Source organism: Brumimicrobium glaciale, assembly GCF_004152935.1.
GTDB lineage: Bacteria > Bacteroidota > Bacteroidia > Flavobacteriales_D > Crocinitomicaceae > Brumimicrobium > Brumimicrobium glaciale.
Genome location: NZ_SETE01000001.1, coordinates 1 through 57,671 on the forward strand (window position 1 = coordinate 1; position 57,671 = coordinate 57,671).

Here is a 57,671-nt window from a genome sequence, read left to right on the forward strand (position 1 = left end):
TGGAATGTTGGAACTTCATTTGTCGTTTAATCCACCAAGATACGAACCGCCGTATACGAGACCCGTACGTACGGTGGTGTGAGAGGCGCACTCCGTCAGTTTATCTGGCGGAGCCGTCTACTCGATTGTAAAACGTTTTTTTAATTCCATTCTATTTTCAGCTTCTCCAATTCCGCATTTAATTCAGCGAGTGAATTCGGTTCAATTATTTGCGTATTTATTGTCAGTTCCTCTTTGTCCGTTTTTAAGATATAATCTCCCGCAAATTTTTTAATCCGCTTTATTTCAGTGAGATTTAGTTTTTTTCCGAATGGTCCATTCACGGTTAAAATTCCGTTTTCAATAGTAACATATTTATATTTTTTCTGATAGAAGTAGGTTAATAAATACGCCAATGAAATTAAAATCCAACCATAATCAATCCAATCAAGTTTATCGTCAAAAAATAGTTTGACAAAGAAATATGAGAGCCAAATTATTCCGAAAATCAGATTAAAGTTTAGTTGTCGTTTTTTATATTGGATTCTCATTTTTCAAATGTTTTACAACGTTTAGTATAAGAAACGTAGGGCAGATGATAAGCACTACCGTTTCGGTTTATTACTTAGCTAAATATAAATATTTTGCTTTTATCTTTTCTTCTATAAACGCTAAATTTTATATTTGGCGGACTTTGTAAATAAACACAAGACTTCGGAGTTAACACAAATGCCCTATGTTTTTTATACAGTGTTATCTACTTTTTTATTCCCTTTTCAAGTATAAGTATTCAGAAGTTTTGAAAGTTATATAATAAATTCCTAGCAATAATTTCCATCCAGATAAATTAGACCCTAATTCTAGTTTTATAGTTCCATTTTCTTCGCTTTCGATTTTAAGAGGCTTAGTTTTACACCAATCTATTTTGGTAGATATGTCATTTTCCCCAGCATCAAGTTCAAAGGATTTAGTTTCTCCATCTTTAATAGTATCCACTTTTTCGTTATTAATGTAAATTCCAATTGCTCTTGCTTTATTAGCGTATTGTTTTACTCGTTTAATTTCAACTATTCTTTTTGTCATTTTATTCGTTCGTTTTTTATTGTAGATAACGTTAATGATAAAATGAGCCTAAGCGTAGGTTTTGTTAGATAGCCTCACTTTACCTTAACTCAAAGTGATGATAAATATACTAAAATTCATTTTATCATATGTTATGTGTTGTTTGCTTTCATCATCCTACTTTAAATCCTGATCGTCTGCTCTAAGAAAGCAAGTAAATCTTTTTAATTTTTCTATTAAAGATTTAAAACAACTTGTCGTTAGTGGTATTTACCACTCATCCATTTTTCAAACAGAACTTTATGGCATTTATGCTCCGGATAGATGCGCTTTAGCCTTGCGTTAAGTTGCTTTGATATGATTGCAATAGACTGGTTTTCTATCCTTTAAATCAAATTAAAATACAAAACTTATTGCTTAAACCTTGACTTTGTCATTTTTAACCTCTAATTTTATCAAGTCTTATTTGACGATTCTACTCGTCCTAAAGTAAACTTTAACGGTATCACCGCATAAGACTTAACCAATTTGATCCATTGGTTTGCATTTTAATTATCTTACTCAGAAAACCATCCGATTTATAAAAACAATCATTGAAAAATGGGTGAGTGATAAAGTCAAATACTACTGAATGACATATAACTTATTATATATTCAATTAATCCGTACAATACCCTCTAAATCTAGAGATATTGTACAGTTTTACTGAATAATATATTGTAAAGCTAATGAAATATTTCTATTTTACAAATCGTCAAATGGGCTTTTGATTCGTTGTATATCCCTGTTGCTGACATGTGTATAAATCTCTGTTGTTTTTGAACTGCTGTGTCCCAATAATTCTTGAATATAGCGCAAATCCGTTCCACTTTCCAATAAATGGGTAGCATAGCTATGTCGCAACCAATGCAATGTAACTGGTTTCTTTATTCCCGCCTTTTTTACAGCTTTTTTTAATACTTCTTGAATGCTGGTTGGACTATATTGTTTTCCCGCTTTTTGCCCTTCAAACAGCCATGTCTTTGGTTTGTAAGCTTTATAGTAGGTGCGTAAAATTTCAATTATACCATCACTAATAGAAACAACTCTGTCTTTTTTTCCTTTAGATTGATTTATACGAAGTAAATATCGGTCAGAATGTATATCGGTGGGCTTTAAATTTAAAACTTCACTTCTTCTCAACCCACATGCATAAGTCAAGCTTAACATGGTTCGATGTTTTAAATTAAGGGGTGCTTCAAGTATTGCTTTCACTTCCTGTTTGCTCAAAACATTAGGGAGTAAACTTTCTTTTCTTGGCCGTTGTACCAAATCTATATCTATTTCTCTTTTCTCTATTGTTTTAAAAAATTTCTTTAAAGCATTAATGAATTGATTTTGATATGAATTAGATAATTTTTTCTGAACTATATACTCAATGTTAAAACGTATGATGTCTTCGTTATTAATTTCATTAATGGATTTTTCATTATAGAATATAAAGAAAACTCGCATTGTATTTCCATAGGTGTTTATAGTACTTTCTGCATATTCATGCGCTGTGAGCCAATCCTTAAATTTTTCAAGTTGCATAACTTTTTCCTCCGAAAGAAAGTCTTGATCATAAATTGGAATACCAAATTGTTTTCGATAGACTTTGTTATCAGGCAAATGCCAAACTTTAAGGGAAGGACTCCATTTTGCTCCGCGAAGTTTCTTAAAACGTTGACGTAACTCTAGTTTGTTTTCAAATTCAACAGCAATTCTACGCTGGTCTTTATGGTTGATTAACCATGCTTTAAAATTTTTCATAAATGATGATTTAGGTGTTTTGTATTTTACAATCTTAAATTAAGATAGTGAAATATAGTCAATCAACAACTTTCGTTAAGGTCTAATCTTCGCATTAGGTATTACTTGGGCCTTTCAATAAATGGAACTCGTGGATCTTTTGCATTAGGGGTAGCAGCGGCATCCTCTGACGTTTTGGTCAGAGATACAGCGGAAAACCCGACCCAGACATTTTTAAAAGCGAAGCGGAGAAAAATCGTCTGGGGAATGCCCAAAAACTCATCATTAAAAATGAAAGGAAAATTAGTTTCAGTTTACGGCCTTTAATATTTAGTGTCTGGTCGGAAACACAACAAAATTAATCCCGAAAGCTTTCGGGATAATTCTTCTGAGTTTATTTCACTTTTCTTCTTGTCGGCTGATGCTGAGGTATCTCCTAAAGAAAGAAAAGGAAAATAATTCTCAAAATTTATATAATTTATAAAAATCGTCTGTTTCCGACCAGCCACTATTTATCGTTCACTCACTTTATTCCACCCCAAATTTTATTTATCAAGAACTATAACATAAATTTCTTTTATCTTCGTTCTCTATTTCTAAAGCAAGTCAAGTAGTTTCACGTTATGATAAAATATTTTCTTCTCATTATTCTTTTGTTTTATTCGCTATTCACTATAGCCCAAGAGGAATATAATAATTGTGCTGATGCTTTCGAGTTGTGTCCTAATACTACTTTTTCATTAAATAATATTGGTGCAAATGCAACAGTATGTGCTAATTGTGAAGACGATTTCAACTTTTGTTTTAGTGGACAAAACACCATTTGGATGTCTTTTACTACCAATGATTTAGGAGGAGATGTGAGTGTGAATCTCAATAATATAGTTTTTGAAACGAATCCAGGACAAGGAAATGGATTGCAAGCGGCTATTATTGAAGCAACATTACCTTGTATTTCTTCTTCTTATTCTTTGATTTCAAACTGTGAAGCAAATGCAACAACTGCATTTGCATTGAATGCTATTGCTTTGCCACCAAACACAACTTATTATGTGATTGTAAATGGAACAATGGGAACTTCTCTTCGCGCTGAAGCAACTTTTAATGTGATTTTAACAGGAGCAGGAATTGCAAGAAATCCTCAACTTTCCTTATCTACAAATAAAACAACGGTCTGTAAAGATGAAAATGTGGTTTTTCAAGCCACTGCAATTGATTGTGATGATCAACTACAATTTAACTGGTATGCCAATGGAGTTTTAATTGGTGTAACAATAGATTCAACTTTCGAATACAAAGCTTTGAACGACAATGATGTGATTACTGCTGAAATGGTTTGCTTTACACAGTGTAAAGATTCGATAGTTAGTAATTCCATTACATTTACGGTGCTTGACTTTTTTGTTGATGCTGGTCCTGATATTTATATTCTACAAGGAGAAAACATTAAACTTCAAGGGCAAACCAGTGGGTCGAATATAACATGGAGTCCTCCTTATAATATTAATAGCACATCATTAATTGAACCAATTGTCTATCCAAATGAAACTACTACCTACTATTTATCTGTTAGTAATGGAATTTGTTCAATTGTTGATGAGGTAACCGTATTTGTAGAAAATCTATTGAAAGTTCCCAACACTTTTTCGCCAAACGGAGATGGAATAAATGATGAATGGGAGATTTTAGGAATTGATAATTTTCCAGATTGTGGAATTCAAGTTTACAATAGGTGGGGACAATTGGTTTTTCAAACGACAGGTTATCCTTCTGATAAAAGATGGAATGGAACTGCGGAAGGAGGAAAGAAATTGGCGCCTGGAAGCTATTATTATGTTATTAATTTGCGCGATGCTCAATTTGAAGAGCCGTTAAAAGGAACAGTTACAATTATTGAATGAGAAAAATTATCACATTTCTAATTTTATCAATCTCCTTTTCTTCTTGGAGTCAACAAATTGCGCAATATTCACAGTGGTCATTCAACCAATTTGCGATAAATCCTGCATTGGCTGGCGTAAAACGTTGTTTGGATGTGAGAACTGCGGTGCGTTTGCAGTGGGCAGGCTTTGAAGGTGCTCCAGAAAGTGGATTGTTTACGATTAACGCTCCATTAAAAAAGCTCAAGAAACGACACAATGCTTCTTTTCATGGATTGGGTGGGAAAATTGAACGTGATGTTTACGGACCTTTCAATAATATTGCAATAACGATGGCTTATGCAATGCATTTTCCATTTGAGAAAGGCAGGCGATTGAGTTTTGGAGTTGCAGCTGGAGTTCAACAATTTTCGTTTGATCATACCCAAGCAATTACTATTGATCCAGATCCAGCAGTGGCACAATCCGTAAATCAAATGCTTTATCCATTACTCGGACTTGGCGTTTGGTACAATTCTGATAAATTTTATGTAGGTGCAGCAATTGATCAAATTGGAAAAAATAAATGGGAAGATGTTGGTTTTTCTTCCCGATTTAGATTGCACACAAAAGTACAAATGGGAACAAAGTTTTCTTTGGATAATGACAATTCACTTCTACCAGGAATTTTATTTCGAATTCCGCCAGCTGGTCCAATGAGTTTTGATATTAATCTGATGATAGATTTCAAAAATAGAATGATGCTTGGCGTCGGATATCGAAACACAGATGCATTTATCGCTTTCTTAAAAGTGAACATTAAAAAGTTTACCATCGGCTATAGTTTCGATTATATCACCTCTGCCATTCGCGGTGGAAATTTCCATACACATGAATTATCACTTCAGTTTAGTGGATGTAGAAAGGGGCCTCGGTCAATGAATGCTTGTCCTTTGTTTGAATAGCTATTTTAATGTTTAATTATTAAGGATTAATGTTTAACGGATTTGCGCTGGGCGTCGATTTCAATGGAGTTGAAATTCAATGCTGTACGCGTTAACCATTAATAATTTACCATTAAACATTAAGAAAACCTTATCTAAATCAATTCTAAATAACTAAAAAATGAGCTAGAAGTCAAACTAACCTTTATTTTTGCTTGTTACATTAGAAATATATAAATAATTATGAGCAAATCGGGTTTATTTAAATCATCAATAGGAAGGAAATTAGCAATGGCTTTATCGGCTTTGTTCCTTATGATTTTCCTTTTACAACACCTTGTCATTAACATAACGGCAATAATTAGTCCTGACACTTTTAATGAGTTGTCGCACTTTATGGGAACTAATCCTCTGGTGCAATTTGTTGCGCAGCCTATCCTTATTTTTGCAGTGGTTTTCCACTTCATTATGGGATTTGTTCTTGAAATTAAAAACAGAGCTGCAAGACCAATTTCTTACAACAAGTTTAATGGTGCTGCCAACTCAACTTGGATGTCAAGAAACATGATCATTTCAGGATTAGTGATTTTAGCGTTTTTAGCACTTCACTTTGTTGATTTTTGGTTTCCAGAGATCAATACGAAATACATTGTTGGTGATATGTCAGGAATGCACGATGGTGGATTCAGATATTACGAAGAGTTATTGCACAAATTTGCTAATCCAGTAAGAGTAGGCGTATATGTACTTGCTTTCATTCTTTTGGCTTTGCACTTAATGCATGGTTTTGGTTCTGCATTCCAATCAATGGGTCAGAACAACAAGTACATCGATGGATTAAAAAAATTCGGAGTTATTTATTCAGTGGCAGTTCCTTTAGGATTTATTCTAATTGCAATTTCACTTTATGTAACGACATTAAACTAGTAGGTTATGACAAGTATAGATGCGAAAATACCAAGTGGAGCGTTAAAAGATAAATGGACTAGCCACAAGAACAATATTAATTTAGTTAATCCAGCAAACAAGCGTTTAATAGACGTGATTGTTGTAGGAACTGGACTCGCAGGAGGATCAGCAGCTGCAACTTTGGCTGAGTTAGGATATAACGTTAAAGCATTTGCTTTTCAAGATTCGCCAAGACGTGCGCACTCGATTGCGGCACAAGGAGGAATTAACGCAGCAAAAAATTATCAAGGAGATGGAGATTCAATCTATCGCTTGTTTTATGATACAGTAAAAGGTGGTGATTACCGTTCAAGAGAAGCAAACGTTTATCGTTTGGCTGAAGTTTCGGCAAACATCATTGACCAATGTGTGGCGCAAGGAGTTCCTTTTGCACGTGACTATGGTGGGTTGTTAGATAACCGTTCTTTTGGAGGGGTTTTGGTTTCACGTACTTTTTATGCGAAAGGCCAAACAGGACAACAATTATTGTTAGGAGCTTATTCTGCAATGAATCGTCAGATTGGTCGTGGTAAGATTAAAATGTACAACCGCCACGAAATGTTGGATGTTGTCGTTATTGATGGAAAAGCGAGAGGAATTATTGCCCGCGATTTAGTTACTGGAAAAGTTGAACGTCACAGCGCTCATGCTGTAGTTGTTGGTTCTGGAGGATACGGAAACGTTTTCTTCTTGTCAACAAACGCAATGGGAAGTAACGTTTCTGCAGCTTGGAAAGTACACAAGAAAGGAGCTTATTTTGCTAACCCATGTTTCACTCAAATTCACCCAACATGTATTCCTGTTGCTGGAGAATTGCAAGCGAAATTAACGTTGATGTCGGAATCTTTAAGAAACGACGGTCGTATTTGGGTGCCTAAAAACATGGAAGATGTTAAGGCAATCAGAGCGGGTCAATTAAAACCAACTCAACTTACAGAAGACAAAAGAGATTATTATTTAGAGCGTCGTTACCCTGCATTTGGTAACTTAGTTCCTCGTGACGTTGCGTCTCGTGCAGCTAAGGAACGTTGTGATGCTGGTTATGGTGTAAATCAAACTGGACAAGCTGTATATTTAGATTTCGCATCTGCAATTGCACGTTACGGAAAAGAAACAGCACACGTTCAAGGATTAGACGAAAACGACCAAGCACTTGTTACAAAATTAGGGAAAGCAGTTATTGCCAATAAATACGGTAACCTTTTCCAAATGTATGAGAAAATCGTTGATGAGAATCCTTATGAATCTCCAATGATGATTTTCCCAGCTGTTCACTATACAATGGGTGGAATTTGGGTAGATTATAACTTAATGACAACAATTCCTGGATTATATGCGATTGGAGAAGCTAACTTCTCAGATCACGGAGCTAACCGTTTAGGAGCTTCAGCATTGATGCAAGGATTAGCAGATGGATATTTCGTATTGCCATACACAATTGGTGATTATTTATCTCATGACATTCGTACAGGACCAATTCCAACAGATCATCAAGCATTTGCAGACGCAGAGAAAGATGTTGTGGAACGTTTAGACCATTTAATCAATAATAAAGGAACTAAATCAGTGGATAATTTCCACAGAAGATTAGGTCACATTATGTGGGAGAAATGTGGAATGGCACGTAATAGAGAAGGTTTAGTTTCAGCAATTTCTGAAATTCAAGCTTTGCGTGATGAATTCTGGAAAGATGTAAAAGTTCCTGGTGGAAGAAATGAATTCAACGAGGAATTAGCGAAAGCTGGACGTGTAGCAGATTACTTAGAATTAGGTGAATTGTTCGCTAAAGATGCTTTGTTAAGAGAAGAGTCTTGTGGAGGTCACTTCCGTGAAGAATCTCAATCTGATGATGGAGAAGCAAAACGTGATGATGAAAACTTCAAATACGTTGCTATGTGGGAATACACTGGAAATCCTGCAGATGCTATCCTTCACAAAGAAGATTTAGTTTATGAGAACATCGAACTTAAAACGAGAAGCTACAAATAAATGTAAATTGAAAGTGTGTGATGAACGCCTTTCAAAATCATAAAAAATTAGAGATATGAATTTGACATTAAAAATATGGAGACAGCAAAACTCCAACGATAAGGGGAAAATGGTTGATTACCAAATCAGCGATGTCTCTGGTGATATGTCTTTCCTTGAAATGCTTGACGTTTTAAATGAAGACTTAATCACGAAAGATGACACACCTGTATCTTTTGATCATGATTGTCGTGAAGGTATTTGTGGAATGTGTTCCTTGCAGATCAATGGAGAACCACACGGGCCAGATAAAGGAGTAACAACTTGTCAATTGCACATGCGTAGCTTCAAGGATGGTGACACAATTTATATTGAGCCATTTAGAGCAAAAGCATTTCCAATCATTAAAGATTTAGTTGTTGATAGAAGTGCATTTGACCGTATTCAGCAGTCAGGTGCGTATGTTTCTGTGAACACTTCAGGAAACACGCAAGATGCAAACAATATTCCTGTTCCTAAAGAAGATGCTGATATGGCATTTGACGCAGCAACATGTATTGGTTGTGGAGCATGTGTAGCAGCGTGTAAAAACAGTTCAGCTATGTTATTCGTTTCAGCTAAAGTTTCACAATTTGCTTTGTTACCACAAGGTAAAGTGGAAGGAAAGAAACGTGTTCAAGATATGGTTGCACAAATGGATGCTGAAGGATTCGGAAACTGTTCAAACACCGGAGCGTGTGAAGCAGAATGTCCAAAAGGAATTTCTTTAGAAAACATCGCAAGAATGAACCGTGAGTTGATTTCAGCTAAATTAGCTGTGAAACATTAAGGGTTTTTGTTGCAGTAGGGGCGATTTGCAGTAAGGGCGATTTGCAAATCGCCCCTACTGCAATACACGATATAATTATATTTGAAAAGTGGAAGTCGTGAGGCTTCCACTTTTTTTTGACTTTTAACTCTTTTTCTCAACTGTTACCGCGAGATTTTATCTGGTGGTAACAGTTGTATTTTTTGATTTGATTTCAATCTTTATTTTAAGTTCAATCAATGATTTGAATATATGGTCTAGTATAATTTATTATTTCAAAAAAAACGTATACCTTAGTAGAAGCTATAACATAGAAATTACTTAAAATATTATCATGGCACAATTCCTTTTAAATATATCTGACAAAAGTAAAGCGGAAAAGCTTTTTGAATTTTTAAGTACGCTTAATTATTTAAGTATTGAAGCACTTTCAGAGGAAGAGATTAATATTTCTGAAGATGAGAAAGGACTTATGATTAGTCGTTTTGATAATGCAAAGGAGAAAGATTTTACTGATTTGGATGACATTATGAAGAAATATAATATTAAATAATGAAAGTGTTTAATGTTAAAGTTTTAGATGAGGCAAGTATTGATCTTGATGAAGGCTTTGAATATTATTCAGATATAAATCCTGAACTGGGAGAGCGGTTTATCAACCTAGTATATTCAGCCCTTAAAGACCTTGAAAAAAATCCTTTCTATCAAATTCGTTATCATAATTTTAGAATGAAGGTCGTTAGGAAATTTCCGTATGTCATTCATTATATACTTGACGAAAAAAGACAAATAGTTTTCGTTTATGGTATACGTAATTCTTTTCAAGATCCTGATAAATATCCGAAAGAATAGTTTTATATATTGAAGAGCGGAGGTCGTGAGGCTTCCACTTTTTTTTGCAGGTTTGTGGCGTTATGTAATTGTATAACACCACAAACCTTAATCATTAACCTTCGGCAACCGTATATAAAAAGTCGTCCCACTTCCTTTTTCCGATTCAAACCAAATTTCACCATTGTGGTTATTAATAATTTGTTTTACCATGGCCAGGCCTAATCCTGATCCAGTTGTTTTGGTTGTGAAATTCGGAGAGAACATCTTCTTTTGAATATCTTCTGGAATTCCAAGGCCTTCATCATGCACTGAGATAAGGAAATGTTCTTCCTCAGCAACACATGAAATGGTGATGTTGGTGAGACTTTTTTCAGGCGTGGCTTGAATGGCATTTTTCACCAGATTATTGAACACACGAATGATGAGGTTTTTATCTGCGAAAATTGTCCAGTCTTTATCTTTGTCAACTACTAAATCAATCAAAACTTTATTCGAAGAATACAAATCTACAATGTTATAAAGTATAGGGATTAAGTTCAAACTTTCTTCATTGGCTTTTGGCATTTTAGCGAAGTTTGAGAATTCGTTTGCAATCTTCGTTAATGCGTCAATCTGCTCAATAAGTGAATTAGCTATACGCTGCATCTTTTCTTTCGCATTCGGGTCGTTAACGTCAAAGGAGCGCTGGAAATGCTGAACACTTAGCTTCATTGGTGTCAAAGGATTCTTTATTTCATGTGCCACTTGTTTGGCCATTTCTCTCCATGCAGTTTCTCTCTCACTTTTGGCGAGTTGCATGGCTTTTAATTCCAACTCAATCAACTTGTTGTTGTAGTCTTTTACCAATGCTCCAATTTCATCATCTCCTTTATAGTCAATAGGCTTGTTTTCTTTTCCAAGCTCCATTTTTCTAAAACTTTGTTGGATCAATCTTAGAGGAGCAGTTATCCATCCTGAAACAAAAATGGCTACAACAACAGTAATTACGAGCAACAAAACAGCAATGTTAATCACCGCAACAATGAAATCATTCATTTGATTCTCAAAAGCGTTTTGCTTCGAGAAGTGTTGTAAATTGATATAGCCCAAGAGCTTTCCTTCGTGATTTGTGTAAGGCAAATATGCAGATAGGAATGAAAGTTCACCAATTTCTTCAAGGTGAATAAACTCACTTCTTTGATTGAAATTCATCGCATAAAAAGCACGGTTATTCATCTGCATTGTACTCACACCTTTGTCATAAAGCTTAGGTTGTGAAGTAGCGAATAATTCTCCGTCCAATGCATAAAAATTGATATCTGTAACAAATACATTGGCAAATTTCTTTAAAATATAATTGAGATAATCGCCATGAATTGAAGGAACAAGTTTTTCTTTATCTCCAATTTTCTGATCAATTTCAATCTCCACAGAATATATTTTCTCCTTTAAATTATCATTGGTGTACACACCATATTGACGTGTCACATTTTGGATTGCAACATAAGCAAAGATGATGAACGAACCGACGACCATTCCTATTAAAACAACTTGTACTTTGAGAGAAAGTTGCAATGTTTTTAGAGGAAATATTGTTTTCCAATTGAAAATAAGCAGGGTGATCAAAGCAAAAATTCCAAAGAAAAGCACCAAGTAAGAGAAAGTACTTAATTGTTCAATAAAGCGTTTTTCAGGCTTTGAAATTACGACCGCTTGTCCGTCATCTTGCTGGTAAATCAAGTGACTCATTCCTTCGATTGTAATAAAACCTGCTTTTTTACTGAATTGCTTTTGGAAATAGGTCATGCTGGTAGGGAAATTATAGCTTCCAAAACGCATCACTAATTTATCATTGGAATAGCGTGCAATAGAATAGTCCTCTAAGTCTTGTAAAGCATAAGATTTTTCATTCATTAATAAACGCGGAAAACCGATTTGCTCTGGAATTTTCTTTGATTTAAATAAGATATAGAAATCGAGTTTAGAAGAATCTGAACGGATAATTTCTCGTCTACCGATGTAGCTCAACTGATCATAATAATCTTTCACAAAGTAGAGTTCTTCTGCAATGGAAGAAGCAGCGGAATGAATGTCAATCAAATGATCAATCTCCTCTTTCGTTTTCGATTGATTTGAAATATAATCCATCAAGGGAGTTCCATCTTGCTGAAAGAAGAAAAAACTTAGTTCATACCTTTCCCAAAACTCACCAAAGCAACAATTTTCAATTTGATTAGAAAGATTTGGGGCAGTAAATAAGTCCTTTTCATCCACTAAATGGTAGAAATTAGGATCTTGAATCAATTTATCAACAGTAGTGGCATATTCAAGTTCCATGTTCGGATCTTGATCAGTAATTAGCTGATTGGCAAATAATTCTCGTTTTTGATGTTCATTCGATTCATTATTCTCAAAAAGAATAACAGCACCATAAAAACCAATCACGATAACTATAGCTATATGGTATTTTAGCGCATTTATTCGGGTGTTTTTTGTAGCCAAATAGAAGAACAAAGCATTCAATAAAACAGGCCACAAAGCATTGAAAATATTCTTTTGAATATAAATAATTTCAATAAAAACGAAAACTACACCACTAATAAACCAAAGTATGGCTAGCCTATTTAAGGGAATACTTGAGCGAACCAATTTTATACTAATTTGACGAACCAATAAATAATAGGCTAAGAATAAAGCAGAAATAACAATTAGAGCAATCACAGAATATAGGTTCAACGAGAACACCTCATCGATTTTCATAGAGATAGAACTGTTGATAATCAGCGATTCGAAAATATAGCTGATAAAAGCTGAAAAGACGAGTAAGGAGAGATAAGAAAAAGCCAAAACGAAAGCTCCTTTTCTAGTGTTTTCTCTAAGCACATGAAGGAAATATAAAACCCACCAAACTAAAATTGAGATAATGATTAAAGTTAAAACAAGACTACCTAAGTTGGGGATTAAACTGTTGTTTGCATAAAGAATGGGATCGTAAAGTTCAAACTCACTAAACAATTTTATCCATCCAAAATGAATAGACAAATAGCGCAGAAAAATTAAAAATACTGGATAAGCTAAGATTAGCCATTTGTGGCGATGCGCATAACCAATAATGATTTTGGTGAGTGCAATGAATAAACTTAAGAATCCGAAAGCGTACAAACAAAAAATCAGCAATTGTTTAGTGGTTCCAATAGATTTTTCTTGATGCACTGTGAAATAGAACAAGGTCTTTCCATTGTCAGATATAACCGGATTATTGTTGCCATTTTTCTCCCATTGAATACTGACTTCATTTGTTGTACTAAATGCTGAGGATAAATTATTCTTTAAGGCATTATTTTCATAGAAGAATTCATTTTTGATTTTACTAGTAATGAAAACTTGAAGATCATGAACTTGAAATTGATCCACTAAATAATATCCATTTGAGAATTTTCCTACAAAGTGATTACTGACTTTAGAAAAATCGCTGTCAATATTAATTTCGTTTGAATTCCAATAAACTAAAGAGTCATTGCGTAAAATATGAATCGAAAAATCACTTTTTTGAAGGTCTTGAAGAGTCCATAAATGAGCTATGGTATTGCTTTTTACAACTTTTCGAATTGATTTTTTGAATTGGTTTTGACGTTTCTCAAGCTGCGAAAAATCATTTTGAAAACGTTCTTGCTCACTTTCAATATCCGTATTGTAAAATATGGAATAAGCAGCCCACGATAAGAGGATACTTATGAGTGCCAGTACTAGCCATTTAGTTTTGTTTGAAATAGATATCATTACAAACAAATCTAACTATTTTCAAGGAATATAGATTGTTGGTCGATGAAATAGTGAAAACTATGCTCCTATAAACCATCCGTCTTAGTAAATCTTTATATCAAATTGTAGATACTAGACAGAAGACACTATACAGAAGATACTAGATGTTAGATAAAAAGACAGAATGCACTAGATGTTAGGCAAATAGACAAAGGGCATAAAAGTCTAACGTCTAAAGTCTTCCGGTCTAAAATCTAAATAAATCACTTGTCTTTTGGAAGAATACTTTCTAAAACACCAGTTAAGCGAGAAAAGTCAGTTTCCGAACGGCTATCATTGTGATAAATAAAGTCTGCTTTGGTTTCGTGTGGAGCTAAAAACGAATCATAACATGGCGTTACGTGGTTTTCCCATTGATATAAAATCTCAGCACGTGTATAACCTCTTGATTCTTGATCACGGTAAATTCTTCTGTCCAACTGGATAGCTGGGTCAACATCTACAAAAATACTGAAATCTAAAAGTTTGTGCACTTCTTCATATTCGAAAACAAAAAGTCCTTCTACAATCAATAACGGAGAAGGTTCCAATGTAATTAATACATTTCTGTTGCTACCGGCATTAAACTGATACTCGAAAACCTCTATGCTTTTTCCTCCTACTAATCTTGTAAGATCTTTAACCAATCGATCCTGATCCAAAGCAGTTGGTAAATCGAAATTTACTTTTCCGTTAACATCTAAAGATTGTTCTTCAATAGGTTTGTAGTAGTTGTCCATAGAAAAAACAGAAGGACTGTATTCACTATAAGTTTCTGCCAAACGATTCAACAAAGTTGTTTTTCCTGAACCACTTCCTCCACATATTCCTATAACCTTCATTCCTTATTTCTTAAATGTGATTTTTTCTAGTTTCTCTAATTCTTTTGTATCTGTAGAATATGGAATACCATTAATTACGTGCACAAAATTAGTAGTTTTATCTTTTGTTTTGAAAGAACTCGAATTTAATTGAACATTTTCTATGTCTTTTTTATTTATAGCTAATGTTTCAATTCCATTTTTATCAATCTTATACGATGTAAAAACATCACCCATTTCACTCGTTACTATTAAATCACCATCTAATTCGAAATAAGAAATTGATGATTTAGGGTTGCGTGAGTTCGCTTGGTTTTTATTGCATTTATTAAGTTGCTCAACTTTTCTATCCTCGTTTAAACCATAAATAATTAAGCAATTTGTTGAAATATCATTCGTTAGGAAATAATAATTGTTATTCAAATAAACTCCTTTTCCCCTGGATTGAAATAAGGATTTGTCATCGATATATTCACTACCATCTAAATTTAAAGATCGGATATTAGAAACAATCGGATTCAATGAAGGGATTTTCAAATACTGATCTACCACTGGTTCACCTTTTGGACTAAAACCAATAAAATTGACATTATTTTTATCATTTTCTGTTGAAAAATAAGAGAAATTGATTGTTGATTCATCTGCACCAGCAAAAAGTATTGGATCTATTGTTCCTTTTTTCTGAAGTTTCATGTCCGTTGCTGGCCCTTTATAATGATAAAGTCTATTGTTATGGTGCGTAATAGAAATAAAGATATTTTCTATAATTCCTTCACTTTTAACAGGAAGTTGGAAATAGAACACCAAAGATTTTGGAGTATTGATAATTTCCATTAATTCTAAATCATTCGGTGTGGTGTACCCGTAGCTTCTGATGACTTGCAAGACATCAAATTTTGTTGAAACAACTCCACCACTTTGATTCAATTGATTGTACTCAATGAAGTTTTTCACAGGCTTATAATTGTCTACGAAATAGATATAATTGGAGTTGTTAGAAATAATCAACTTTGGATCTTCCACTTTTGGATAAATGGTTTTTCCCCAAGGAACCTCGCCTTCAGTATCGAGTAAGTTGATATAAATATCATTTGTTGATCCAGATGGGTCTTTCGCCAGTAAAATACTTCCTTGATTTGGCCATTCTACAATTTTATAAAATGGATACTTTCCTTTTGGAACTTCTACCTGAGAAAACAAGGATGTTGTTGAAATAAGAATTATCAATAAAAGAAATGAAATGTTTTTCATGAGGAAAAGGATTTTATATTGACTCCTAAAAGTACTGAAATAATAGTATTCATTTAAACCTTTTGATTGCAAATGAAAATATACTCATTATTTAAAGTGATGCTTTAAGCTATTCAAAAAACTTATTTTCCGTAGATTTGTTGTTAAATTGGCAACAATAATTATTAATTATAAGTTTAAATTCAAATAATGAAAAATATTTTACTTTCCGCAATTATGCTTTTTGCATTTATTTCACTTGGTCAACAAGGAGATGGAGGAGAGCCAAATGGCTACAATTACTTTTTAAAGACAGGCGAAAACATTCCTACTTATAGTTTTGATCAACCAAATATTTCCGCTTTAAGAGCAGAAGACAGGTTGAATGATTCTTTAAAAACTGGACCATGGAGATTTGGATATAATTATTCAGCTTCCATCAATTTTGAAAACTCTGCAGTTTGGTATACAAAAGCGAATGGAGATAAGGTTGGAATTTTGAAAATCACTTCTGACCAAGCAAAAACCATCAATCTTACATTTGCAAATACAAAGATTCCAGAAGGAAATGAGTTGTTTATATATAATGAAGATAAGTCTTTTGTTTTAGGAAAATTTACTCAAAACCACATTTCCGAAGGAGCTTTAGGAGCAGAATTGATTCCTGGTAATACAGCAATTGTTGAATATTTCGTGCCAGCGGAAAATAGTGGAATATATGGAAATGTTGAAATCTCTACGATTACACATGGTTACAGAACAGCAAATGAATACCAAACTAAAATTTTAGGTTCATCTGGAGATTGTAACATGAACGTAAATTGTCCTGATGGCGCACCTTATGTAAGTATAAGAAATAGTGCGGTTATGTTAGTTGTTGGAAGTAATGGAATGTGTTCAGGCGCATTAATCAATAACACTCAGTTTGATGGAACTCCTTATGTACTTACAGCAAATCACTGTAATTCAGCGAGTCCATCAGGGAGTTGGATTTTCCGTTTCAATTGGCAAGCCACAGATTGCAATAATCCTACATCGTCTCCTTCTTTTGAATCATTATCGGGTTCAACAAAACGTGCTAACAGATTTAACTCAGATTTTATGCTACTTGAAATAACTGGAGGGCTTATAAATGGAACTGTTCCACAAACACATTCACCTTATTTTGCTGGATGGAATAATGGGAATGCTGCACCACAATCGACAATTAGTATTCATCATCCAAGTGGAGATATTAAGAAAATATCTTTTGATGATCAGCCTGCTGTTGCCACTCAAGCCATGAATTCACCAGAAGCAAATAGCTCTTGGAGAGTAGAATGGGACAGAAATACAACAACTGAAGGAGGTTCTTCAGGTTCTCCTTTGTTTAATCAAGAGGGTAAAATTATTGGTCAATTGTGGGGAGGAAACGCAGGTTGTAACGGAACTTCTTCATCTGGTCAGGATTTTTATGGGAGATTATTTAACTCTTGGAATCCTACAGGAAGTTCAAATGATGAACAATTGAAACATTGGCTAGATCCTACAAATGCGGGTACAGTCTCTATTTTAGGATATGACCCATATAATGCACCATTGGACTACAATGTAGCTGTAACAGATATTATCGGAAATGAAGGCAGTTCATGTGTATCTTCATTTAATCCGAAAGTTGAAATCTTAAACTTAGGAATGTTGCCATTGACTTCTCTGACTATCCAATATTCATATAATAATGGAGCAACACAAAGTGTTAACTGGACAGGGAATTTATCGCTTTATGCTTCTGCGTTAGTTCAATTGCCTGCGTTAACTCAGGTGACTGGAATGAATACGATTGATGTTACGGCAATCAATCCTAATGGAAATACTGATCAAGATATGACAGACAATCAATTTGATATTGATTTTAACGCGGCACCGAATGGTGTTCCTTTAGACTTTGAATTTTATTTAGGTTGTTATGCTGAGGAGGTTTCATGGGAGTTAAACTCTGCTTCTGGAACTACTTTTTACTCCGGTTCTGGCTATACCAATGGAAATACTGATAATCTTGTAGATGAAGAATTTTGTCTAATGGAAGGTTGTTATCAATTAATTCTTAGGGATTCTTATGGTGATGGAGTTGAAGGAGCTGCTTATAATCAATGTAATTATTCAGGAAGAATGACACTTACTAATCGCAATAGTAATGTTGTTTTAGCTCGACTTTTAGAGGCAGATGCTGATTTCGGTTTTCAGAAATCTTATGGGTTCTGTACAGATGATGTTTCTTTAAATAAAGAAGAATTAGACAATAAAATCTCAATTTATCCAAATCCATCAAATGGGGCTTTTAAAATAATCATGGATTTTGAAGGAGAAAAGAATGTTGTACTAAGAAATGTAACTGGTCAAACAATCGCTTCTTATCAGTTGAATGAAAATGAATTGAATATCTCCGAAAATAAACTCTCACCAGGAATGTACATTGTTACTATTACAAATAATGAGAGAAATGTAACGAGGAAAATTATTGTTGAGTAGTAGAAATAATTACGAATTTTAATAGTATGATTTTTCTATCTCTCAATATACTATAAACTTAGAATAAAAATTGAAAAGAGAATTCTTGAATCTTTGAATTCTCTTTTCAATACCTTAACTGTCATTTAATGCTCAAAGATTCCGTTAGGTGTTTTTGATCTAATTACTTTTAAATAATTGTAACTTTGAAAAATGGCAGGTATCTACATTCATATTCCTTTTTGTAAGCAAAAATGCACGTACTGTGATTTTCATTTCAGTACAACATTCACTGCGTATAGAGAAAAGATGATTGAAGCCATAGTTGAAGAGCTTAAAACCCGTGTCAATTACTTAGGTAAACAAACTATTTCAACGCTTTATTTTGGTGGTGGAACGCCTTCTTTGCTAACTCAAGAAGAATTAAAACTGATTGTTGAAACTGTTCATCAAAACTATCGTGTTGAGCCAGAAATTGAGTTTACGCTAGAAGCAAATCCTGATGACATTACAATTGAACAGCTTTTGATGTGGAAAGCTGAAGGAGTAAATCGATTGAGTATAGGATTGCAATCATTTTTACAAGAAGACTTGGATTGGATGAATCGAGCACATTCAGCAGAGGAGTCTGTGAGCGCTGTGAAATTAGCAAAAGAACATGGTTTTTCACTGACTGTTGATTTGATTTACGGTTTACCGAATAGAACAAATTTTGATTGGGAATACAATATTGAAAAGTTGGTTGCGCTTTCTCCGGATCATATTTCTGCTTATTGCTTAACCGTTGAAAAACGAACTGCACTCTATAAGTTAATTGAAAAAGGTGATTTGCCTGAAGTAGGAGAAGATGATCAATCGGAACAATTTGAAATTTTGGTGCGTAAAATGAAGGAATCAGGTTATCAACAATACGAGATTTCTAATTTCGCAAAAGAAGAAGCCTATTCTCAGCACAATTCTAATTATTGGAGAGGAGTAAACTATTTAGGAATTGGTCCTTCTGCTCATTCATTTGATGGAGAAAGTAGAAGATGGAATGTTTCAAATAATCCACAGTATATAAAAGGTGTGGAGGAGAAGACCAATTATTTCGAAGAAGAAATCCTAACTCCAAAAGACATGTTTAATGAGTTACTTTTAACTGGATTAAGAACCAAATGGGGAGTTAATCTTGAATTGCTTTCCTTTAAACATTGTCCATCAAAACAATTCTATAAGCAACTGGATTCATTCAAAGAATTTGAGTTGGTTAATGAAGAAGAAGGAGTTTTGTATTTAACCGAAAAAGGAAAACTCCAAGCAGATCATATTGCAGCGATGTTGTTTTTGGAGTAGGGAACGGATAATATTTATCTCTTATCGAGTTCTATTTTAAATTCAATCTACCTTTTTTCACCCCTTACCCATTCAGAACTGTCATCCTTTGATCAATAAAATCATAGATTTTTTGATTGAAGGATCCTTCAGTTGACGGAGAGCTCTTGTTAGAGAGCGAAGCCTAAATGCTTTTTGGAAATGGTCAAATTAATTCTATCAACTCAGTTCTACTCGCTATCATATTTTGCATTGAAGATGCTTAAAATTAAAACACTTTGAATTGCATAAACTAATTGGAATAATTTCAACGAATTAAACTAAAATGTCCTTGCTGTTCGTGATTTACGCTTCTGTGATTTTCGAAAGTTATCCTCCACACATAAACTCCATCTGGAGCGACTTTTCCATTTATTCTGCCATTCCACCCTTCTTTTGTGTTATCGGTTTCGAATATTTTATTCCCATAACGGTTATATATTTCAAACTTATAATTTGTGACATCATAGATTATGGGTAAAAAAACTTCATTGTAATCATCATTGTCTGGGGTAAATGCCGTTGGAATATAGATTGTAGTTTGTGGCTCAACAAAAACGGTTCTTATGGCTGTGTCCTTACATCCAAATTCGTTGGTTACCACTTGGTAAGGGTAATGATATCCACTTTCGATAAAGTTAAAACTTAGATTTCTTTCAAATGTATAATCCTTTGAAGTGAGCTGATAGAAGTGTTCCTTACTATCGATACTTAGGTCTGAGAGAAAAATCTCAGTTTCAAAAACATTCGTGAATTCTGGAGATACGGAAAAGTCAGCTATAGGAGACGGGAACACTTGAATAAGCTGTAGTTTCGAAAGATTTAGTGTATCCACACAACCTTCATCTGTGCTAATTTCTAATGAAACGTCATAAATTCCAGGCTCCGAATAATTATGTATTGGATTTGCGTCATTTGAAGTTCCTCCATCTCCAAAATCCCATAAATAAACTAAATCTGACGAAGCAAGAGAACTGTCTAAAAACTGAACTATATCTGGAGCACAAAATAAACTAGAATCAAAATAGAAGTCAATTACAGGTTGCATGTGAACCTCCAATGTATCTAAATGTGATTCTTGGCAATTATTAAAGTTTACGGTAAGCGAAATAGGATATGTTCCGGGACTATCATAGGTTATACCGCTAATAGACTCGGTTGTGGCTTGTGCTGGAACCGCATTATTTCCAAAATCCCATAAAAAAGTTGCTCCTGCCTCATAATCTCCTTCCCCTACAAAATCAAAGGAATTTCCGACAATACATTGTGGTTCAGAAGGGTCAAATTTTACATTAATACCTTCATAAACAACAAAAGTTTGAGTAGATGAATCAGAACATGGCCAGCCGGGATTTAGATATAAAGTGACTACGAAAGTTCCTTCAGAAGGAAAAGTATATGTTGGTTCAAATTGTGTACTGCTGGCATTTGGATCACTCGGAACGCCAAAGTCCCAAAGGTAATTTGTTCCACCGAAACTATTGTTTTCAAATTGGATTGTAATTCCATCACACAGACTATTGAATGTAGACATTTCATCTTGTGCAACAATCTCTGCCGCAGCTGATATATCACAATTAAAAACAGTGAAAAGAAAGTCTCTTGTGGTGGTGTTAATTAATACTCCATTTCTATATTCAGATACACAAACGCCAACCACAAATTTTCCGATGAGGTCTGGCGCTGCAATTAATTCTCCAGTATTTGGGTTGATACTAATTGGTCCATTCGCTCCAAATGGCATTGTTTCATTAAAACCATTCTCCCAACCTATTAAATTGTATGGAGGGAAATTAGGTGGATTTGGCGCTGGATCTCCACTTGATCCTCCATGAAAAGGAGTACACAATTCATAAACTAACTGATCACCATCAGGGTCGGTTGCTGAATGGTCAAAAATTAATTCATCATTGTTACACAATAAAAGTGAAGGATAATTGGTGAAACGTGGACTGCTATTGCAAGTAATTCCATTTGCATTTCCAGGAATTTCAGCAGTCATAGTTAAACCTTCATCCGACGGATTCATAAGATTAATGATGCCAGAACCTCGACAACACCTTTCATAAACCAAAATATAGCCATTGGTACTTGAGGGAAGCGTAATTACTTTTGTGTAAATCGCTTCTTGCACACAAATATTGTTTGGAGGTGTTACACATGGATTACTAAAAGTTACTGGTAAAATTTGACTTCCTGGGAAATTTACAGCTGTTGTTTGAATTCTGGAATTCGTTACTTTATCAAAAACACCAATATTTAATGGGGTGTCAAAATCTGCACCATTACTATTACAATCTCTATAAACTTTAATTGTTACTCTATATTGATTGTTGCCTAGGCAGTCATAATACATTTCTCCTCCAACAATATGCGATGCAAAAAGTTGGAAACTAAAAAGTAAAGATACAACTACAATCATGTGTTTCATTGCTACTAAATTACATAAAATGTTATAATTCACCTACTTTCATTTTGTGAATAAGTATATGGGTCTAAAAATCTGAGAACTTTGTATGGACTTAAGATTATGGTGAAACAATTAAAAGTAGTCAAATGGTCAGTAGAATACTTTTCAAAATCATAAAGCATAATTTGTATTCAAAAAATGAGCAGCACTTTCAGTGCGTTAAAATATACTCAATTCAGCAGGACGCATTGCATCCTGCTTAGTTAAACTAGACTTTCAGCCCAAATGAATTATCGAGAAACCCTTGGTCTAAATTCCTTTCAGTATTATGATTTCATCTGAAGATTTTTTTTATTTGTTTATACATTTAATCACTAGCCAAGCATTGTGGAATTTAACATGACTTCGGCTTGAAGGACCAGGTTATTTCAATCCAAGGTATCGCCTTGGGTTGAAATAATAACAAATAAATCAGCGCTTTGAAAAGGCAACTCAACATTTTTAAGCCTTTAACGATTCTTGCGAAAACTGTTTAACCTTTTTAAACGTCCTCACACACTTTCCTGTTGAAAATTATTTTAGGACATAGTTTATGCAACAACTTCTTGCATAACTTTGTAAGCTATGCAGAAAGAGTATAAACCTTTTCAAATTGTCTTGTTCATTTTGGCATGCCTAATTGTTTTGGGGTTAATAACCTATGCAGTTCCCGCAGGCAGGAAAGATATATTCGGTTATGAATTTCGTTTTTTATCGCAAAACAAGCTCCTGAAAAATGAAAAGAGACATGAAGTTAATTTAGACTCACTTTTTGTAGATGTCGATACTTCTATGGTGGATGAGGTTGAAAATCCGCATGGAAAAGTAAAGAATTTTAAAATTAGCGACGGTGATTTATTGTCTTATTCAAAAAATGGAAAAGAGAGATTCGCAGCTTTTTTTAATAGGCTGAGAGCAGGTGGTTCAGACAAAATTCGTATTCTGCACTATGGAGATTCACAAATAGAAGGGGATAGAGTTACTGCATTTTTGAGACAACGTTTGCAAACTCAATTTGGAGGATCTGGCCCTGGATTTATTCCTGCGGTTAATGTTTACGAGACCATTACTTTTACACAAACCGTTTCAGAAAACTTTCAACGTTATACCAATTTTGGAGGACAACAATTGTCTAATAAAAGATATGGAATTATGAATTCTGTTGGGCGTTTTACTCCAGAATTTAGTGATTCTGTAAATCTTGACAGTTTGAAAATTATAACTGCTTGGATGGAAGTTGAGCCTGGATTCCGTGCATACAGCACCGCGAAAGGCTATAAAAGTATTACTTTACATTATTCAGATGCTTTTGCAGGATGTGAATTAAAGATTTACAATAATGAGGAATTAGTGAAGACTGATTCTTTAATTTCCGATGGAAAATACCATAAATATAAATTCACTTTGCCTGGAGCAGCTGGTAAAGTAAAATTTGAATACTCGGCTAAAATGAGTCCTAATATTTTAGGGTATTCTTTGGATGGAGATGGTGGTGTACAAGTGGACAACATAGCAATGAGAGGTTCTAGCGGTACTTTCTTTGGTAAAATTGACAATAGTTTAGCCAAGCAAATTTATGATGATCAAAATGTAGAATTATTCATCATGCAATTTGGTGGAAATTCAGTTCCTTACATCAAGGATACAGTAGATGTTGAACAGTCTGTAAGTTATTTTAAAGGACAATTGAATACGATCAAACGCTTGCGACCGAATGCGATGATCATCGTAATTGGGCCTAGCGATATGTCAACACTCATCGAAGCAGAATACCGAACCTATCCATTGTTGCCTTTATATGTGGATAAATTGCGAAAAATGACCAAAGAAATTGGCGGTGCATATTTCGATATGTATGCCGCTATGGGAGGCGAAGATGCAATGGTCGCATGGGTTGAAAAAGGTTTGGCTGGACAAGATTATGTGCATTTCACATTAAAAGGAGCAAGTATAGCAACGCAGAAGTTTTACGATGCTTTCATGACATCTTACAATAAATTAAAAACAAAGAATGATTCAAAAGAAAACTAAAGTATCAGTTACATTTTTCATATTTATGATGACGTTCAATTTGTATGGACAAGAAACAGCGTTGATCAAAAATGATACGCTGACAATGGATCAAAAATTAGATTCTATTGCTAAATCTTTGCTGAGTAGAGACAGTGATTCTTTAAATGGTTATCTCAATGAAGATTTGTTTGGAATTATTGATACTTCTGTCCAAAGTCAATATCCTTTTATTGGATTCGATCAAAATCATTATCAGTTTTATACCAAAGAAAGTCCGGCTTTTGAAAAGTTGTTTTTTGAAATTCAACAGATGGTGAAAACAAAAAATGGGAAACTGAATTTCTATCATATTGGAGGGTCGCATATTCAAGCTGATATTTACACCAATGATATGCGTCAATATTTGGCTAAATATTGGGAAGATTTACCCGGAGAAAGAGGTTGGGTTTTTCCTTTTAAAATGGCGAGAACCAATAATCCGTGGAATTACGGTTTTACTTCAAAAAATGAATGGACTGGACATCGTTCTGTAATTCATCGTTCTGATTCTGTTCATTACGGATTGTTGGGAGCGGCAATTTCATCCACAGACCGCAAGTTAAATTTATCATTTGATTATAAAGGGGATAATGAAAAGCTGCCCATCGATCACATTCGAGTTTATCATAACAAGGGTGAGTTGGCTTACAACATAAAATATGATCCAATAAAAAATCCTATCGTTCATCAATTTACCAATGAACAATTTGGATTCACTGATACTTATTTTAAGAAAGAATTCACCTCTTTTGATGTTGAATTTATCAAGAAGAACGACAGCTTAATCTCCGATTCTATTCGAAATAAATCGCTTTTTATTTATGGATTTCAATTGATGAATAATCAGCCAGGAATTGCCTATACAGCGATTGGAATTAACGGAGCTGGATTATATACTTACCGAGACAATGAGAATTTCACGGAGCAATTATCACAAGCGCCACCGCATTTTTTCGCTTTTTCTGTTGGAACAAATGATGCGAATGTTCCTTATGATCAATTTGATCCACAAGAATATAAAAGGAATTTAGAAGGATTAATGAAGAAAGTATTATTGGCGAATCCTGATTGCGCAATTCTACTTACTGTCCCAAATGATTCTTACTACAAGAGGAAATATTTGAATAAAAATATTGATAGAGAAAGAACTGTAATTATCGAATTGGCGAAAAAATATGAGATTCCTGTTTGGGATTTATATGGATTAATGGGAGAATTAGGTTCGTCAAAAACTTGGTCAACCAACAAATTAATGAAAAGTGATTTGGTGCATTTTTCTGTTGATGGATATCATTTAAAAGGAGATTTATTCTTTGAAGCTTTCTTAAAGTGGATTGAACAAATGGAGAATAAACCACCGATAACAATATTAAATAAAGAATAGATGGAACGCTTGCTCGACGTTTTTTCTTTGAATCCAATTGATTTAACCTTCTCAAGGTTGGACTTTTGGTTGTTCTTTTTGGTGGTGATGATTTTCTTTTCATTCCTGCACAAGAACAAATTGGTTCGAAGTATTTACCTCACAGCAATCAGTTTATTTTTCTACTACAAAACCTCAGGATTATCTGTTTTCATTCTTGTTTTTGCTCTCGGTTCTAATTACAGTATTGGTCATTTAATAGCGGCTCAAACTAAGCAAAGATCGAGAAAAGTCATTTTAGCCATTGGAGTAATTCTAAATATTTTTGTTCTGGCTTATTTCAAATACGCTTATTTCTTCACAACTTCATTCAACGAGTTTTTCCATACCAATTACGAAGTCTTCAACATGATTTCCTATTTCAAGAATGGATTCAGTTCGTATGGGTCACATGACATTTTTGATCGTTTATTGCTTCCCGCAGGAGTTTCATTTTTCACTTTTAGTTCCATTGGTTATATCGTTGATGTTTACCGAAAAGAAGTTCCACCAATCAAAAACATATTCCATTATTCATTCTTTATTTCCTTTTTTCCGCATTTAATTTTAGGGCCAATTGTAAGGGCGAAAGAGTTTGTTCCTCAAATCAGTAAACCTTATTCACTAACAAAACCCGAGTTTGGTTGGGCTATCTTTCAAATCCTCAAAGGAATCTTCAAGAAGTTAGTGTTAGCTGATTATATAGCGGTTCACTTTATAGATAAAATTGTCGATTCACCAGAATCTTATCCTGGCTTTGTGAGTCTAGTGGCAATTTTCGCCTATTCCTTACAGATTTATGGAGATTTCTCGGGTTATACCGACATGGCAACTGGTGTTGCGAGATTAATGGGCTTCAAATTAATGAAGAACTTTAATTCACCTTACAAATCATTAAACACAGCTGAATTTTGGCGAAGATGGCATATTTCATTGGGTAAATGGTGGAAAAGCTATTTGTACATTCCATTAGGAGGAAATAGAACGGGAGGATTCGCTTCAATAACTACAATTTCTATCATCTTTCTGTTCTTGTTTTTCTTCACGAAATGGTTTTGGTTATTGTATGTATTACTGGCTTTTATAGCCATTTACTTTACAATTTTGTGGTTGTTTCCAAAAGCCAAAACAATCATTTATCGGGATATGAACCTTATGATCACCATGGTCGTAGGTGGACTTTGGCACAATCCAAATCAAAACTATTTAATTTGGGGAGCGCTCAATGGTTTGGGATTGATTTTCTACAACCACTGGAAGAAAATTTCTCCATACGAAAACTCTAATCATTGGCTGGTTCGCGTTTGGAAAATCTTCTCCACGTTTACGTTTATGACCATTGCCAGAATTTGGTTTAGGGTAGAAGGTAAGTCAGAACCCTTCGATTATTTCAATCACATGGTTTGGAAATTCCAATTTAATATGGATGCGTTCATCTTAATGTGTACTACTTTTTCAATTCCGTTAATCATTTTGGTGTTAGGATTGATTTTGCATTGGTTGCCAGAAAGAAATGAAACGTGGTTAGAAAATAGATTTTCCAAAACTCCTTTTGCAATACAGATTGTAGCGAGTTGTGTTTTTGTGATTGGGATTTATCAGTTGGTGGCGGATACTTCCAAGCATTTTGTTTATTTCTATTTTTAATACTAGTGCTCAGGTTGGTGCTCAATGTTGCGCTGTAATGGAACGCGGATGACGCGGATGCAAGCAGCGCGGATTTACGCGGATTTTTTTTCTCTTTCGGAGGATGACATTGCATGATTATCCCACTTTTTTCACTCCAAACAACAGTCCCGATGTCATCCTTTAATCAATAAAAATCTTTGATTTTTGATGATTAGAGGATCTTGTTGGAGAACGAAGTCTAATGAATACATCTTGACAATTTCATCTATTCTACAATCGCAAAAATTTCCGAACGAATAAAACTACCCAACCTTTGCTTAAATCTCAATGTTAACAATGAAATAGTATCAAGAGTTCTGAAGGAACGAAACGAGTTAACCTAGGACGTTAGTCCTAGGATTAACGATGATTTATTTTTACAAGTTCTGAAGGAACGACACACAAACCCTTTCGGCCTAACCAGGAAAATCAAAAGGATCCTTATACTTAAACTCATACCCGAATTTCTCAGTTATCTTACTGGCATCAATAATCTTATAATCCTTATTTTTATCATCAAAAGCAGGTGGTTCAATATTCAATTTCTTCGCTGCGAAAGTATAATATTCTTTTTTCGTTGGATGAACAGCTGCAGATCCATTAAAAATTTCTCCCCAAATTGAATTGTCAATAATACAATCAATTATTCCCATGCAATCCTCTTGGTGAATTATATTTACAGGTTCATTTCCACCACTAATTGTTCTTCCCTGCATGTATTTAGCTGGATTTCTATCTCCACCCACCAATCCTGCAAAGCGAATAATGGTTAACCTATCTTTCGCAAAATCTTGTAACATTTGTTCTGCTTTAATGAGATAAGCAGAGTTTCTTCGTGTTCCTTCCAATTCTGATTCTTCTGTTACTTCTTCATTGTTATTCGCATAAACAGAAGTAGAACTAATGAAAATAATTTTCGCTGTTGGTTTCAATTGCTTTACAATTTTCATCATAAAGTTTCCGTATTCTTCCTTCAAACTTGATGGAGGAATATTTAATAGAATATAGTCTAGCTCAGAAAGCCATTTAGCTGGTTTATTGGTTTTTTCGCTGTCCAATACATGAGCAATGATTCCTGCTGTTTCTAAATTTTTAATTTTATCCATTGAAGTAGTTGTTCCATGAACAGTTTTTTGTTCTTGAATCCATTTTTTTGCCATTGGTAGACCTAACCAACCACAACCTACTACTCCGTATATTTTGTTTTGCATATTTTTTTAATTACACTCTGATTTTTAATACTGCTAACTTAGAAATAATCGAATTGATTTCATATCGAATTTACAAACTATAACAAAACAAAAAAGGTGTGGATTTCTCCACACCTCTCACATAAACGATATGCAATTACGCTTGCTCCTTTGAGGAAGCAAGAGCTTCTTTAATTTTCGCTTCTAATTCAATCATCATTTCATCGTTATCTGCAATGATTTGTTTTACTGCATCACGTCCTTGACCTAATCTAGTTTCTCCGTAAGAGAACCAAGATCCGCTTTTCTTGATTATATCAAGATCAACTCCAAGGTCCAAGATTTCTCCAACTTTAGAAATTCCTAGTCCATACATAATGTCGAACTCTGCTCTTCTAAATGGTGGAGCTACTTTATTCTTAACAATTTTCACTTTCGTACGGTTACCAATTACTTCGTCACCATCTTTAATTTGGCTTGAACGACGTATATCAACACGTACAGAAGAGTAAAACTTCAATGCATTTCCACCTGTTGTGGTTTCCGGACTTCCGAACATTACACCAATCTTGTCTCTCAATTGGTTAATGAAAATACAACATGTTCCCGTTTTGTGAATAGATCCAGTCAGTTTACGCAATGCTTTAGACATTAAACGCGCTTGTAACCCCATTTGACTATCACCCATTTCTCCTTCAATCTCTGCTTTTGGTGTAAGTGCAGCTACTGAGTCAATAACTAATATATCAATTGCACCTGAACGGATAAGGTTATCTGCAATCTCTAATGCTTGCTCACCATTGTCTGGCTGAGAAATAATTAGATTGTCTGTATCAACTCCTAATTTTTTTGCGTAGAATTGATCAAAAGCGTGCTCTGCATCAATAAATGCTGCAATACCACCTGCTTTTTGAGCTTCTGCAATGGCGTGAATAGCCAATGTTGTTTTACCTGATGACTCAGGTCCATATATTTCTATAACTCTACCTTTTGGGAATCCACCAACGCCAAGCGCGATGTCTAATGTTACAGATCCTGAAGAAATAACATCTATATCTTCAACTGCTCCATCTCCTAGTTTCATTACTGAACCTTTCCCGTAGGTTTTGTCCATTTTGTCCATCGTAAGTTGAAGCGCTTTTAGCTTATCTTCATTTACTTTTGCTTTCTCTTTTACTTTCTTAACTTCTGCCATATCGTTTATTTTTAGCAAATTTAGGTGTGCAGATCGTAATCTTTTTACGTTCTGATAAAATTATTGTGATTTGGTTGATTTATTGTATTCTTTTTATTTAAAACTTTCTAGTATTTCCTCTGCATGTGCCTTTGTTTTAGGCTTTTTAATTACATCATGAATTTTTCCATCTTCATTAATTAAAAATGTCGTTCTGTGCAATCCATCATACTCTTTTCCCATGAATTTCTTAGGTCCCCAAATACCATAAGCGTTAATTACTTCATGATCTGTATCTGCAATTAATGGAAAAGGCAAATCATATTTCTCAATAAACTTTTGGTGACGTGCTTCAGCATCTGGACTAACTCCTAAAACAACAACGCCTTCTTTTTCTAATCCAGCAAAATTATCACGTAAGTTACAAGCTTGGTTTGTACAACCCGGTGTCATATCTTTTGGATAAAAATATAACGCCACTTTCTTCCCACTATAATCAGATAGAGAAATTTCTTTCCCATTTTGATCTTTAGCTTTAAATGTTGGAGCAACATCTCCTTTTTGTAAATTCGTCATTTTGATATCTTTTTAAACATTTTATTGACAATATTATAATCAAATGTAATAACATTATTTTGATTAACGTCAATTTTCTAAATTATTTTCTAATTAAAAACACAGCAGTTGATGATATGTTTATAATTAAGATAGTGAAATAGTTGAGATGGTGGAGGAATGGTTGGATTTATTTTTTCAGGTTGCGCTGTATTGGAACGCGGATGACGCATATGCAAGCAACGCGGATAATCACGGATTTTAATTTATCTTGTTGAGTCCTCTCCCTCAGTCCCTCTCCAAAGAGGGATGTAGAAAAGTGCTTCCTTTTTCAGAAGAACTTCAATAATAAAACAAAGTAGCATTTCATAAATTAAAAACCAGAATTCGAAGCGTTTCCCTCTTTGGAGAGGGATTAAGGGAGAGGATTTTATATCGTGACAAATAGAACCTAGCACTTATTGTTTATTGCTTTATCTAAAATCAAAAGAATTACTACTTTTTCCCGCGAATGGCAATTAGAAAAAGGAAATTGGGATTATTGATTGTGAGAAAGATTAAGTTACTCGCCTCCTAATGGTAAAATCGCGTTTAAAAATTCGAAATACTATTCATCATTCCCATTAAACCATTCTAAAACATCATCAAATACTTCATCCCAATAATCTATTTCATAATTGATTTCCCCAGTAGATTCAACCTTAAAAAAACTATGTTCTGCATTTTTATAAAGTTTTGCTTGAATATTGTTTTTTCCATATAAAATTGCATCAATTACAACTTGATCAGCATACAATCCCGCAATATCTTTAGTCCCTGAAACATAAAGAATATTTGCCTTTGTTGACAACATATCTTTAAAGCTGTGTTCTTCAAAACTTAATATGTTCTCTTTCAAGATATCACCTGATTTCATATTCTCTTTTCGGGTTTTTTCTTCACGTATATATTTATGCATTTCACTTTGATACTTCTGGTAAGTTTCAAAATCAATTTCACCTTGTAGATATTTTAAATAGAAATCATTAGCAACATGTTGAGTTCTTCCATAAGGTGCAGATGCCAACATTACGACATCGGTCACGTATTTGTTCAAACTCGCTACTCTAGCCGCCTCCAATCCGCCTTGCGAATGACCGATGGTTAAAATACGTTCTGAATTAATCACTTTATTTTTCACCAACCAATTAACAAGATAATCTCCTCTTTTTCCAAGATAATGCAAGTTATTAGATTTCATAAAATTTGAATCCATCAATTCTGGTTGAGTTATATCAGGAACGTATTCTGAATTGACTAAATTTGATTCTTTAGCATAAACAGGGATAATAGGTTTTGAAACTAAAATCAAGTTGAAACGATCAAGGAATTTACTGAAATCGAAATAAGAAAATGGAATCATCATTAAACCGCCGTTATTCAACTCAATAATCAGTGGGACAGGTAAAGAGCCATTAAAATAGATAGCTGTTGGTTTATTTTTATCAAATTTTGAGGAGTTGATTAAATACGAAATGTTATTCTCATCACTGAAAGGAATTGTTTGTTCTGTGAATATTTCATCATTTATGGAATAACTTTTTTGTGCATGAATATTAGAATTCAAAATCAGAATCAATAATACAAGATAAATCTGATAGGTGCCTATGGAAAACTGTTTCATAAGGTTTTGTTTTATTTCGTTTTGAATTGGAAATTAAAATATATCACAAGACATGCGCAAAACAAATATATACTTTTTAAACTTTAAGGAGTTGATACAATTGAATCTTGATTATTAAAAATCAAATCTCCAACCAGTGGTTGGAGAAATGAGTTCAATACCAAATGGAGTAGAATTTCCATGTTGAGTTTGTAAAAAGCTTTTTCCTCAAGGATAGCCTCCAACCTATGGATTATAGGGTATTTGTAATTCTGCCACCATTAGTGGCAGAATTGTAAAAGCGCATATTTTTGTTCATTTTCAAAACTCGCACCATTGGTGCGAGAATTAAGCTTTGCCAAAAAAATCTGCGTTAAATCCGTGCTCGCAGATCCGCGTCATCCGCGTTCCAATACACCATGTTTCTAAAAATAAAATCCACCATCATCAGCCCACAACAAAATAAATTCTAATTTTAACCGAAATAAATAAAATTGCTTTTTTACTCGTTTAAAATCAAGCAATAGACAGCTATACTATGACATTAACAGCATTAGATTACGGAATAATTATTTTCATTTTTGTTGCAGTAATTGCCATTGGATTTATTGTTTCGAAAAAATCGGGTAAAAACAGTACTGAATTCTTCTTATCGGGAAGAAATATGCCTTGGTGGTTATTGGGTTTTTCTATGGTAGCTACAACGTTTTCAACCGATACTCCCAATCTTGTCACAGATATTGTGCGTAACGATGGCGTTTCTGGAAACTGGGTTTGGTGGGCATTTTTAATCACAGGACTGCTTACGGTATTTGTCTATGCAAAATTATGGAGAAGATCTAATGTTGAAACCGATATGGAGTTTTACGAATTGCGATACGGCGGTGCTCCAGCAAAGTTTTTACGTGGATTTAGATCAATTTATTTAGGATTAGCTTTCAACGTTTTGGCAATGGCTGCCGTTACACTTGCTGCAATAAAGATTGGACAAGTGATGCTCGGACTTTCTTCTTTGGAAGTAATTGGAATCGCTGGAACAATCACTGTTTTATTCAGTGCTATTGGAGGATTTCGAGGTGTAATTTATTCAGATTTCCTCTTGTTTTTTGTTGCAATGGCGGGTTCAGTTGGAGCAGCTTATTATTTAGTGAATTTACCAGAAGTTGGTGGTTTAGCAGAGTTAATTACCCACGAAAATGTAAGAGATAAAATCGATTTAGTTCCAAGATGGAGCGATAAAGAAAAGTTTATCAGTCTGCTGGTTATTCCACTCGCGGTGCAATGGTGGAGTTCTTGGTTTCCTGGCGCTGAACCAGGTGGAGGTGGATATATCGCACAAAGAATGTTGGCTGCTAAAAGTGAAAATCACGCCGTTGGAGCAACTTTCTTTTTTAACGTAATGCATTATGCTTTGCGTCCTTGGCCATGGATTATAGTTGCTTTGGCTTCACTTGTGATTTTCCCAGATATTGCGAGTATTCAAGCCGCATTTCCAAATGTTGAAGAAAGTAAATTAGGGCATGATTTAGCTTATTCTGCAATGTTGACAATGTTGCCAGCTGGTTTGTTGGGATTGGTTTTGGCTTCTTTAGGAGCGGCATATATGTCGACTGTTTCCACACATTTAAACTGGGGTTCTTCATATATCGTAAATGACTTTTATAAACAACACATCAACAAGAATGCATCTGAAAAAGAGCTGGTTAGAGTTGGTCGTGGTTCTACTGTTTTGTTGATGATTATTAGTGCGATTATCGCATTATTGTTGAATAATGCAATGCAACTTTTCGATATCATTATCATGTTTGGAGCAGGAACAGGATTGGTATTTATCTTGCGTTGGTTTTGGTCAAGAATAAACGCTTGGAGCGAAATCACAGCGATGTTTGTTTCTGGGGTCATTTCAATTCTACTCAACTTTACTTCTTTAGGAGTGTATTTATTTGGTGGGAACTTACTTGACGGAACTTTCCAAGAGGGAGTTTTTGAAGGATGGCTTCAATATCCATTTGTTGTTCTTGTAACAACAATTTGTTGGTTAATCGCCACTTTTATAACACCGAAAGAAGACAAGAAAGTGTTGTATAATTTCTATCAGAAAATTCAACCTGGAGGACCAGGCTGGAAAAATGTAGTTGATCAAGCGAAAAGCGAAAACATTGACATCATCACGACAAAAGAAAAATGGTCAGTTCCAACGGGTATTCTAGCGGTTATAGCAGGTACAATTATGGTTTATGGATGTCTATTTACAACCGGTAAAATTATTTACGGAGAATATGGATATGCTGCAATATTCTTTGCAATTACCTTAGTTTCAGGATTTGTGTTGCTTTATTTATGGCGAAAAATGCGCGGTAAAGCGTTTTAGTAATGATTAATTAATGTTTAACGTGCCAGGGTTTTATAATTGTTGATTAAAAATGATAAAACCCTTCAATTAAACTTGGAGTTCAATAACACTTTTCGTCTCTTCAATTATCAATTATCAATTATCAATTATCAATTATCAATTATCAATTATCAATTATCAATTATCAATTATCAATTATCAATTATCAATTATCAATTATCAATTAATCCTCTTCATCTTTATCGTAAATATAAGTCAACGCCTCTTCTATTGTTTTGTGTTTGAATTCGAATCCTGTCTGAGTAATTTTGCTGTTGTCAACTCTAACTCCTTCCAAAACGACAGATGCCATTTCACCTAGCGCTAAGTTTAATGCAAAACTCGGTATTTTTGGTAACCAAAGTGTTTTGTTTAATTTCTTAGCAATAGCTTTCGTCAATTTTGCGTTGGTAATATTTGCGCTGCACGCATTATACGCTCCATCCAGTTGCTCGTTTACAGCATGTGCATAAATTCTCGCAATGTCTTTTAACGTCAACCATGGCATAACTTGTTCTCCAGTTCCTATTGGTGCACCAACACTTTTTTTAATTGTGATAGAAATTTTCGGAAGAGCTCCACCTTTTTCAGTCAAAACAACACCGGTTCTTATTTTAACAACCTTCTGTTGAGGAGAAAATAAATCTGCTACTTCTTCCCATCTTTTTACAACTGTAGAAAGAAAATCTGTTCCAAATTCGTCACTTTCTTTATGCAATCTAATTTCGTCTTCATATCCATAGCAAGTAATTCCTGATGCTGAAATATATTGCATTAATGATGGAATGTTTTGACTTATTTCATGAAGAAATTGAGTTGGTTTGATACGAGAATTAAAGATGACTTCTTTTCTTTTATCGGTCCATTTTTTGTCAGCGATTCCTGCTCCTGCAAGATTAATGATTACATGAACTCCTTTTATAGCTTCACGATCAATTTCTTTCTTTTTTGGATCCCAATGAAAATAAGGTGCTTTTGGTTCTTCATCACGCGTAAGAACACGCACTTCATGACCACACTTATTGAGTTCTTTTTGTACTTCTAGACCAATTAGCCCTGAACCACCAGCTATCAACACAATACGCTTTACAACTTTTTTTTCCATTTTGAATTTGACCCAATATTATTAAAAACACTCATTCTTGGGACAAAATTACAATTACTATTTCGTTTCTTCTTAAAAATTGTCAAATGAATAGGTTCTATGAAAGAACTTATCTATTTTTGAATGAACTAAAATTTTATTTATGAAAACAACATTGACAATATTAATCGCTTTACTTTTTGCATCTACACAAGTTTTATTCGCGCAAAACACTCCAGAAGAAAGATTCGAAAGTGTTGGTAACGCTGAATTTAAAAAAGCTTTAGAGACAGGTGAATACATTCTTTTAGACACACGAACGGTTGAAGAATATGATGTAGAACACATCGAAGGTTCAAAATTAGTTGAGTATAATGGAGGCGATATGGATGATGTGTTAACGCTCATGCCTAGAGATCAAAAATACCTAGTTTATTGCGCTATCGGCGTAAGAAGTAAAGTCGCTATGGAAAGAATGAAAGAATTAGGATTTCACTATGTTTTAGAACTTGACAAAGGGATTAAAGAATGGAAATAAACTTTTTCGTCCATCAATTGTTTTATATTTTTAGCAAAAGATGAAACAAAACGTATTATTTCAAAGATTATTGAAAATGAAATCATTAGTACTTATTTTAGTGCTGGTGATTTTTTATTTGGTTGGAATTGTAGGACTAACTTCTTCTTGGAGAGAAGATTTTCTTCCACTTTCCTTCATGAATTTGATGATTTCTTTTGTTGTTTTATTAATTGCATTAAAAAATCATAGTCTTCGTTTTTACTCTTTTGTTTTTGCAGGATTCTCAATTGGAATGATTGCCGAATGGCTCGGTGTTCATACAGGTTTATTGTTTGGGAATTATGTTTACGGAAATAATCTAGGTCCATTGTGGTATGGCGTTCCTTTAATCATCGGAATTAATTGGGTAATGTTGACGATAATTTCTGGTTCTATTGCTGAAAGATTAAAAATTCATTGGTTTTTTAAAGCAGTTATCGGAACATTCTTAATGCTTCTCCTGGATTTGCTAATTGAACCAATCGCTATTCAAAGTGATTATTGGACATGGAGTGGAGATATTCCTTTTTCTAATTTTGTGGGTTGGTTTTTAATTGCATTTGTGATTCAATTGGTTTATTTTTCCATGAAATTAGCAGAACAAAATAAAGTGGCAACTGTTTTATATTTTTTACAGATTGTCTTTTTTCTCATTTTAAATATCGTTTTATAATGTATTGGTGGGGTCCATTAGTATTAATTCTAACATTTGTTTTAACCGAGTTCAGTGCTTGGTTCAATCATAAATATATTATGCATGGTTTTTTATGGAAATTTCATAAAGATCATCATCAACCAGAACCAGGTCCATTTGAAAAGAATGACATTTTCTTTTTAATTTATGCAATTCCATCTTGGTTGTTAATCATGTTGGGGATAATGTATCAAGGATACTTTTTTGTTTGGGTTGGTTTTGGAATAGCAGCTTATGGATTAGCTTACTTCCTTTTTCATGATGTTTTTATTCACAGAAGATTTAAATTCATGGATAAATTAGATGGACCTTATTTAATGGCCATCAGAAAAGCCCACAAAGTTCATCATAAAGAACGTGGTAAAGAAGACGGTGCTTGTTTCGGAATGTTAATTGTTCCAATGAAATATTACAATGAATCACGCAAAGCTTATCATCTAAAAACGAAGAGAAAATGAGTTTATATTTATGGATTAACGTCTTGAGTATCGCAGGACCATTGTTTCTTTCTTTCGATAAAAAAGTTCACTTTTATACGCATTGGAAAACCTTGATTCCAGCAATTCTAATCATAGGAAGTGTCTTTGTTGCTTGGGATATTTACTTTACAGATATTGGGGTGTGGGGTTTTAATCCAGAATATTTAAGTGGAATTTCATTTTTTAATTTGCCAATAGAAGAAGTCATGTTCTTCTTCACAATTCCTTATGCTTGTGTATTTATTTACGAAGTAGTGCGAGCATATTTCCCGAAATTCCGTCCTGTCAAATTCTCTTATTATTTTTCTCTACTCTTCACAATTGTATGTTTTGTTTTGGCTACCATTTATCATGACAATTGGTATACTGCAGTAGCTTTATTTGGCGCTGGAATAGTGAACTGGATTGTCTATTTTGGATTCACTCCGAAATGGTATCCTTATTTTATTGTTGCTTTTATGATTACGCAAATTCCATTTTTAATTGTGAATGGTGTGTTAACTGGTGTAGCGACAGATGATCCTGTGGTTTGGTATAATCCAGAAGAAATTATGGGGTTCCGTATTCTTTCAATTCCAATTGAAGATGTTTTCTACAATTTCTTAATGCTTTTTTCGGTCGTTATAGTTCATGAATATTTGAAAAACTTGTGGGATCAAAAAATAAAAAGTACGTAGCACAATGCCACGTACCTTATTATTAAACCTAACCAAACCTATTTTGGGTTGCATACCGTTTTTGATTTAGGGGGTAAGCTACTGGTTAAATAGCAAGAGGTATTTTTTCGTTTATGATTTCATTTTTCTACCGTCTTTTCAATTCGAATAATCTGTGGCTTAATCTTGTTTAGTATTTTCTAATTGACTTTCCGACAATCTGAAATGTTATTATTTCTAGCTTAAAGCCACTGCATTTTTCACTTCAATCGAAGTAAATGATTTCGACTCTCCAGTTTTAGACAAGTACTTTCTTGTAACTAGTTTTCCTGTTATGGCAATCTGAGTTCCTTTCTTTCCTGACTTAGCAATATAATTTGCCGTTGGTCCCCAAGCATGGATGTTGTGCCAAAATGTTTTGTCTTTTCTATCACCGTTTTTGTCCACATATCTTTCATTCGTAGCCAATGTAAAACGCACTTTCTTTGCGCCACTTTCAAAATTTGTGATCTCTGGATCGATTCCTATATTTCCGATTAACTGAACTTGATTTCTCATGATTTCTTGTTTTTAATCCGATATCCACCGGATGATTAATACTCATTAACATGCTTTTATCACTATCAAACCTTTACAAAATGACTAAATCGTTGATCTCAATTTCAGTATACGATTGACGTTTTCCATTTGAATTATAGAAGCGTGATCTCAATCTTCCTTCGATTGCCAAAGATTGCCCTTTTGATCCAAGTTGTTCTAAAATTGGTACCCACTTTCCCCAAGCTGTAACTTTATGCCAATTCTTAGTGTCTTTTGTATTTCCTTCATCATCCAAGTAAGTCTCCTTTGTGGATAAAGAGAAGCGAGCGATTTTTTTACCTCCTTCCATTTCTACAAATTTTGGATCTGATGACATTTGACCTATTAAATTTACGTGATTCATTTGTTGTACTCTCATGATATTATGTGTTTAGGATTAATACTTGTTTTAAACATTTTGTTTTAAAAGAGTGCCCAACCATTACTTTGGACACTCCTAACCAACCAAACTTTTTATTTTTTACTTGTTTTCGCTTCGTCTTTATCACGGTTCAACACCATGAATTCACGCATCGAAATTTCTGTTTTGTAGCGTTTTTCGCCTTCTTTAGTTTCATAAGAATCGTTCACTAACTTTCCTTCCAAAACGACTTCAGATCCTTTCTTTAATAGTTTCTCGCAAAGCTCAGCTGCTTTTCCCCAGGCAACTACATTGTGCCATGTCGTGTTGTCTACCCATTCACCTTTTTTATCTTTATAAGATTCGTGTGTTGCTAAACTAAAACGTGCTACTGAATTTTTGTCTCCGAATTGTGTGATCGCTGGATCTGCACCTAAATTCCCGATTAAACTAACTGTGTTTCTTAATGTGTTCATGTCTGTAAATTTTAATTAATAATTGTTTGAACTTGTATATCGAACTGTCTCTCAGTCATCGACACTGCAAAGGTGGGGAGAGGTGCAAACTTTATACGGGTATTTACCACTTGTTGTCGAATGTCTTTCGTTTGTAAGTGGTAAAATTCGGATAGATGTTTGTTTTTGTTAGGAAGTTGGTGTGAAATAAAAAATGAAGTTTTTTTGAGATTTATTTGGAAAAAGGTAAATAATGATGATTTATGAGTTATGAATGATGAATTTTTGGATCTTTGGGAAGGATTCTAATTGTTAAATATCAATTGTGAATTGTTAATGAATGTGTCCAGGTAGTTCTTTCCATTTTCTCTTTTAGAATGTTAAGCTAAGTCGAGCTTCTTCTTTCTTTTTGCAATGTTTCAAATTCAACCAAAAATTGATTGATACGGTTTGAAGTTGTGATGAGTAAATCTATTCTGTTTTATCTCAGTTCTCCAAAGTTGAATAAGCTTTGTGAAAACCTTCGTGATGCTCAGTATTAGGAATAATCACCGCAGTTGAATATAAATCATGAATATTTGTAGCTGTTTTTGACCTGATTTCTATTAATTAATCCTGCTATTTTTGCAGTTAATAACTTCGTGACTAAATGTTTATAACTTATTTTCAATATGAAGATTTCCTGAAGGCTCTTAAAACAAAGGAACCTTTACTCTAAAACTGACTTTCGTCATTGTTTTTACAATTTATTTTAGGGTTGTGTAACAAATGTTATGCATGCATACTTAAAAAGAGTGTATATTTGCACAGAATATAATTATGCACGCACAATGAAATATTTATTTATAACTTTCTTTTTGATTTTTGCAGTTGGTTTTGGGGCTAATGCACAATATCACTTTAGTACTTCTGTAACAACAAATAATGGAATTACAATGGTTATTGAATTATCAACTACAGGGATTGAGACCTCTACTCCTTCAGGTCATTGTCCAAATGGCTACAATTTCAACGTTTTGTTTGATTACTCAGTTAACTTTTATAAAAACGGAAAAGAAAGAAAATTTAAGGATTCAGATATTTATACATTGCAAGGAAATTTTAAATGTAATGATCAATCAAGTTTCTTTGATATTCCAAATACTACAGGAAAAGGATCAGGCAAAACAAATGGAAATATTTGGGTTGGTGAATCGACTTGCGCTACTGCAACGGTTGAAAGTTTAATATGCAATAACGTAGAATTTGTAATTCAATTAAAAGGTTACGATTATAATTCAATTTCTGCGCAGGGAACCTCAACCCTTCCAATAGAACTCATCACTTTCGATGCAGTAAAACAAGATCGTCAAGTAGAATTGTTGTGGAAAACCGCAAGTGAATTAAATAACGATTATTTTACAATTGAACGTTCTGCTGATGGAATGTCTTGGGAAAATGTTCAAATTATCTTAGGTGCTGGAAATAGCACAAGAGTTTTGGATTACTCATGGATTGATAATTCTCCTTATGCTGGGATTTCTTATTACAGATTAACGCAAACAGATTACGATGGTAAATCTGAAACATTCAATATCGTTTCTGTAGAGCAAAATGATGTTGAGGAATTACAAGCTTATCCAAATCCAGTTTCGCATACTTCTTATTTAATAGGAGTAGATTCAAATAAACCAGTACGTATTTTCAATACAGTTGGAGTTGAGGTAACAGGAAACATAAATATTTCAATTGCTCCATCAAAGAAAACTTTGTTAGACATGAGTAATTTGCCAAAAGGAATGTATTACGTTGTGAATGGCGATGAAAGTATTCGGTTGTTAAAGCAGTGAGATTTATTTAGGTAGTTTACAATTATTTTTCAAATATATTTAAAGCTTCGTCCATTATTCTTGTAATTGAGAAAATGAGACGAAGCTTTTTGAATTTATAGACAGTTTTTTTTTAATAAAATATTCATTAAAGAGCCTTTTCTTATCTTAATTACGTAATTCGTCTATAGTAAAAAGGTTTTTGTGGTTAATTATCAGTGGTTAGTCGCTGTAGGTTAAAAAGCTAATGATACTTTTGAATCGAAATTGAAAACACTTTTTCATGAGGCAATTGATTATTACTTTCTATTTGATTTTTATTGTTGGTTTTGGCGCGGTTGGGCAATATGATTTTACTGCAATTGCCGAACGATCTGACGGTGTAACTTTAATTGTCAAAATTAAAGTTACAGGAGTTTACTTTAAGAGCTTAAGCTGGGGATGCGAATACGCTGTTGAATTTAATACATCATCAGCTTTTTATGAAAACGATGTGGAAATGGTTAATAACGTTCCACAAATAAATGACTTAAATATTATTTTCGAATGTAATCCGAGTTTGTTTGGGAATACTATTGAAACAAATATACCACGTACTTTAGGTGATAATATTGGTCAGAGGACAACTTTACAAAATACAAACATATCAGAAAATTGCGATAATATTTCTTTAGAAAACTTGATGAGTACTAGAGCTATTTTATTAATGGGTTTTTTTAATGGAGCTATCGAATTTTCAGAAACTATAACAACTGATGTAATTTCAACTCTCCCAGTAGAACTCATAACATTCGATGCAGTAAAGCAAAACCGTGATGTAAAACTTTCATGGAAAACAGCAAGCGAACTAAACAACGATTACTTTACGGTCGATCGTTCTGCAGATGGAATTTCATGGGAAACTATTCAAACATTATCAGGAGCTGGAAATAGTTCACATGTATCAGATTACTCTTGGTTAGACGTTTCTCCTTATAGTGGTATTTCTTATTATAGATTAAAGCAAACAGATTATGACGGAAAATCTGAAACATTCAACATTGTTTCTGTAGTGCAAAATGAAGTCGAAGAATTACAAGCTTATCCAAATCCTGTTTCGCATTCTTCGACTCTGTTAGGAGTAGATTCAGACAAACCAAATCGTATTTTTAATACTGTAGGTGTTGAGGTAACAGGAAATGTAAATATTTCACATTCTCCATATCAGAAAACAGTATTAGATATGAGTAATTTGCCAACAGGATTGTATTATGTTACTAATGGTGAAAAAAGTATTCAGTTGTCGAAAGAATAAAGAGTGCTAGCATATCATTTATATTACAATCAAACCACCAACAAAACTCCGTCTTGTTCTCTACATATTGAGAAATTTAGACGGAGTTTTTATGTTTAAGCTTGGATAACTATTCAGATCTTAAGGGAGTTGGAAATAGCGCTAGAGTTTCAAATTACTCTTGGATTTAAAATTCTTCTTATGCTGAGATCTCATACTACAGATTAAAACAAACAGATTAAGATGGAAAAACTGAAACATTCAACATCGTTTTTTTAGAGCAGAGTGACTTTAAAGAATTTCTAACCTATTCAAATTCTATTGCTCATACTTCAACTTTATTAGGAGTTAAAATAACAGGAATCGTAAATATTTCAATTGCTCTACCTAAGTAAACATTGTTTGAAACGAGTCAACTGACTAAAGCAATGTATTGCATGGTAAATGGAATAAAAGTATAAGGTGGTTAAAACAATAAATTTCTGATATTATATTAAATCCAAACATAGAAAATAATCTAGTTCTTAAAATATTTAGAAAATTAGAGGGCACTTTTCTGTTTCGAAATAAATCCAAGCTATTAAAGACCTTTTAAAGAGGGAAAACTTTTACTAATTACGTAATTCAGCTATGATAAATTGATGTTTGTCGATAAAAAACGTCATTTAATCGTTGTTCGGCAAAGCATTGACTACTTTTGACAAGAATTAAAATATACAGCACATAATGCAGCAATTAGTTACAAATTTATTATTCGGTTTTATGGTTGTGCTAGGGTTAAAAGCACAGACCTTACAATCTCTCGGTTACAGTTTCTGGAACTTGAAGTACTGATTTAATCGTTATGAATCTCTAATTATTTTTATATGATAAGAAAATCAAAAAATATAATACTAGCTATCGCACTATTGTTAACTCCAGCAATTATGTTTGGACAAACACCTATTCCATTAGGAGTGCTTTCTTCTTTTGAAGCTTACGCTGGTATTGGAGCAGTTACAAATTCAGGAACGCTTAAAGGCGATGTTGGCTCACATACTGGTGCAATTACTGGATGTGATGGACCTCCATCTTTTGTTGGGACTGTTTATCATAATGATTCTACAACACTACAAGCTAGAGAAGATATGCTTTGGATGTATATTAACCTTAACAATCTTCCTGTTACAAACTTTTCTCATCCTGCTGCTTTTGGAAGCGGTGAAACTCTTAATCCTGGAGTATATTCCATACCTTCAGCAGGAAGCTTAGCAGGAACTATAACGCTTAAAGGAGGAGCTAATGATTTTTATGTTTTCAAATTTGAAGGTGCGTTTACAATAGGAATAGGCTCAACTGTTATTTTAGCTGGTGGATTAAGACCTGCTAATGTTTTTTGGATTGCTAACGGAGCTATTTCAGCAACACCAACTTTAGCTAGTAATCGAACTAGTATAAAAGGAACTTTATTTTCATATCCTGGAGCTATTACTTTAGGTGGGAATTGTGACTTAGAAGGAAGAATGCTTAGCACAAACGGAGCAATTTCTACTGGAGTTAATAGTGTTGCATTGAGACCTCTTGGTGTTTGTACTATTCCAATACCTTGTCTAGACCCTAAAAAACCAGTTCACGATGTTTTAGGAACAATTGATGATTTTATCTTTTTCACGAATAATGGTGCTGTAACAAATGTTTCTACATCTGGAATTGTTGGCAGTATTGGTGCAGATAATGGTTCTTTAAGCGGTTTTGAGAGTTCAACTCATATCAGATCTTTTGAACTCGGACCTATAAATACTGTTACAAATCAAGCAGCGCTAGATTTAAACAGCGCTTATACTCAGTTAATGGCTATACCAGCTACTGTGCCCAGTGGAACAATTCCAGCACATAGTCCAACTTTTGGACTTTCAGCACAACCTGGAGAAATTCTTATACCTGGAGTCTATGATGTAGCCACAGCTGCAAGTCTAACAGGATATCTCACCTTAGACGGAGGAGGTGATCCTAACGCAGTGTTTATTATTAGGATTAATGGAGCATTCACAGTGACGTCAAGAGCAAAAGTGATTTTAAAGAATGGAACGCGTGCTTCTAATGTTTTTTGGATAACCACAAATGCACATGCAATTGCTATGGGGACTTGGTCTTCTATGAGAGGGACAATTATTGCTGGAGGAGCATGTACTATGGGAGCAAGTGGTAATTTAGAAGGAAGAATGCTTTCTAGAAATGGCGCAGTTGCATTTAGTACAGGTACGGCTTACAATGAAGCACTTTGTAATATATCTTCGAATTGGACCTTACCTATTGAGTTGTTAAGTTTTACTGCCGTTTCAAAAAATGCGCATTTGCAGCTTAATTGGGCTACTGCTAGCGAAGTAAACAATGATTACTTTACATTAGAACGTTCACCAAATGGTGTGTGGTGGGAAACTGTAAAGAAAGTTGATGGTTCTGGAAACAGTAAGCATATTTTAGATTACTCATGGAATGATAACTCTCCTTATACTGGGATTTCATACTACAGATTAAAACAAACAGATTTCGATGGTAAAACGGAAACATTTAATATCGTATCGGTAGAACAAAGTGAAGCTGAGGAATTACAAGCTTATCCGAATCCAGTAGTGCACACCGTTACTTTGTTGGGTGTAAATCAAGATCAGCAGTTACGTATTTTTAATACGGCTGGAATTGATGTGACGAATAGCACAAATATTTCATTATCTCCATCAAAGAAAACGTTATTAGACATGAGTCATTTGTCAAAAGGAATGTATTATGTTGATAATGGAGAAAAGCCAGTTCAGGTAATCAAGCTTTAAGCTTTTAAGCAGCTTAAAAGAATCCAAAAATTATGAGTAAGTAACTACTCAAGGTATTTGGTTCGAATTTTAATGATGAATTTTTGGACTATTGCTTCAGGGATTTATGGTTTTTAATAATACCACTTAGTTGCAATTGCTTTTGAATTAGCCAACGTTACATGGGTTACACATATCCTTTAGTTAAATCCCGATATTTGCATAAAAGAAAAAGATTATGGCAACGATAAATTTAACAGCAGAGCAATTCAAATCAGATGTATTCGATTATACAACATCGAAAGAATGGAAATATAAAGATGAGGTTCCAGCAATTATTGACTTTTATGCAGACTGGTGTGGACCATGTAAAATGGTAGCACCAATTTTAGAAGAACTTTCTAAAGAATACGAAGGAAAAGTGAAAATTTATAAAGTAGATACTGAAGTAGAACAAGAATTATCATCAGTTTTTGGAATCAGAAGTATTCCAAGTATGCTTTTCATTCCTGTAGGAGCTGCACAACCAATGATGCAAGCGGGTGCTCTGTCAAAAACAGCATTGAAAGATATTATTGAGAAAGAGTTAGTTTAATTATGAATTATGAATGATGACTGTCTTTACTATGATTTAGTTTGATTTTCTTGATTGGCTATGATTTTAAATAGTCCCTTTTAATTATTTTCATCTACTTAATTATGATGAGATTGAATAATTACATCCTAGAAAAAGAAGTTTATTTCAATTATTTGCCTAACTTATATTGGTATGATAAAACAACAATATAAATTTAGCGACCGAACATCAAGAATAATTGGCTGTGCAATGAAGGTTCACAGTGCTTTAGGAAATGGTTTTCAAGAAGTAATTTATCAGCGGGCATTGCAAATTGAGTTAGCTGATGAGAATATAGAATTCCTTCGAGAATTTGAAATGCCCATTTATTATAAAAATCATCATATTGGGACACGAAGAGTTGATTTCCTAGTTGGAGAAGACATTTCAGTTGAGATAAAAGCGGTGATTCAGTTAGAAGATGTTCATTTAGCTCAAGCTATTAATTATTTAGAAGCCTACGATATTGAAGTTGGTTTGCTAATCAATTTTGGTTCAAAAAGTTTAGACTTTAAAAGGTTGTCAAATAAAAAGTTTAATCAGAAGAAAAATGGTAACCCAGGAATCAAGTAATACAAAAAACGTTTTAACTATGATTAAGAGTGATTTTTTTGATGAGCTATGATTAAAAAAAAAACAGAATCAAGGTGAAATGTCTTTACTATTATTAAGAGTGATTCTTTTGATTAGCTATGATTAGAAAAAAAAATCTAATCCAATTTCAAGTCAAACCTTCAAATCAAACAATCATGGTAATCAAATTAATCATTTAAAATCATAGTAAAGATATTTTACTCTAAGGCATGATCGCTGAAACCCTCGCCAAAGCTTCATCAATATCCTTCACATCACTAAAAACCAACCTCAATTTCTCATTCTTCTGATTCATCTTAACCCCCTTAGGATTCGTTTGAATGTAATTTAATACTTGCGTAAATATCGGGCTTTGATAATATATATGTTCTGGACTTTCAGTGAAATATCCAATCATCTTTTCAGATTTTATGATTAATCTCGTGAAGCCAATCTCTTGTGCTTTTCTTCTTAATCTTATTGATTGTAATAAATCTTCTACTAAAGCTGGAATTGGTCCGAAACGGTCAGACAATTGATCTTCGAATAATTTTAATTCTTCTTCTGTTTTAAGGTTGTCTAATTCTTGATACAATGAAAGTCTTTCAGAAACATTATTCACATAATCATCTGGAATTCTGATTTCCATGTCTGTTTCTAGAACACATTCTTGCGTAAATGTTTGATAACTGTCGCTGTTTCTGTTTTCGAATAAATCTTTGAATTCAGATTGACGCAATTCATCGATGGCTTCGTTGAGGATTTTCTGATACATGTCGAATCCGATATCTGCAATGAATCCTGATTGTTCTCCTCCGAGCAGGTTTCCAGCTCCTCGAATGTCCAAATCTTTCATGGCGATGCTAAATCCAGCTCCTAAATCTGAGAATTGAACCAAGGCATTTAAGCGTTTTTGTGCTTCTGATGTCAACATGTTGTAACGTGGTGCAATCAAATAACAGAATCCTTTTTTTGTAGATCTTCCAACTCTTCCACGCAATTGGTGCAAATCACTTAATCCGAAATTATTGGCCATGTTGATGATGATCGTATTCGCATTCGAAATGTCAATTCCTGATTCAATAATTGTAGTCGCCAACAAAACATCGTATTCATGCTCGATGAAATCCATCATAACTTTCTCCAACTTCTTCCCATCCATTTGACCGTGGCCAATTGCCACACGAACGCCCGGGCAAAGTCGTTGAATCATTCCAGACACTTCTTGAATATTCTCTAATCTGTTGTGAACGAAGTAAACTTGTCCACCTCTGCTGACTTCATAAGAAATTGCATCTCGAATGATTTCTTCGTCAAATTCCACAATTTCTGTAAGAACAGGCTGACGATTGGGTGGTGGTGTATTAATAATACTTAAATCCCGCGCTCCCATCAATGAAAACTGTAATGTCCTCGGAATAGGAGTCGCTGTTAATGTCAAAGTATCAACAGTTGCTTTTAAAGTTTTTAATTTATCCTTTACCGAAACGCCAAACTTTTGTTCTTCGTCAATAATGATTAATCCAAGGTCTTTAAACTTGACATTATTACTGGCTATTTTATGTGTTCCAATTAGAATATCAATTTTCCCATCTGCTAAATTTTTCAGAGTTTCATTGGTTTGCTTTGTCGATTTGAATCGATTTACATAATCAACGGTTACTGGGAAATCTTTCAATCTTTCTTTGAAACTTCTGTAATGTTGAAGTGAAAGAATTGTCGTGGGAACTAAAATTGCGACTTGTTTTCCGTCTGTAGCTGCTTTAAATGCTGCACGAACTGCAATTTCTGTTTTCCCGAAACCAACATCACCACAAATCAAGCGGTCCATTGGCGTATCTTTTTCCATGTCTTGTTTCACCGCTTCAGTCGCTTTTAACTGATCTGGCGTGTCTTCATAGATAAAAGAAGCTTCAAGTTCATTTTGCAAATAAGTGTCAGGAGTAAATGCATATCCAGGCTGACTCTTTCTTTTGGCGTACAGTTGAATTAAATCGAAAGCAATTTCTTTGATTTTCTTCTTGGTCTTGTTTTTCAACTTCGCCCAAGTTTGTGTACCCAACTTATTCATTGAAGGCGCCGTACCATCTTTCCCTGTGAATTTTGAAATACGGTGCAGAGAGTGAATTGAAACATATAAAACGTCATTGTCTTTATATACCAATCGAATTGTTTCTTGCTGTTTTCCGTTGACATCAATGGTTTCTAATCCACTGAAACGCCCAACTCCATGATCAATATGAGTTACATAATCTCCTTTTTGTAAATTATGTAATTCTTTTAAAGTCAGTGCTTGTTTGGCTTGTCTGAATCCTTCTTTTAATCTAAATCTGTTGTATCGTTCGAAAATTTGATGATCTGTATAGCAAACCAATTTCAATTCTTCATTGATAAATCCTTCGTTTATTCCTGTATTTATTGGCGTAAATTCAACTTCAGCTTGGATATCTCTAAAAATATCCAGTAATCTTTCGATTTGTTTGGGCTGATTCGAAAAGATGAGGTTTTTAAATCCTAACTTTTTACGTTGTCTTAAATCTTCCGTCAATAAATCAAAATTCTTATTGAAAGCAGGTTGCGCTTTGTCATTAAACTGAATTAATGTGGCTTCTTTATTTGTGTAATCTGGTCCCCATTCAATTTTCGAAAACAACTGAATTTCTTTTTCTAAATCGGTAGGGTGATAATACAATTCTGAAGGCTGACTGCGCGTCCCTCCAGTATCTGGTAATTCATTGTAAATATTCGCAGCCTTTTTATATTCAGCTTCCAGTTGACCTTTGATTTCTTTATAAGAACTCAACCAAATTGTTGTTTCATTTCCAACGAAAGAAAGAAAACTTCCATTTTCTGTATGGTCAAGCGATAATTGAATATTAGGAACGATATGAAAAAACGCATGTTCCTTAATTGAAAGTTGCGTAACAGGATCAAAAGTTCGAATGGTTTCCAATTCATCTCCGAAAAATTCCAATCTAAAAGGTTGATCATTTGAATAAGAGAATATATCTACAATTCCTCCACGTATAGAAAACTGACCCGGTTCATAAACGAAATCAACAATATTGAATTCATGTTCCATCAGAAACTCTGTCAAGAATTCGATATCATAATCTTTTCCTTTTTCAACCTTAAATGAGTTCGTAGAAAGTTTTTGTTTTGTAGGAACTCTTTCAAAAAGCGCTTTGGGATAAGTAACAATCCATGAATTTGGAGATTTCGTTACTTTATCTAAAGCTTCAGCTCTTCCAACGACATTTGCATTATCGGTTTCTTCCAATTTATAAGGAACCTTGTAAGAAGCTGGATAAAAAACCACGCGGTCATCATCCGGATAAAGACCTTGTAAGTCGTTAAGAAAATAAGCAGCTTCCTCTTTATCTTGAAGAATAAAAAGATGATGTCCCGGAACTTGTTCAGCAACGGTACTTGCATTAAAAGCTTTGCTGGCACCAACAACTCCTTTCCATTGAATATTCGTAGGACGTTTTTGTAATTTATCAATTGTAGATATAACTCCACTGGATTTTTTAAATTCTGCTTTTATCGTCTTTATTGTCATATTCATTTATTGGAGGTGCAAAGTTAAACTATCTGTTGCTTTATTCCCAACGTTGGAGATTTGTAAAATAATTAAGGATTGCACTATTGTAATTTAGAAACAATGGATTTGTTTTTTGGTTCGTTATGAAGGTGGAAGGATTGCCAAAAAACAAGATTTCAAAATTGTTCTACCAAAACCCAACAAATTTACCACTCAACAAACGAATTAAATCGATTTGTCTTTTGTTTTACATGCGACATAATATATCAAATTTTCCAATGTGTTTGAGATTTAGTTTTTCGATTTATTAACAAGAGATGTTAATATTAAATTTAGACGTCTTATTAACAATAATTTCACATCAAAAACAGTGTTGATTTTCCGCAACTTCCTTTGCAGATGTGACGTTACAAAATGACTAATTTTTTTTATCATTTGATCACTCTTAAAAAATGTGAATAACTATAAACTGATATAATTCCTTTCGGTCAGAATTGTCAATTAAAGTTTCTAATTTTATACCAGATTTGAAATCCAAGTGTATTTTTCGAATACAATTGAATCATTTTTAACCACAACACTTAAATCAATTAAAAAAAATGATAACTAAAAAAGACATAGTGATATGAGCGAAGGATTGGCACTTAAAACTCAGAAAAAGAGCGATTTAAAAAGCTACTCTCAGGAGGAGGTTTTGAAATCTGCAATTGATTATTTTAAAGGGGACACACTAGCTGGTGAGGTTTGGATGAAGAAATATGCATTGAAAGATGCGATGGGAAATCTATATGAAAAGACCCCAGATGAAATGCACAAACGTATCTCTAGTGAGTTTGCCAGAATTGAAGCAAAATATCCAAATCCGATAAGTGAGCAAGAGATTTATGATGTAATTAAAGACTTTAAATACATCATTCCTCAAGGAAGTCCAATGGCAGGAATTGGAAACAACTTTCAATATGTTTCAATTTCAAATTGCTTTGTAATTGGAAATGAAAAAGACGAAGATTCTTACGGTGGAATTTTAAAATTAGACCAAGAATTGGTTCAATTAATGAAAAGAAGAGCTGGAGTTGGTGTTGATTTATCATTTGTTCGCCCAAGTGGTTCGCCAGTTCAGAATTCTGCATTAACTGCTACAGGAGTTGTTCCATTTATGGAGCGTTTCTCAAATTCAACTAGAGAAGTTGCTCAAGGTGGAAGAAGAGGTGCTTTGATGGAGTCAATTGCAATTGATCATCCAGATTCAGAAGCATTTATCGATGCAAAAACTACAGCAGGAAAAGTTACGGGTGCCAATGTTTCTGTTAAGATTTCTGATGATTTCATGAAAACTGCTTTAACAGGTGGAGATTACACATTGACTTATCCAGTTAAATCTAAAAATCCTTCATTCACTAAAACAGTTGATGCAAAGAGACTTTGGGACAAAATTGTTCACAATGCATGGACTTCTGCTGAACCAGGAATTTTGTTTTGGGATACTTTAATTAGTGAATCTATTCCAGATTGTTATGCTGATTTAGGTTTCGAAACTGTTTCTACAAATCCATGTGGTGAGATTCCATTGTGTCCAAATGACTCATGTCGTTTATTGGCAATCAACTTATATTCTTACGTAAATAATCCATTTACTGACGAAGCTGAATTTGATTACGAATTGTTTGACAAGCACGTTATTTTAGCACAGCGTTTAATGGATGATTTGATTGATTTAGAACTTGAAAAAGTGGACAAAATCATCAATAAAATTAAAAATGATCCAGAGTCTGAATCAGTGAAAACTACTGAATTGAACTTATGGACACGTATTCGTGAGAAATGTGAGCAAGGGCGTAGAACAGGTTTAGGAATTACTGCTGAAGGAGATATGTTAGCAGCACTTAATATCTGCTACGGTACAGATGAATCAAATGATTTCTCTGAAGCTTTACACATGAGATTAAAGCACGGTGCTTTCTTATCTTCAAGCATTATGGCTGAAGAAAGAGGTGCTTTCCCAATTTGGGATGCAAAACGTGAGGAGGAAAATCCTTTCATGTTACGTATTAAAGAAGAAAACCCTGCACTTTACGAACGTTTAGTTCAGCACGGAAGAAGAAATATAGCGTTATTGACAATTGCACCAACAGGTTCAGTTTCAATTTTAACGCAAACAACTTCAGGTATTGAGCCAGCATTTATGGTTTCTTACATGAGAAGAAGAAAAATCAATCCAGATGATGTTGGAGCAACTGTAGATTTCGTTGATGAGGTTGGAGATTCATGGCAAGAATACCCTGTATTCCACCATAAATTCGAAACGTACTTAATTGCGAAAGGATACAATATGGAGGATGTTCGTAAAATGGATCAAGACCAAATTGCTTCTATTATTGCAAAATCGCCATACCATTTAGCTACATCAAATGATGTAAACTGGGTAAAGAAAGTGGAAATGCAAGGACGTGTTCAAAAACACATTGACCACTCAATTTCAGTAACTGTAAATCTTCCAAACGATGTTACGGAAGAAATGGTAGGAAAAGTTTACCAAACAGCTTGGGAGTCTGGTTGTAAGGGGGTAACTGTTTACCGTGATGGTTCAAGATCAGGAGTTCTTATTGCAACAAGCGAAAAAGAAGAAGTAAAAACAACAAGTTTTGATGATCACCATGCGCCAGAGCGTCCAGAGCGTTTGGAAGCAGATGTTGTTCGTTTCCAAAACAACTTGGAAGAGTGGATTGCATTCGTTGGAATGATAGACGGTCGTCCTTATGAAATCTTTACAGGTCGTAGAGATGGATTCAACGGAATTCCAAACGATGTGAAGAAAGGATTTATCAAGAAAGTGAAAAGCGATGACAGTAGTCGTTACGATTTCCAATATGAAGATAGAGGAGGTTACAACGTAACTGTTGAAGGTTTGTCAAGATCTTTTGATAAAGAATACTGGAACTATGCAAAAATGATTTCAGGAGTTTTACGTCACGGAATGCCATTATTACACGTTGTAGATTTAGTGGGTTCTTTGAACTTAAGTGATGACACATTGAATACATGGAAAAACGGTATTTCACGTGTTGTAAAGAAATACGTACCAGATGGAACGGAAAGTAAAAATGAATGTCCTGAATGTCACCAAAAAAGTGTACAATTTCAAGAAGGATGTTTGACTTGTACTAACTGTGGACACAGCGCTTGCGGCTAATGTCCGTTTATAAAGTCCGTTAGCGGCGTTGCAATTGTTTTTAAAACAGACCCTTCGACTTAGCTCAGTGCACCGCATTGACAAAAGTCAACTTACTGTTTTTAAAAACTTCATGCGCCTTGCTAACGAAATTTATAAATCAGACACTAGAGATTAATTTCAATCGAAAAGTTAGAATTAATATATTAAAAACGCGAACTCTTAATAGAGTTCGCGTTTTTGTTTCTTGTATTTTTTAGATTACGTTTTTAAATCCCGCTACCGCGAGTTTTTAACTCGTGGTAGACGGGTTTATAAAACTTAACTCTACTTCAAAATCAACTTATTCTGAACCACTTTCTCTCCATTTACAACTTTCAAGATGTAAACACCTTGTGTTGCATTAGCAGCTGGTTTGATGTTGTATTCTGATTGATTTGTTGGTAATTCACTTGATGAAATTACTCTACCAGACATGTCCGTTAATTGAAGTTTTGCTCCTCCCCATTGTGATGGATCATATTTGATATCCCAACCATCCGCTTGATTTGTTGGGTTTGGATAGATACTCAGGTTGTCCTCTTTTTGGAATCCTTCAGTACTCAATGTTCCACTGATATTGATGTTGTCAATTGCAATGTTGTTTGAGTTGTCTGATCCAGTATATTCAAATTTAAATTGAACATGGTTTCCAATCGAAGGCAGTGTAAAAGATTCATTATCCCAAAGCGTAGTTCCTTGATTTGGTCGAAATGAAGCCCATCCTGAACCATTATTTACAAGGTCTGTCCCAGAAATAACTTTACGCTGCTGCCACGTTTTACCACAATCTTTAGAGGAGTAAATAACTAGTTTTTCTGTAATCTGACTCAGCTCAGACGCGTCTGTAGCACAAGCCCAATCAAAAGAAACACCAATGTTGGTCATGTAAGAAAAATCCATTGAAGGTGTAACAAATGAATGTTTCGAACCTCCTCTTCTCATGTTGAAAAAATACGCTGGTGAGAAAATAATAGGATCTTGATAAGGTGTAGTCATATTCAAAAATATTCCACCTCCACCGTTTTTGCCTACATCATTTTTAACAGCCCATTCTTGTTCCAAACCTTGTGGATTTTGAATTATCCAATAATCAGGATTGTTTTCAAAATCGAATTGATGAACTCCACCAAATAAAGGCCAATCTGTCGTGATGCGAATAAAATCTTCTTTGACAATCGTATTGGTGACTCCATTGTCCACTACTGTTAAGGTCACATCTTTCCATCCCGGAGATGTGAAAGTTACCGTTGGATTTTCTGCATTCAAATCAGAAGCATTTCCATCTTGAAAACTCCATGTATAACTTGGATTGTTTCCAGACAGCCTCCAACTGAAGTTTTTAAATTGAACTTGATCTCCTTGACAAACCAATAATCTGTTGGCATGGAAATCAGCTATTGGGTCACAAATAGCACCACTTGGAATAGAGATATCTAAATTTTCTTGTGTCCAAAGGTTCGAACGTTGACTCACTTCCTGTTCCAAAATATTACGGATGAAAGAAACTTGATCTGCGGTGTACATGTTAGAACAATAGGAATATTCCATAAAGTTCTGAACATTATCTAACTCATTATTACAAGTCGTTCCAGCCAGATTACATGCTGTCCAACCAATAGTATTTGGAGTGTCTGCAATACCATCATCAACCGCGCAATTCCCTGCTAATCCAGGTTCATTTGTTGGTCCCCATAAGTGAGCTAAACCTAAATAATGTCCAATCTCATGTGTTAAAGCTCTTGCATTGGTTGCATTTGAAGTTCCTATATCGCCGATATAATTGTGGCGAATTATAATTCCATCACGAAAGCGATTATTTCCTTCAACCGAACTTGGGTAAAACGCATATCCTGCTGTTCCGCCTTCCATTGATTTAACTGTCCAAACATTTAAGTAACGACTTCTTGGCCATTGATTAATCTTAGAATAATCATCACCAATCGTTGTCTCACTGCTGAAGTGACGTGTGATTCCATTTGTACAGTTTCCGTAATTGTCTACTGTTGCCAAAACAAATTCTATTTTAGCATCAGTTGCTTTTCCTTTAAATTCAGGAACGATATCTACTGTGTCACTGTTTAACTTCCTGAAATCTTCGTTTAAAATTTCCAGTTGTCTGTAAATCTGTTCATCAGATATATTTTCGTCACCATATTCATGTACTACGTGAAAGACAATTGGAATAGAATAAACTTGATTCCCTTTTGTTACATTTTGCGTTGCCGCTATATTGCGCATTTCCATATAAGCTGCTTCAAGTTCTGGGTTTTCTGCCCAAAGCTTTGCTTCTTCTATATGGGTTCCGCATTTTTCTACTTGTTCTTGAGATCGCGCTATGAAAGCCACCAAGACAAGAAATAATAATAAATATTTCATATAATAATTTTAATTTTTATGTGTATTTACCAATTGACACTTAAATAAGTGAATCGATTTGACTAAAAATGGTCTTTGCAAGAAAACTTCACATCTTCAAGTATTAGACATTTTCTTATGAAAAAATAGATGTGATCACCCCTCTGGCGGAGGAGGCGTAGGACTTTTCATGAAGGTATGAAAAAATGATTTTTGAAATAATGGTTTTTCTGTTTTAGCGGAATAATCATAAAGGTTTTCTGGTTTTGGAATTCCATTCTTTGCAGAATAAACTTGCTTTGACCAAAATAGGACGACCGATTTGTCTTTATCTGATCTGTTTTCAGTCATTAAATCAAGCTGCTGAAAAAGTCCACTTTCTTTAACGTCATGAATGCATTTAAAGTAGATTGTGTCATTGCTTTTTCGGGTTTCAATAATATCATACATCTGATTATTAAATCGAAACTCCTTTTCAGGTTTTGTCCATTCTAGATTAATCCAGCTTTCTTCTTTGTTATGAAAAACGAAATCAACCAATTGGTTTTTAGGGACTCCTTCTTTTATAGCTCGTTTTATATCTTTCCGAATATTGGCTTGTCTGTATCTGAAAACACCGAATTGAATCCCTGTAAGCGTCGCAACTTGTGCGCTTAAAAAGAGTATTATCCAGAAATGTTTCATTCGTACCAAAGCAATAGTCTACTAAAGTGAAATACTAAATTAAATGTAAAATTATAAAATATTGTAATTTAAAGATTGAAAATACTCTGATGTATGTTTTAGAAATTGAATGGTAGGTAGAATTAAAAATGAAAAACTAAAAATGAAAAATTGAGTCACAGGATATTTTTTATTTCAAAATGTCAGCTCAACGAAACTGTCAATCTTAACATTAATCTGCGTTGAAAGTTACACAATTCGTAATTCGTAATTCCTCCATTCGTAATTGTCCTATCTCTTTCGATTAAAATGATTAAATTTGCACCCTGCAAAATAAAGGCAAATTATGAGCGCAAGATATCCAGAATATAAAGGGTTGAACTTACCCGAATCAGCAAAGAAAATCGCTGAAAAGTGGAAACAAGAAAATGTTTTCCAAGCTTCCATTGACTCGAAAGACGATGATAAAACATTCGTATTTTTTGAAGGTCCACCTTCTGCCAATGGATTACCGGGGATTCACCACGTAATGGCACGTTCCATTAAAGATATATTCTGTCGCTATAAAACGCTAAAAGGTTACAAAGTTAACCGTAAAGCAGGTTGGGATACTCACGGTTTACCAGTTGAGCTGAGTGTTGAAAAAGAACTCGGAATTACCAAAGAAGATATTGGAGACAAAATTTCTGTTGAAGATTACAACGCAGCGTGTAAGAAAACAGTAATGCGTTATACCGATGTTTGGAATGACCTGACTGAAAAGATGGGATATTGGGTAGACATGGAAAATCCATACATTACTTATGAATCAAAATACATGGAAAGTGTATGGTGGTTGTTAGGTGAATTGTATAAGAAAAACATGATTTACAAAGGATATACAATTCAACCGTATTCTCCAAAAGCAGGAACTGGATTGTCTTCTCATGAGATTAATCAACCTGGATGTTACCAAGATGTAAAAGACACTTCTTGTGTGGCTCAATTCAAAGTTGAAAAAGCAAGTCAATCGGTTTTTGGTGACGCATACAAAAATGAAGATGTGCATTTAATTGCATGGACGACAACTCCTTGGACTTTACCTTCAAATACTGCTTTAACAGTAGGAAAGAACATCGAATATGTAATCGTAAAATCATTCAATCAATATACTTTTGAACCGATTAACGTTGTTTTGGCTTCTGCATTATTAGGAAAGCAATTCAATAAATTGTTCTTTAAAGTGGACACAGTTGAAGACTTAAAAGAATACAAAGCAGGAGATAAAAAAATTCCATATTTCGTTGGAGAAACGTACAAAGGAGCTGAATTAAATGGAATCCGTTATGAGCAATTATTGCCTTATGCTCTACCAATGGAGAATCCAGAAAATGCTTTTCAAGTAATTTTAGGAGATTTCGTAACTACTGAAGACGGTACTGGAATCGTTCATACTGCACCAACTTTTGGAGCGGATGATGCCATGGTTGCAAAACAAGCTAACGTTCCTGGAATGTTGGTGCCTGATGCAAATGGAAATCCTGTTCCTTTGGTTGACTTACAAGGTAAATTTCGTCCAGAAATGGGTGAATTTGCTGGAATGTATGTGAAAAACGAATATTATGA

Annotated in this window: 42 protein-coding genes (1 of these 42 running past the window's edge); 24 read left to right on the forward strand and 18 right to left on the reverse strand. The window is 34.1% G+C overall.

What is annotated here, in order from left to right; all coding sequences use genetic code 11:
- Positions 1–140: 140 nt before the first annotated feature.
- The 3 genes from ERX46_RS00005 to ERX46_RS00015 form a co-directional block, all read right to left on the reverse strand.
- Positions 141–530, reverse strand: a complete 390-nt coding sequence (locus tag ERX46_RS00005; protein WP_130091775.1) for a hypothetical protein — start codon at positions 528–530, stop codon at positions 141–143.
- Between the two features lie 214 nt (positions 531–744).
- The gene (locus ERX46_RS00010) at positions 745–1,062 is read right to left on the reverse strand and encodes a hypothetical protein (protein ID WP_130091776.1); all 318 of its coding nucleotides are present in this window, start codon (positions 1,060–1,062) and stop codon (positions 745–747) included.
- 723 nt (positions 1,063–1,785) lie between these two features.
- The gene (locus ERX46_RS00015) at positions 1,786–2,832 is read right to left on the reverse strand and encodes a tyrosine-type recombinase/integrase (protein WP_130091777.1); all 1,047 of its coding nucleotides are present in this window, start codon (positions 2,830–2,832) and stop codon (positions 1,786–1,788) included.
- Between the two features lie 602 nt (positions 2,833–3,434).
- Here ERX46_RS00015 and ERX46_RS00020 point away from each other — a divergent pair.
- The 7 genes from ERX46_RS00020 to ERX46_RS00050 all read left to right on the forward strand — a co-directional run bounded on the left by ERX46_RS00020 (position 3,435) and on the right by ERX46_RS00050 (position 10,190).
- Entirely contained in the window at positions 3,435–4,712 is a 1,278-nt protein-coding gene (locus ERX46_RS00020; RefSeq protein WP_130091778.1) for a gliding motility-associated C-terminal domain-containing protein, read from the forward strand.
- Positions 4,709–5,635 carry a PorP/SprF family type IX secretion system membrane protein gene (locus ERX46_RS00025; RefSeq protein ID WP_130091779.1) on the forward strand — a complete coding sequence of 309 codons (927 nt, stop codon included), beginning with the start codon at positions 4,709–4,711 and terminating at the stop codon, positions 5,633–5,635. The genes ERX46_RS00020 and ERX46_RS00025 overlap by 4 nt, the downstream gene beginning before the upstream one ends.
- A gap of 222 nt (positions 5,636–5,857) precedes the next feature.
- Positions 5,858–6,541: a succinate dehydrogenase cytochrome b subunit gene (locus ERX46_RS00030; RefSeq protein ID WP_130091780.1), complete on the forward strand. Its 684-nt coding sequence runs from the start codon at positions 5,858–5,860 to the stop codon at positions 6,539–6,541.
- A 6-nt stretch (positions 6,542–6,547) separates the two neighbouring features.
- Positions 6,548–8,551: a fumarate reductase/succinate dehydrogenase flavoprotein subunit gene (locus tag ERX46_RS00035; protein ID WP_130091781.1), complete on the forward strand. Its 2,004-nt coding sequence runs from the start codon at positions 6,548–6,550 to the stop codon at positions 8,549–8,551.
- A gap of 55 nt (positions 8,552–8,606) precedes the next feature.
- The gene (locus ERX46_RS00040; protein ID WP_130091782.1) at positions 8,607–9,359 is read left to right on the forward strand and encodes a succinate dehydrogenase/fumarate reductase iron-sulfur subunit; all 753 of its coding nucleotides are present in this window, start codon (positions 8,607–8,609) and stop codon (positions 9,357–9,359) included.
- Positions 9,360–9,672: 313 nt separating this feature from the next.
- Positions 9,673–9,891, forward strand: a complete 219-nt coding sequence (locus tag ERX46_RS00045) for a hypothetical protein (RefSeq protein ID WP_130091783.1) — start codon at positions 9,673–9,675, stop codon at positions 9,889–9,891.
- Positions 9,891–10,190, forward strand: coding sequence for a type II toxin-antitoxin system RelE/ParE family toxin (locus tag ERX46_RS00050; RefSeq protein WP_130091784.1), 300 nt, complete (start codon positions 9,891–9,893; stop codon positions 10,188–10,190). The genes ERX46_RS00045 and ERX46_RS00050 overlap by 1 nt, the downstream gene beginning before the upstream one ends.
- A gap of 87 nt (positions 10,191–10,277) precedes the next feature.
- Here the strand turns inward: ERX46_RS00050 and ERX46_RS00055 are convergent, their stop codons facing one another.
- The 3 genes from ERX46_RS00055 to ERX46_RS00065 all read right to left on the reverse strand — a co-directional run bounded on the left by ERX46_RS00055 (position 10,278) and on the right by ERX46_RS00065 (position 16,024).
- Entirely contained in the window at positions 10,278–13,931 is a 3,654-nt protein-coding gene (locus ERX46_RS00055; protein ID WP_130091785.1) for an ATP-binding protein, read from the reverse strand.
- Between the two features lie 245 nt (positions 13,932–14,176).
- Positions 14,177–14,794, reverse strand: a complete 618-nt coding sequence (locus ERX46_RS00060; RefSeq protein WP_130091786.1) for a uridine kinase family protein — start codon at positions 14,792–14,794, stop codon at positions 14,177–14,179.
- Positions 14,795–14,797: 3 nt separating this feature from the next.
- The gene (locus ERX46_RS00065; RefSeq protein ID WP_130091787.1) at positions 14,798–16,024 is read right to left on the reverse strand and encodes a hypothetical protein; all 1,227 of its coding nucleotides are present in this window, start codon (positions 16,022–16,024) and stop codon (positions 14,798–14,800) included.
- Positions 16,025–16,213: 189 nt separating this feature from the next.
- Here ERX46_RS00065 and ERX46_RS00070 point away from each other — a divergent pair, with 189 nt between their 5' ends.
- Positions 16,214–18,511: a T9SS type A sorting domain-containing protein gene (locus tag ERX46_RS00070; RefSeq protein ID WP_130091788.1), complete on the forward strand. Its 2,298-nt coding sequence runs from the start codon at positions 16,214–16,216 to the stop codon at positions 18,509–18,511.
- 192 nt (positions 18,512–18,703) lie between these two features.
- The gene (gene hemW, locus ERX46_RS00075) at positions 18,704–19,825 is read left to right on the forward strand and encodes a radical SAM family heme chaperone HemW (protein ID WP_130091789.1); all 1,122 of its coding nucleotides are present in this window, start codon (positions 18,704–18,706) and stop codon (positions 19,823–19,825) included.
- A 286-nt stretch (positions 19,826–20,111) separates the two neighbouring features.
- Here hemW and ERX46_RS00080 read toward each other — a convergent pair whose 3' ends face one another.
- A complete protein-coding gene (locus ERX46_RS00080) occupies positions 20,112–22,307 on the reverse strand; it encodes a PKD domain-containing protein (protein WP_130091790.1) in 2,196 nt (731 codons plus the stop codon).
- A 570-nt stretch (positions 22,308–22,877) separates the two neighbouring features.
- Here ERX46_RS00080 and ERX46_RS00085 point away from each other — a divergent pair.
- Genes ERX46_RS00085 through ERX46_RS00095 form a run of 3 tightly spaced genes read left to right on the forward strand, consistent with a single transcriptional unit; the run spans position 22,878 to position 27,393 of the window.
- The gene (locus tag ERX46_RS00085; protein WP_130091791.1) at positions 22,878–24,323 is read left to right on the forward strand and encodes an SGNH/GDSL hydrolase family protein; all 1,446 of its coding nucleotides are present in this window, start codon (positions 22,878–22,880) and stop codon (positions 24,321–24,323) included.
- Positions 24,304–25,728, forward strand: a complete 1,425-nt coding sequence (locus tag ERX46_RS00090; protein WP_130091792.1) for a GDSL-type esterase/lipase family protein — start codon at positions 24,304–24,306, stop codon at positions 25,726–25,728. The genes ERX46_RS00085 and ERX46_RS00090 overlap by 20 nt, the downstream gene beginning before the upstream one ends.
- Complete coding sequence (locus ERX46_RS00095; protein WP_130091793.1) at positions 25,729–27,393, forward strand: MBOAT family O-acyltransferase; 1,665 nt, start codon at positions 25,729–25,731, stop codon at positions 27,391–27,393.
- 437 nt (positions 27,394–27,830) lie between these two features.
- Here ERX46_RS00095 and ERX46_RS00100 read toward each other — a convergent pair whose 3' ends face one another.
- The 4 genes from ERX46_RS00100 to ERX46_RS00115 all read right to left on the reverse strand — a co-directional run bounded on the left by ERX46_RS00100 (position 27,831) and on the right by ERX46_RS00115 (position 31,996).
- A complete protein-coding gene (locus ERX46_RS00100) occupies positions 27,831–28,625 on the reverse strand; it encodes an NAD(P)-binding domain-containing protein (RefSeq protein WP_130091794.1) in 795 nt (264 codons plus the stop codon).
- Between the two features lie 136 nt (positions 28,626–28,761).
- Positions 28,762–29,799 (reverse strand): recombinase RecA, encoded by a 1,038-nt coding sequence (recA, locus tag ERX46_RS00105; protein WP_130091795.1) that lies wholly within the window; start codon positions 29,797–29,799, stop codon positions 28,762–28,764.
- 93 nt (positions 29,800–29,892) lie between these two features.
- Positions 29,893–30,354: a thioredoxin-dependent thiol peroxidase gene (bcp, locus tag ERX46_RS00110; RefSeq protein ID WP_130091796.1), complete on the reverse strand. Its 462-nt coding sequence runs from the start codon at positions 30,352–30,354 to the stop codon at positions 29,893–29,895.
- Between the two features lie 586 nt (positions 30,355–30,940).
- Positions 30,941–31,996 carry a hypothetical protein gene (locus ERX46_RS00115; protein ID WP_130091797.1) on the reverse strand — a complete coding sequence of 352 codons (1,056 nt, stop codon included), beginning with the start codon at positions 31,994–31,996 and terminating at the stop codon, positions 30,941–30,943.
- Between the two features lie 517 nt (positions 31,997–32,513).
- On the opposite strand from ERX46_RS00115, the gene ERX46_RS00120 reads away from it, so the two are divergent.
- The gene (locus ERX46_RS00120) at positions 32,514–34,346 is read left to right on the forward strand and encodes a sodium:solute symporter family protein (protein WP_130091798.1); all 1,833 of its coding nucleotides are present in this window, start codon (positions 32,514–32,516) and stop codon (positions 34,344–34,346) included.
- Between the two features lie 205 nt (positions 34,347–34,551).
- Here ERX46_RS00120 and ERX46_RS00130 read toward each other — a convergent pair whose 3' ends face one another.
- Positions 34,552–35,472, reverse strand: a complete 921-nt coding sequence (locus ERX46_RS00130) for a TIGR01777 family oxidoreductase (protein WP_130091800.1) — start codon at positions 35,470–35,472, stop codon at positions 34,552–34,554.
- Positions 35,473–35,614: 142 nt separating this feature from the next.
- On the opposite strand from ERX46_RS00130, the gene ERX46_RS00135 reads away from it, so the two are divergent.
- The 4 genes from ERX46_RS00135 to ERX46_RS00150 all read left to right on the forward strand — a co-directional run bounded on the left by ERX46_RS00135 (position 35,615) and on the right by ERX46_RS00150 (position 37,860).
- The gene (locus tag ERX46_RS00135; protein WP_130091801.1) at positions 35,615–35,989 is read left to right on the forward strand and encodes a rhodanese-like domain-containing protein; all 375 of its coding nucleotides are present in this window, start codon (positions 35,615–35,617) and stop codon (positions 35,987–35,989) included.
- Between the two features lie 76 nt (positions 35,990–36,065).
- Entirely contained in the window at positions 36,066–36,683 is a 618-nt protein-coding gene (locus ERX46_RS00140) for a carotenoid biosynthesis protein (protein ID WP_165366098.1), read from the forward strand.
- The gene (locus ERX46_RS00145) at positions 36,683–37,162 is read left to right on the forward strand and encodes a sterol desaturase family protein (protein WP_130091803.1); all 480 of its coding nucleotides are present in this window, start codon (positions 36,683–36,685) and stop codon (positions 37,160–37,162) included. Before ERX46_RS00140 ends, ERX46_RS00145 begins: the two co-directional genes overlap by 1 nt.
- Complete coding sequence (locus ERX46_RS00150; RefSeq protein ID WP_130091804.1) at positions 37,159–37,860, forward strand: lycopene cyclase domain-containing protein; 702 nt, start codon at positions 37,159–37,161, stop codon at positions 37,858–37,860. Before ERX46_RS00145 ends, ERX46_RS00150 begins: the two co-directional genes overlap by 4 nt.
- A 216-nt stretch (positions 37,861–38,076) precedes the next feature.
- Here the strand turns inward: ERX46_RS00150 and ERX46_RS00155 are convergent, their stop codons facing one another.
- From ERX46_RS00155 to ERX46_RS00165, 3 genes are all read right to left on the reverse strand, one after another.
- Positions 38,077–38,397, reverse strand: coding sequence for a single-stranded DNA-binding protein (locus ERX46_RS00155; protein WP_130091805.1), 321 nt, complete (start codon positions 38,395–38,397; stop codon positions 38,077–38,079).
- A gap of 73 nt (positions 38,398–38,470) precedes the next feature.
- Positions 38,471–38,797 (reverse strand): single-stranded DNA-binding protein, encoded by a 327-nt coding sequence (locus ERX46_RS00160; RefSeq protein WP_130091806.1) that lies wholly within the window; start codon positions 38,795–38,797, stop codon positions 38,471–38,473.
- Positions 38,798–38,892: 95 nt separating this feature from the next.
- Positions 38,893–39,255, reverse strand: a complete 363-nt coding sequence (locus ERX46_RS00165) for a single-stranded DNA-binding protein (RefSeq protein ID WP_130091807.1) — start codon at positions 39,253–39,255, stop codon at positions 38,893–38,895.
- A gap of 809 nt (positions 39,256–40,064) precedes the next feature.
- Between ERX46_RS00165 and ERX46_RS00170 the strand changes: the two genes are divergently transcribed.
- From ERX46_RS00170 to ERX46_RS00190, 5 genes are all read left to right on the forward strand, one after another.
- Entirely contained in the window at positions 40,065–41,063 is a 999-nt protein-coding gene (locus tag ERX46_RS00170) for a T9SS type A sorting domain-containing protein (RefSeq protein WP_165366099.1), read from the forward strand.
- A 262-nt stretch (positions 41,064–41,325) separates the two neighbouring features.
- Complete coding sequence (locus ERX46_RS00175; RefSeq protein WP_130091809.1) at positions 41,326–42,336, forward strand: hypothetical protein; 1,011 nt, start codon at positions 41,326–41,328, stop codon at positions 42,334–42,336.
- A gap of 845 nt (positions 42,337–43,181) precedes the next feature.
- The gene (locus ERX46_RS00180) at positions 43,182–45,125 is read left to right on the forward strand and encodes an ice-binding family protein (protein ID WP_130091810.1); all 1,944 of its coding nucleotides are present in this window, start codon (positions 43,182–43,184) and stop codon (positions 45,123–45,125) included.
- A gap of 217 nt (positions 45,126–45,342) precedes the next feature.
- Positions 45,343–45,699: a thioredoxin gene (gene trxA, locus ERX46_RS00185; RefSeq protein WP_130091811.1), complete on the forward strand. Its 357-nt coding sequence runs from the start codon at positions 45,343–45,345 to the stop codon at positions 45,697–45,699.
- 174 nt (positions 45,700–45,873) lie between these two features.
- Positions 45,874–46,293: a GxxExxY protein gene (locus ERX46_RS00190; protein ID WP_130091812.1), complete on the forward strand. Its 420-nt coding sequence runs from the start codon at positions 45,874–45,876 to the stop codon at positions 46,291–46,293.
- A 223-nt stretch (positions 46,294–46,516) separates the two neighbouring features.
- On the opposite strand, the gene mfd is transcribed toward ERX46_RS00190, so the two are convergent.
- Positions 46,517–49,861 carry a transcription-repair coupling factor gene (gene mfd / locus ERX46_RS00195; protein ID WP_242494511.1) on the reverse strand — a complete coding sequence of 1,115 codons (3,345 nt, stop codon included), beginning with the start codon at positions 49,859–49,861 and terminating at the stop codon, positions 46,517–46,519.
- Between the two features lie 601 nt (positions 49,862–50,462).
- Here mfd and ERX46_RS00200 point away from each other — a divergent pair.
- Positions 50,463–53,027 (forward strand): adenosylcobalamin-dependent ribonucleoside-diphosphate reductase, encoded by a 2,565-nt coding sequence (locus ERX46_RS00200; RefSeq protein WP_130091813.1) that lies wholly within the window; start codon positions 50,463–50,465, stop codon positions 53,025–53,027.
- 306 nt (positions 53,028–53,333) lie between these two features.
- Here ERX46_RS00200 and ERX46_RS00205 read toward each other — a convergent pair whose 3' ends face one another.
- Together ERX46_RS00205 and ERX46_RS00210 are read right to left on the reverse strand one after the other, a co-directional pair.
- Positions 53,334–55,424 (reverse strand): M43 family zinc metalloprotease, encoded by a 2,091-nt coding sequence (locus ERX46_RS00205; protein WP_130091814.1) that lies wholly within the window; start codon positions 55,422–55,424, stop codon positions 53,334–53,336.
- Between the two features lie 135 nt (positions 55,425–55,559).
- A complete protein-coding gene (locus ERX46_RS00210) occupies positions 55,560–56,087 on the reverse strand; it encodes a hypothetical protein (RefSeq protein WP_130091815.1) in 528 nt (175 codons plus the stop codon).
- A gap of 325 nt (positions 56,088–56,412) precedes the next feature.
- Here ERX46_RS00210 and ileS point away from each other — a divergent pair, with 325 nt between their 5' ends.
- Positions 56,413–57,671 carry the 5' portion of an isoleucine--tRNA ligase gene (ileS, locus tag ERX46_RS00215; protein WP_130091816.1) on the forward strand. 2,152 nt of this gene lie beyond the right edge of the window, so 1,259 of the gene's 3,411 nt are visible here — the first part of the coding sequence; its start codon is at positions 56,413–56,415; its stop codon lies beyond the right edge, outside the window.

Excerpts from the sequence above, each read along its gene's own strand:
- ERX46_RS00005 (WP_130091775.1), bottom strand. The coding sequence starts at position 530 with ATGAGAATCCAATATAAAAAACGACAACTAAACTTTAATCTGATTTTC.
- ERX46_RS00010 (WP_130091776.1), bottom strand. The coding sequence starts at position 1,062 with ATGACAAAAAGAATAGTTGAAATTAAACGAGTAAAACAATACGCTAAT.
- ERX46_RS00015 (WP_130091777.1), bottom strand. The coding sequence starts at position 2,832 with ATGAAAAATTTTAAAGCATGGTTAATCAACCATAAAGACCAGCGTAGA.
- ERX46_RS00020 (WP_130091778.1), top strand. The coding sequence starts at position 3,435 with ATGATAAAATATTTTCTTCTCATTATTCTTTTGTTTTATTCGCTATTC.
- ERX46_RS00025 (WP_130091779.1), top strand. The coding sequence starts at position 4,709 with ATGAGAAAAATTATCACATTTCTAATTTTATCAATCTCCTTTTCTTCT.
- ERX46_RS00030 (WP_130091780.1), top strand. The coding sequence starts at position 5,858 with ATGAGCAAATCGGGTTTATTTAAATCATCAATAGGAAGGAAATTAGCA.
- ERX46_RS00035 (WP_130091781.1), top strand. The coding sequence starts at position 6,548 with ATGACAAGTATAGATGCGAAAATACCAAGTGGAGCGTTAAAAGATAAA.
- ERX46_RS00040 (WP_130091782.1), top strand. The coding sequence starts at position 8,607 with ATGAATTTGACATTAAAAATATGGAGACAGCAAAACTCCAACGATAAG.
- ERX46_RS00045 (WP_130091783.1), top strand. The coding sequence starts at position 9,673 with ATGGCACAATTCCTTTTAAATATATCTGACAAAAGTAAAGCGGAAAAG.
- ERX46_RS00050 (WP_130091784.1), top strand. The coding sequence starts at position 9,891 with ATGAAAGTGTTTAATGTTAAAGTTTTAGATGAGGCAAGTATTGATCTT.
- ERX46_RS00055 (WP_130091785.1), bottom strand. The coding sequence starts at position 13,931 with ATGATATCTATTTCAAACAAAACTAAATGGCTAGTACTGGCACTCATA.
- ERX46_RS00060 (WP_130091786.1), bottom strand. The coding sequence starts at position 14,794 with ATGAAGGTTATAGGAATATGTGGAGGAAGTGGTTCAGGAAAAACAACT.
- ERX46_RS00065 (WP_130091787.1), bottom strand. The coding sequence starts at position 16,024 with ATGAAAAACATTTCATTTCTTTTATTGATAATTCTTATTTCAACAACA.
- ERX46_RS00070 (WP_130091788.1), top strand. The coding sequence starts at position 16,214 with ATGAAAAATATTTTACTTTCCGCAATTATGCTTTTTGCATTTATTTCA.
- hemW (WP_130091789.1), top strand. The coding sequence starts at position 18,704 with ATGGCAGGTATCTACATTCATATTCCTTTTTGTAAGCAAAAATGCACG.
- ERX46_RS00085 (WP_130091791.1), top strand. The coding sequence starts at position 22,878 with ATGCAGAAAGAGTATAAACCTTTTCAAATTGTCTTGTTCATTTTGGCA.
- ERX46_RS00090 (WP_130091792.1), top strand. The coding sequence starts at position 24,304 with ATGATTCAAAAGAAAACTAAAGTATCAGTTACATTTTTCATATTTATG.
- ERX46_RS00095 (WP_130091793.1), top strand. The coding sequence starts at position 25,729 with ATGGAACGCTTGCTCGACGTTTTTTCTTTGAATCCAATTGATTTAACC.
- ERX46_RS00100 (WP_130091794.1), bottom strand. The coding sequence starts at position 28,625 with ATGCAAAACAAAATATACGGAGTAGTAGGTTGTGGTTGGTTAGGTCTA.
- recA (WP_130091795.1), bottom strand. The coding sequence starts at position 29,799 with ATGGCAGAAGTTAAGAAAGTAAAAGAGAAAGCAAAAGTAAATGAAGAT.
- bcp (WP_130091796.1), bottom strand. The coding sequence starts at position 30,354 with ATGACGAATTTACAAAAAGGAGATGTTGCTCCAACATTTAAAGCTAAA.
- ERX46_RS00115 (WP_130091797.1), bottom strand. The coding sequence starts at position 31,996 with ATGAAACAGTTTTCCATAGGCACCTATCAGATTTATCTTGTATTATTG.
- ERX46_RS00120 (WP_130091798.1), top strand. The coding sequence starts at position 32,514 with ATGACATTAACAGCATTAGATTACGGAATAATTATTTTCATTTTTGTT.
- ERX46_RS00130 (WP_130091800.1), bottom strand. The coding sequence starts at position 35,472 with ATGGAAAAAAAAGTTGTAAAGCGTATTGTGTTGATAGCTGGTGGTTCA.
- ERX46_RS00135 (WP_130091801.1), top strand. The coding sequence starts at position 35,615 with ATGAAAACAACATTGACAATATTAATCGCTTTACTTTTTGCATCTACA.
- ERX46_RS00140 (WP_165366098.1), top strand. The coding sequence starts at position 36,066 with ATGAAATCATTAGTACTTATTTTAGTGCTGGTGATTTTTTATTTGGTT.
- ERX46_RS00145 (WP_130091803.1), top strand. The coding sequence starts at position 36,683 with ATGTATTGGTGGGGTCCATTAGTATTAATTCTAACATTTGTTTTAACC.
- ERX46_RS00150 (WP_130091804.1), top strand. The coding sequence starts at position 37,159 with ATGAGTTTATATTTATGGATTAACGTCTTGAGTATCGCAGGACCATTG.
- ERX46_RS00155 (WP_130091805.1), bottom strand. The coding sequence starts at position 38,397 with ATGAGAAATCAAGTTCAGTTAATCGGAAATATAGGAATCGATCCAGAG.
- ERX46_RS00160 (WP_130091806.1), bottom strand. The coding sequence starts at position 38,797 with ATGAGAGTACAACAAATGAATCACGTAAATTTAATAGGTCAAATGTCA.
- ERX46_RS00165 (WP_130091807.1), bottom strand. The coding sequence starts at position 39,255 with ATGAACACATTAAGAAACACAGTTAGTTTAATCGGGAATTTAGGTGCA.
- ERX46_RS00170 (WP_165366099.1), top strand. The coding sequence starts at position 40,065 with ATGAAATATTTATTTATAACTTTCTTTTTGATTTTTGCAGTTGGTTTT.
- ERX46_RS00175 (WP_130091809.1), top strand. The coding sequence starts at position 41,326 with ATGAGGCAATTGATTATTACTTTCTATTTGATTTTTATTGTTGGTTTT.
- ERX46_RS00180 (WP_130091810.1), top strand. The coding sequence starts at position 43,182 with ATGATAAGAAAATCAAAAAATATAATACTAGCTATCGCACTATTGTTA.
- trxA (WP_130091811.1), top strand. The coding sequence starts at position 45,343 with ATGGCAACGATAAATTTAACAGCAGAGCAATTCAAATCAGATGTATTC.
- ERX46_RS00190 (WP_130091812.1), top strand. The coding sequence starts at position 45,874 with ATGATAAAACAACAATATAAATTTAGCGACCGAACATCAAGAATAATT.
- mfd (WP_242494511.1), bottom strand. The coding sequence starts at position 49,861 with ATGAATATGACAATAAAGACGATAAAAGCAGAATTTAAAAAATCCAGT.
- ERX46_RS00200 (WP_130091813.1), top strand. The coding sequence starts at position 50,463 with ATGAGCGAAGGATTGGCACTTAAAACTCAGAAAAAGAGCGATTTAAAA.
- ERX46_RS00205 (WP_130091814.1), bottom strand. The coding sequence starts at position 55,424 with ATGAAATATTTATTATTATTTCTTGTCTTGGTGGCTTTCATAGCGCGA.
- ERX46_RS00210 (WP_130091815.1), bottom strand. The coding sequence starts at position 56,087 with ATGAAACATTTCTGGATAATACTCTTTTTAAGCGCACAAGTTGCGACG.